General features: G+C 63.2%; 49 protein-coding genes and 1 tRNA gene. 20 read left to right on the plus strand and 30 right to left on the minus strand.

Going from position 1 to position 50,257, the window contains the following annotated elements:
* The first annotated feature begins 311 nt into the window (after nt 1-311).
* Nucleotides 312-2,267, plus strand: coding sequence for a M23 family metallopeptidase (locus tag RTP54_RS30115; protein WP_112811741.1), 1,956 nt, complete (start codon nt 312-314; stop codon nt 2,265-2,267).
* Between the two features lie 117 nt (nt 2,268-2,384).
* Here RTP54_RS30115 and clpB read toward each other — a convergent pair whose 3' ends face one another.
* Both clpB and RTP54_RS30125 read right to left on the minus strand, forming a co-directional pair.
* Nucleotides 2,385-4,991, minus strand: coding sequence for an ATP-dependent chaperone ClpB (gene clpB / locus RTP54_RS30120; protein WP_112811742.1), 2,607 nt, complete (start codon nt 4,989-4,991; stop codon nt 2,385-2,387).
* A 302-nt stretch (nt 4,992-5,293) separates the two neighbouring features.
* Nucleotides 5,294-6,301, minus strand: a complete 1,008-nt coding sequence (locus RTP54_RS30125; protein ID WP_312367690.1) for an NAD(P)-dependent oxidoreductase — start codon at nt 6,299-6,301, stop codon at nt 5,294-5,296.
* Between the two features lie 147 nt (nt 6,302-6,448).
* Here RTP54_RS30125 and RTP54_RS30130 point away from each other — a divergent pair, with 147 nt between their 5' ends.
* Nucleotides 6,449-7,030: a TetR/AcrR family transcriptional regulator gene (locus RTP54_RS30130; RefSeq protein WP_312367692.1), complete on the plus strand. Its 582-nt coding sequence runs from the start codon at nt 6,449-6,451 to the stop codon at nt 7,028-7,030.
* A 126-nt stretch (nt 7,031-7,156) separates the two neighbouring features.
* On the opposite strand, the gene RTP54_RS30135 is transcribed toward RTP54_RS30130, so the two are convergent.
* From RTP54_RS30135 to RTP54_RS30155, 5 genes are all read right to left on the minus strand, one after another.
* Entirely contained in the window at nt 7,157-7,822 is a 666-nt protein-coding gene (locus tag RTP54_RS30135) for a DUF4167 domain-containing protein (RefSeq protein ID WP_112811744.1), read from the minus strand.
* A gap of 332 nt (nt 7,823-8,154) precedes the next feature.
* The gene (gene prmC / locus RTP54_RS30140) at nt 8,155-9,024 is read right to left on the minus strand and encodes a peptide chain release factor N(5)-glutamine methyltransferase (protein ID WP_112811745.1); all 870 of its coding nucleotides are present in this window, start codon (nt 9,022-9,024) and stop codon (nt 8,155-8,157) included.
* A 5-nt stretch (nt 9,025-9,029) separates the two neighbouring features.
* Nucleotides 9,030-10,112 carry a peptide chain release factor 1 gene (gene prfA / locus RTP54_RS30145; RefSeq protein WP_312367695.1) on the minus strand — a complete coding sequence of 361 codons (1,083 nt, stop codon included), beginning with the start codon at nt 10,110-10,112 and terminating at the stop codon, nt 9,030-9,032.
* Nucleotides 10,113-10,183: 71 nt separating this feature from the next.
* The gene (gene ptsP, locus RTP54_RS30150) at nt 10,184-12,451 is read right to left on the minus strand and encodes a phosphoenolpyruvate--protein phosphotransferase (RefSeq protein WP_112811747.1); all 2,268 of its coding nucleotides are present in this window, start codon (nt 12,449-12,451) and stop codon (nt 10,184-10,186) included.
* Nucleotides 12,452-12,541: 90 nt separating this feature from the next.
* Nucleotides 12,542-13,816, minus strand: a complete 1,275-nt coding sequence (locus RTP54_RS30155) for an aspartate kinase (RefSeq protein ID WP_112811748.1) — start codon at nt 13,814-13,816, stop codon at nt 12,542-12,544.
* A 315-nt stretch (nt 13,817-14,131) separates the two neighbouring features.
* On the opposite strand from RTP54_RS30155, the gene RTP54_RS30160 reads away from it, so the two are divergent.
* The 4 genes from RTP54_RS30160 to RTP54_RS30175 all read left to right on the plus strand — a co-directional run bounded on the left by RTP54_RS30160 (nt 14,132) and on the right by RTP54_RS30175 (nt 18,296).
* Nucleotides 14,132-14,968: a hypothetical protein gene (locus RTP54_RS30160; protein WP_312367696.1), complete on the plus strand. Its 837-nt coding sequence runs from the start codon at nt 14,132-14,134 to the stop codon at nt 14,966-14,968.
* 26 nt (nt 14,969-14,994) lie between these two features.
* Nucleotides 14,995-16,068 carry a linear amide C-N hydrolase gene (locus tag RTP54_RS30165; RefSeq protein ID WP_312367697.1) on the plus strand — a complete coding sequence of 358 codons (1,074 nt, stop codon included), beginning with the start codon at nt 14,995-14,997 and terminating at the stop codon, nt 16,066-16,068.
* A 392-nt stretch (nt 16,069-16,460) separates the two neighbouring features.
* Nucleotides 16,461-17,993, plus strand: coding sequence for an ABC-F family ATP-binding cassette domain-containing protein (locus RTP54_RS30170; protein WP_312367698.1), 1,533 nt, complete (start codon nt 16,461-16,463; stop codon nt 17,991-17,993).
* Between the two features lie 93 nt (nt 17,994-18,086).
* Nucleotides 18,087-18,296, plus strand: a complete 210-nt coding sequence (locus tag RTP54_RS30175) for a molybdopterin-binding protein (RefSeq protein ID WP_112811750.1) — start codon at nt 18,087-18,089, stop codon at nt 18,294-18,296.
* Between the two features lie 4 nt (nt 18,297-18,300).
* Here the strand turns inward: RTP54_RS30175 and tsaA are convergent, their stop codons facing one another.
* Genes tsaA through RTP54_RS30195 form a run of 4 tightly spaced genes read right to left on the minus strand, consistent with a single transcriptional unit; the run spans nt 18,301 to nt 21,676 of the window.
* Complete coding sequence (gene tsaA / locus RTP54_RS30180) at nt 18,301-18,825, minus strand: tRNA (N6-threonylcarbamoyladenosine(37)-N6)-methyltransferase TrmO (RefSeq protein ID WP_112811751.1); 525 nt, start codon at nt 18,823-18,825, stop codon at nt 18,301-18,303.
* A 15-nt stretch (nt 18,826-18,840) separates the two neighbouring features.
* Nucleotides 18,841-19,617: an ABC transporter ATP-binding protein gene (locus RTP54_RS30185; protein WP_312367699.1), complete on the minus strand. Its 777-nt coding sequence runs from the start codon at nt 19,615-19,617 to the stop codon at nt 18,841-18,843.
* On the minus strand, nt 19,614-20,642 hold the full coding sequence (locus RTP54_RS30190) for an iron ABC transporter permease (RefSeq protein WP_312367700.1): 1,029 nt from the start codon (nt 20,640-20,642) through the stop codon (nt 19,614-19,616). Before RTP54_RS30190 ends, RTP54_RS30185 begins: the two co-directional genes overlap by 4 nt.
* Nucleotides 20,639-21,676 (minus strand): iron ABC transporter substrate-binding protein, encoded by a 1,038-nt coding sequence (locus RTP54_RS30195; RefSeq protein WP_312367701.1) that lies wholly within the window; start codon nt 21,674-21,676, stop codon nt 20,639-20,641. Before RTP54_RS30195 ends, RTP54_RS30190 begins: the two co-directional genes overlap by 4 nt.
* A 339-nt stretch (nt 21,677-22,015) precedes the next feature.
* Between RTP54_RS30195 and RTP54_RS30200 the strand changes: the two genes are divergently transcribed.
* The 3 genes from RTP54_RS30200 (at nt 22,016) to ubiG (ending at nt 24,496) form a co-directional block, all read left to right on the plus strand.
* A complete protein-coding gene (locus RTP54_RS30200) occupies nt 22,016-22,744 on the plus strand; it encodes a class I SAM-dependent methyltransferase (RefSeq protein WP_312367702.1) in 729 nt (242 codons plus the stop codon).
* Nucleotides 22,745-23,070: 326 nt separating this feature from the next.
* On the plus strand, nt 23,071-23,619 hold the full coding sequence (locus tag RTP54_RS30205) for a dihydrofolate reductase family protein (RefSeq protein WP_112811755.1): 549 nt from the start codon (nt 23,071-23,073) through the stop codon (nt 23,617-23,619).
* Between the two features lie 130 nt (nt 23,620-23,749).
* Nucleotides 23,750-24,496, plus strand: a complete 747-nt coding sequence (gene ubiG / locus RTP54_RS30210) for a bifunctional 2-polyprenyl-6-hydroxyphenol methylase/3-demethylubiquinol 3-O-methyltransferase UbiG (protein WP_112811756.1) — start codon at nt 23,750-23,752, stop codon at nt 24,494-24,496.
* Nucleotides 24,497-24,593: 97 nt separating this feature from the next.
* Here ubiG and RTP54_RS30215 read toward each other — a convergent pair whose 3' ends face one another.
* The 5 genes from RTP54_RS30215 to RTP54_RS30235 all read right to left on the minus strand — a co-directional run bounded on the left by RTP54_RS30215 (nt 24,594) and on the right by RTP54_RS30235 (nt 27,743).
* On the minus strand, nt 24,594-25,160 hold the full coding sequence (locus RTP54_RS30215; protein WP_312367706.1) for a GNAT family N-acetyltransferase: 567 nt from the start codon (nt 25,158-25,160) through the stop codon (nt 24,594-24,596).
* A 128-nt stretch (nt 25,161-25,288) separates the two neighbouring features.
* Nucleotides 25,289-25,717, minus strand: a complete 429-nt coding sequence (locus RTP54_RS30220) for a DUF1178 family protein (protein ID WP_112818524.1) — start codon at nt 25,715-25,717, stop codon at nt 25,289-25,291.
* Nucleotides 25,714-26,571 carry a carbon-nitrogen hydrolase family protein gene (locus RTP54_RS30225; RefSeq protein ID WP_312367708.1) on the minus strand — a complete coding sequence of 286 codons (858 nt, stop codon included), beginning with the start codon at nt 26,569-26,571 and terminating at the stop codon, nt 25,714-25,716. Before RTP54_RS30225 ends, RTP54_RS30220 begins: the two co-directional genes overlap by 4 nt.
* A gap of 116 nt (nt 26,572-26,687) precedes the next feature.
* The gene (gene grxC / locus RTP54_RS30230; RefSeq protein WP_112811760.1) at nt 26,688-26,945 is read right to left on the minus strand and encodes a glutaredoxin 3; all 258 of its coding nucleotides are present in this window, start codon (nt 26,943-26,945) and stop codon (nt 26,688-26,690) included.
* Nucleotides 26,946-26,993: 48 nt separating this feature from the next.
* Entirely contained in the window at nt 26,994-27,743 is a 750-nt protein-coding gene (locus RTP54_RS30235; RefSeq protein WP_312367732.1) for a ComF family protein, read from the minus strand.
* 198 nt (nt 27,744-27,941) lie between these two features.
* On the opposite strand from RTP54_RS30235, the gene RTP54_RS30240 reads away from it, so the two are divergent.
* Nucleotides 27,942-28,820, plus strand: a complete 879-nt coding sequence (locus RTP54_RS30240; RefSeq protein ID WP_312367710.1) for a methyltransferase domain-containing protein — start codon at nt 27,942-27,944, stop codon at nt 28,818-28,820.
* 17 nt (nt 28,821-28,837) lie between these two features.
* On the opposite strand, the gene RTP54_RS30245 is transcribed toward RTP54_RS30240, so the two are convergent.
* The 6 genes from RTP54_RS30245 to RTP54_RS30270 form a co-directional block, all read right to left on the minus strand.
* The gene (locus RTP54_RS30245) at nt 28,838-29,020 is read right to left on the minus strand and encodes a Flp family type IVb pilin (protein ID WP_112811762.1); all 183 of its coding nucleotides are present in this window, start codon (nt 29,018-29,020) and stop codon (nt 28,838-28,840) included.
* A gap of 74 nt (nt 29,021-29,094) precedes the next feature.
* Nucleotides 29,095-29,415, minus strand: coding sequence for a hypothetical protein (locus tag RTP54_RS30250; RefSeq protein ID WP_112811763.1), 321 nt, complete (start codon nt 29,413-29,415; stop codon nt 29,095-29,097).
* A gap of 181 nt (nt 29,416-29,596) precedes the next feature.
* Nucleotides 29,597-30,010, minus strand: coding sequence for an 8-oxo-dGTP diphosphatase MutT (gene mutT, locus RTP54_RS30255; RefSeq protein ID WP_112811764.1), 414 nt, complete (start codon nt 30,008-30,010; stop codon nt 29,597-29,599).
* Between the two features lie 3 nt (nt 30,011-30,013).
* A complete protein-coding gene (locus RTP54_RS30260) occupies nt 30,014-30,832 on the minus strand; it encodes a GNAT family N-acetyltransferase (protein ID WP_312367713.1) in 819 nt (272 codons plus the stop codon).
* Between the two features lie 90 nt (nt 30,833-30,922).
* A complete protein-coding gene (argJ, locus tag RTP54_RS30265; RefSeq protein WP_312367714.1) occupies nt 30,923-32,164 on the minus strand; it encodes a bifunctional glutamate N-acetyltransferase/amino-acid acetyltransferase ArgJ in 1,242 nt (413 codons plus the stop codon).
* Between the two features lie 134 nt (nt 32,165-32,298).
* Nucleotides 32,299-33,156, minus strand: a complete 858-nt coding sequence (locus RTP54_RS30270) for a peptidylprolyl isomerase (RefSeq protein ID WP_112811766.1) — start codon at nt 33,154-33,156, stop codon at nt 32,299-32,301.
* A gap of 245 nt (nt 33,157-33,401) precedes the next feature.
* On the opposite strand from RTP54_RS30270, the gene secA reads away from it, so the two are divergent.
* From secA to RTP54_RS30285, 3 genes are all read left to right on the plus strand, one after another.
* Complete coding sequence (gene secA, locus RTP54_RS30275; protein ID WP_312367715.1) at nt 33,402-36,116, plus strand: preprotein translocase subunit SecA; 2,715 nt, start codon at nt 33,402-33,404, stop codon at nt 36,114-36,116.
* A gap of 285 nt (nt 36,117-36,401) precedes the next feature.
* On the plus strand, nt 36,402-37,796 hold the full coding sequence (locus RTP54_RS30280) for a lipopolysaccharide biosynthesis protein (RefSeq protein ID WP_312367734.1): 1,395 nt from the start codon (nt 36,402-36,404) through the stop codon (nt 37,794-37,796).
* Nucleotides 37,793-39,067, plus strand: a complete 1,275-nt coding sequence (locus RTP54_RS30285) for a GNAT family N-acetyltransferase (RefSeq protein ID WP_112811769.1) — start codon at nt 37,793-37,795, stop codon at nt 39,065-39,067. The genes RTP54_RS30280 and RTP54_RS30285 overlap by 4 nt, the downstream gene beginning before the upstream one ends.
* A 9-nt stretch (nt 39,068-39,076) precedes the next feature.
* Here the strand turns inward: RTP54_RS30285 and RTP54_RS30290 are convergent, their stop codons facing one another.
* The 5 genes from RTP54_RS30290 to RTP54_RS30310 form a co-directional block, all read right to left on the minus strand.
* Entirely contained in the window at nt 39,077-40,723 is a 1,647-nt protein-coding gene (locus tag RTP54_RS30290; protein ID WP_312367716.1) for an AMP-binding protein, read from the minus strand.
* Between the two features lie 125 nt (nt 40,724-40,848).
* The gene (locus RTP54_RS30295) at nt 40,849-41,436 is read right to left on the minus strand and encodes a TetR/AcrR family transcriptional regulator (RefSeq protein ID WP_312367718.1); all 588 of its coding nucleotides are present in this window, start codon (nt 41,434-41,436) and stop codon (nt 40,849-40,851) included.
* Nucleotides 41,437-41,442: 6 nt separating this feature from the next.
* Nucleotides 41,443-41,751, minus strand: coding sequence for a DUF3817 domain-containing protein (locus RTP54_RS30300; RefSeq protein WP_312367720.1), 309 nt, complete (start codon nt 41,749-41,751; stop codon nt 41,443-41,445).
* Between the two features lie 8 nt (nt 41,752-41,759).
* Nucleotides 41,760-42,197 (minus strand): CopD family protein, encoded by a 438-nt coding sequence (locus RTP54_RS30305; RefSeq protein WP_312367722.1) that lies wholly within the window; start codon nt 42,195-42,197, stop codon nt 41,760-41,762.
* Between the two features lie 176 nt (nt 42,198-42,373).
* Nucleotides 42,374-42,458: transfer RNA gene (locus RTP54_RS30310), tRNA-Leu, on the minus strand.
* Between the two features lie 218 nt (nt 42,459-42,676).
* Between RTP54_RS30310 and RTP54_RS30315 the strand changes: the two genes are divergently transcribed.
* Nucleotides 42,677-43,186, plus strand: a complete 510-nt coding sequence (locus RTP54_RS30315) for a disulfide bond formation protein B (protein WP_112818535.1) — start codon at nt 42,677-42,679, stop codon at nt 43,184-43,186.
* A 118-nt stretch (nt 43,187-43,304) separates the two neighbouring features.
* On the opposite strand, the gene RTP54_RS30320 is transcribed toward RTP54_RS30315, so the two are convergent.
* Both RTP54_RS30320 and RTP54_RS30325 read right to left on the minus strand, forming a co-directional pair.
* A complete protein-coding gene (locus RTP54_RS30320) occupies nt 43,305-43,862 on the minus strand; it encodes an HNH endonuclease (protein WP_112811779.1) in 558 nt (185 codons plus the stop codon).
* 107 nt (nt 43,863-43,969) lie between these two features.
* A complete protein-coding gene (locus tag RTP54_RS30325; RefSeq protein ID WP_312367724.1) occupies nt 43,970-44,617 on the minus strand; it encodes a DNA-3-methyladenine glycosylase in 648 nt (215 codons plus the stop codon).
* 54 nt (nt 44,618-44,671) lie between these two features.
* Between RTP54_RS30325 and gluQRS the strand changes: the two genes are divergently transcribed.
* Nucleotides 44,672-45,562, plus strand: coding sequence for a tRNA glutamyl-Q(34) synthetase GluQRS (gene gluQRS / locus RTP54_RS30330; protein ID WP_312367726.1), 891 nt, complete (start codon nt 44,672-44,674; stop codon nt 45,560-45,562).
* A 5-nt stretch (nt 45,563-45,567) separates the two neighbouring features.
* Here the strand turns inward: gluQRS and RTP54_RS30335 are convergent, their stop codons facing one another.
* The gene (locus RTP54_RS30335; RefSeq protein WP_112818536.1) at nt 45,568-46,449 is read right to left on the minus strand and encodes a YihY/virulence factor BrkB family protein; all 882 of its coding nucleotides are present in this window, start codon (nt 46,447-46,449) and stop codon (nt 45,568-45,570) included.
* Nucleotides 46,450-46,630: 181 nt separating this feature from the next.
* On the opposite strand from RTP54_RS30335, the gene RTP54_RS30340 reads away from it, so the two are divergent.
* The 5 genes from RTP54_RS30340 (at nt 46,631) to RTP54_RS30360 (ending at nt 50,182) form a co-directional block, all read left to right on the plus strand.
* The gene (locus RTP54_RS30340; RefSeq protein WP_112834271.1) at nt 46,631-47,464 is read left to right on the plus strand and encodes an SDR family oxidoreductase; all 834 of its coding nucleotides are present in this window, start codon (nt 46,631-46,633) and stop codon (nt 47,462-47,464) included.
* A gap of 23 nt (nt 47,465-47,487) precedes the next feature.
* Nucleotides 47,488-47,691, plus strand: coding sequence for a twin transmembrane helix small protein (locus tag RTP54_RS30345; protein WP_112811783.1), 204 nt, complete (start codon nt 47,488-47,490; stop codon nt 47,689-47,691).
* Nucleotides 47,692-47,707: 16 nt separating this feature from the next.
* Nucleotides 47,708-48,286 (plus strand): cob(I)yrinic acid a,c-diamide adenosyltransferase, encoded by a 579-nt coding sequence (locus tag RTP54_RS30350; RefSeq protein ID WP_112818537.1) that lies wholly within the window; start codon nt 47,708-47,710, stop codon nt 48,284-48,286.
* A 63-nt stretch (nt 48,287-48,349) separates the two neighbouring features.
* Nucleotides 48,350-49,144 carry a rhomboid family intramembrane serine protease gene (locus RTP54_RS30355; RefSeq protein WP_312367730.1) on the plus strand — a complete coding sequence of 265 codons (795 nt, stop codon included), beginning with the start codon at nt 48,350-48,352 and terminating at the stop codon, nt 49,142-49,144.
* Between the two features lie 288 nt (nt 49,145-49,432).
* A complete protein-coding gene (locus tag RTP54_RS30360; RefSeq protein ID WP_176356442.1) occupies nt 49,433-50,182 on the plus strand; it encodes an electron transfer flavoprotein subunit beta/FixA family protein in 750 nt (249 codons plus the stop codon).
* Nucleotides 50,183-50,257 lie beyond the last annotated feature (75 nt).

The following is a 50,257-nucleotide window of genomic DNA, read 5'->3' on the forward strand; positions in this document are numbered from 1 at the left end:
TAAATGACACTTTTCTGACAAACCCCACAAATCCGGGCTTTCTTCCGCAAAAAAAAGTTTGGCTAGGCCTCCAGCAGCCTGTGGAGACACATTTTGGCCCTCACTTCTTCACAATCCGCCGTTCTAAGCGAATTCATCGGCGCGTCACGCGGGGGCGCACGAGGGTCCGCGAATGCACATATATAGGGCTGTGCACTCCCCTCCCCTTTCCCCCCGGCGGATTTGACTCCCGTGTGTGAAAGATGCACATCTTCGCGCAACGTATCGCCTGCAAGAATACGGCAAGAGAAATCAGGGGCCCCCAGCTCGGAATGATCACCGACAAGAAAATGGTCCGGTCGCTCGGCGACCAACCGCCGATCCTTGCGGACGGCCGGCGCGCGCCAGACAGGCGCGAGATCTCGTTGCGCTGGCTTTCCGGCACGTTCCTGACCGGCATCACTTCCAGTCTTCTTATGGGCGTCGCCCTCTTCGCAGCGCTCGACGGCCGCCAGCAGCTGGCAATCCCGGCCGAAGCCTATGCAGCACTCGACGCCTCGAATGGCGGAACCGCCCCTGTCAATGCCAAGCGCGGCGACCGCATCCTTTCGCCCAACATCGTTGCCAAGCCGGCCGACAAGACCGTCATGGAAGTCTCGACGATGATCCATGACGGCGAGAAGGAAGTGGTGCGCAAGCAGCCCTTCGTTCACGTCAAGATGGCGCTTGCCGCCAACCACCAGGTTTCCGACAGCTATCCGGACTTCGATCCGCTGGCGATCTTTTCCACCGACGACGCCGATGCCGAGCCGCAGGTCGCGCGCACCGGCACGCTCTATGGCTCCAATGTCGATTCCGAGGTGGCGCTGAAGACGGTCGATTTCCCGATCAATGGCTCCAACCTCACCTTCGACAGCTCGATGTCGCTCGACGAAGTCGAAGAGAACGTGCGCACCAACGGTTCGGTCCTGACCGAAGGCAGCACCCAGGTTGCTTCGTTGTTCTATGTCGACCCGCAACGCTTCGCCTCCGACAGCGACGGCCTCGACCTGCTTCAGGGACTGACGGCGCGCATCGTCGAGCAGAACAAGAGCGATGCGGCCTATGAGAGCATCAACGAGCAAAGCACCGAATATGCCGACGACATCATTCCGGTGCGTCGCAAGACCGACATCGCCGCCGTCATGGTCAATGCCGGCTATGCCAAGGCGCAGGCCGAAGACGCGGCCGGCTACATCGGCGACGCGCTCGGCGCCAAGGAGCTGAACGACGGCGACGTTCTGCGCATCGGCATCATCCAGAAGGGCGAGGAGGCGCGCATCGTTCGCGCCACCATCTATTCGCGCAATCGCCATGTGTTGACGATGGCAGTCGACGACGGCGGCCGCTTCGTGCCGGGCGCCGAACCGGCCAAGCTCGATGCCGTCGCAACGGCGTTCGACGACAACGGCACCCCGACGATCACGAGCACCCACGATCTGCCGCGCGTCTATGACGGCATCTACCGTGCAGCGCTCTCCTATGGCATGAGCGCCGACATGGTCGGTCTCGTCGTCAAGCTGCTCGCGAGCAATGTCGACTTCCAGGCGCAGCTGAAGCCGACGGACTCGCTCGAAGCCTTCTTCTCCGTCACCGACGATCGCGGCATGGCAACGGCGGAATCCGAGCTGCTCTATGTCCGGGCGAAATTCGGCGATGCCGAGACGACGTTCTATCGCTTCCAGGATCCCGACGACAATTCGATCGACTACTTCAACAGCGAAGGCAAGAGCATCCGCCAGTTCCTGCTGCGCAACCCCGTGCCGAACGGCCACTTCCGTTCCGGCTTCGGCATGCGTCGCCACCCGATCCTCGGCTTCTCGCGCATGCACACCGGCGTCGACTGGGCCGCCCCCCGCGGCACGCCGATCATCGCTGCCGGCAACGGCACGGTGGAAAAGGCAGGCTGGGATTCCGGCGGATACGGCAACCAGACGCTGATCCGTCATGCCAACGGCTATGTCTCGTCCTATAATCACCAGAGCGCGATCGCCAAGACCGTCAAGGCCGGCTCGAAAGTGGTCCAGGGCCAGGTGATCGGCTGGGTCGGCACGACAGGTCTTTCGACCGGTCCGCACCTGCACTACGAACTGATCGTCAACGGCAACAAGGTCGACCCGCTGCGCATCCGCCTGCCGGGTGGCAAATCGCTCGACGGCGACGCGCTCGCGAAGTTCGAGAAGGAACGCGACCGCATCGACGAACTCTTGAACAAGGACGGCAACGGCAGCGAAGTCGCCAGCAAGTAGCCTCTGGCAAGGAGCCCGCGCAGATGTGGGCGGCCCCTCCCCCGCAGACCGACGCTTCAATCTCAACTGCATAACGCAAAAGGCCGCCCCGAAGGGCGGCCTTTCGATTTTCGCGCCTTACGCGGCTTCCTTCTCCGCGCCGGCGCCACGCTTGAAGTTCAGCCGGTCGGACCCGGCCAGAACCTTGATGGTGGATCCATCCGGGAACTCGCCCTGCAGGATCTTTTCGGCGAGCGGGTCCTGAAGATACTTCTGGATCGCCCGCTTCAACGGGCGTGCCCCATAGGCGGGGTCGTAGCCCTTGTCGGCGAGGAACGCCCTTGCATCGTCCTCCAGCTCCAGCGAGATCTTGCGCTCGGACAGGAGTTTGAGCAGACGTGCCAGCTGGATATCGACGATCGCCCCCATTTCCGAGCGGCGCAGCCGGTGGAACAGGATGATCTCGTCGACGCGGTTCAAGAACTCCGGCCGGAAGGCCGACTTGACGACATCCATCACCTGGTCGCGGACCACATCGCTGTCTTCGTTTTCGCCGAGCCCGACCAGATATTCGGCGCCCAGGTTCGAGGTCATGATGATCATCGTGTTGCGGAAGTCGACGGTGCGGCCCTGACCATCGGTCAGGCGGCCGTCATCGAGCACCTGCAGGAGCACGTTGAAGACATCCGGATGCGCCTTCTCGATTTCGTCGAACAGCACGACCTGATAGGGCCGGCGGCGGACGGATTCGGTCAGAGCGCCACCTTCCTCGTAGCCGACATAGCCCGGAGGTGCGCCGATCAGCCGGGCAACCGAGTGCTTTTCCATGTATTCCGACATGTCGACGCGCAGGAGCGCCGTCTCGTCGTCGAACAGGAAACGCGCCAGCGCCTTGGTCAGCTCGGTCTTGCCGACGCCAGTCGGGCCGAGGAAGATGAACGAGCCGATCGGCCGGTTCGGATCCTGAAGGCCGGCACGGGCGCGACGAACGGCGCGCGACACCGCCTGCACGGCATCACCCTGGCCGACGACCCATTTCGCCAGCTCGTCTTCCATCCGAAGCAGCTTGTCGCGCTCGCCTTCCAGCATCTTGTCGACCGGAATGCCGGTCCAACGCGAAACGATATGGGCGATGTTGTCGGGGGTCACGACCTCCTGCACCATCGGATTGGCGTTGGCGTTCTCCTGGCTTTCCGCATCCGCAAGCTCCTTTTCGAGCTTGGGGATGAGGCCATAGGTCAACTCGCCGGCACGCTGGAACTCGCCCTTGCGCTGGACGATCGCCAGCTCGTTGCGGGCGTCTTCCAGCTGCTTCTTGAGGTCAGCGGCGCGGCCGAGCTTCTGCTTTTCCGACTGCCAGCGGGCCGTCAGCGCCGATGCCTGCTCTTCGAGCGAGACCACGTCGAGCTCGAGCTTTTCCAGCCGATCCTTCGACGACGTGTCGGTTTCCTTCTTCAGGGCTTCCCGCTCGATCTTCAGCTGCATGATGCGGCGATCGAGCTCGTCGAGCTCCTCGGGCTTGGAATCCACCTGCATGCGCAGCCGCGAAGCGGCCTCGTCCATCAGGTCGATCGCCTTGTCCGGCAAAAACCGGTCGGTGATATAGCGGTTGGAAAGGGTCGCAGCCGCGACGAGAGCGGAATCGGAGATCCGCACCTTGTGATGCTGTTCGTACTTTTCCTTCAGGCCGCGCAGGATCGAGATCGTATCCTCGACCGTCGGCTCCTCGACCATGACAGGCTGGAAGCGGCGGGCAAGGGCTGCGTCCTTTTCGACGTGCTTGCGGTATTCATCGAGCGTGGTCGCACCGACGCAATGCAATTCACCGCGCGCAAGGGCCGGCTTCAGGAGGTTGGAGGCATCCATCGCCCCATCGGCCTTGCCGGCACCGACCAACGTGTGCATTTCGTCGATGAACAGGATGATCTCGCCGTTTTCCGCCTGCACTTCGTTGAGCACGGCCTTCAGCCGCTCTTCGAATTCGCCTCGGTACTTTGCACCTGCGATCAACGCGCCCATGTCGAGCGCCATCAGTTGCTTGTCCTTGAGGCTTTCCGGCACGTCGCCATTGACGATGCGCAGGGCAAGCCCCTCGGCGATCGCCGTCTTGCCGACGCCCGGCTCACCGATCAGGACCGGATTGTTCTTCGTCCGGCGCGACAGCACCTGGATCGTGCGACGGATTTCATCGTCGCGGCCGATGACCGGGTCGAGCTTGCCTTCACGCGCATCGGCCGTCAGGTCGCGCGCATATTTCTTCAGGCTGTCGAAGCCCTGCTCGGCATTGGCGCTGTCGGCCGTTCGACCCTTGCGGATGTCGTTGATGACCTGATTGAGCTTGGTCGGCGTCACGCCGGCCTTCTTCAGGACGTCGGCCGTGGCAGCGGTGCTTTCGATCGCCAATGCAAGCAGCAGGCGCTCGACGGTCACGAAGCTGTCGCCCGCCTTTTTGGCCGCCTCTTCCGCGCTGGAAAACACGCGCGCGAGCGGCTGCGACAGATAGACGGAACCATTGCCGCCGGAAACCTTCGGCAGCTTTGCAAGGGCGGCATCATTGCCGGCACGCGCTTCGCGCACGTCGCCTCCGGCGCGCTCGATCAGCGAGGCGGCCATGCCCTGGTCGTCGTCGAGCAGCACTTTCAGCACATGCTCGGGCGTGAACTGCTGGTGGCCCTGTGCCAGCGCATAGGTCTGCGCCGATTGCAGGAAACCGCGTACCCGTTCGGAATATTTCTCGATATTCATGTCTTACCTCCGTAGCCCAACAGGCCCGCGTCGCGGCACCCGCTGGTGTTTCAGGATCAGGCTCCCGCATTCGGCGAGCCTGTCATCGGGCGTTGACCCGCACCTTGCGCGGGATCAACACGTCCGAAGCGAATATGGGGCAGCGGTTTTGGAAATTAAAGGGATGATTGCATGTCACAAATAGGAAATCTTCCCAACTGACGAGACGACCACGCATGAACATCATGCGCGGTCGCCTGCAGCCGGATCGGTGGCATCGCGGCCTCGGCCCGGGACGCGCTGCCCGGGCGGCGGACGAAAGCTCAGTGGCCGGCAAACGTCGTGCCGAACTCCTTCATCCGCGAGACATAATAGGCGGGCTCGATCAGCACTTCCGGCAGGTAAAGACCCGCCTTCGGCGCCTCGCCGCCGGCAAGGCCGAGCATGCGTTCGACCGCGAGCGCCACACCGAGCGCCGTCAGCGGCGCCTGGCCTTCAGGGTGCACGATCTCATGCCTGCGCACTACCTGCTCCCCGGTCTTCGACCGTCCCTCGATTTCGAGCGCGATTTCTGTCGAGAACGGCTCGCCGCGCCTTCGGCTGGCGGAAACGCTGTAGGCCATATCCAGGCGGATTTCCTTGGCACCGGTTCTGGCGGCGAGCGCCATGACGTCAAAGGGCGAATAGGCCACGGCATCGAGTTCGACGCCGTCGACGCTGGTGTAGCGCGCGTTCGCCTCCTGCCCGCTCACCCAGTGCAGCTTGCCGTCCTTGACCGTGAGCGAGGCCGGCGCGGTTCCGGTAATGCGGTTGTAATCGGCAAGTGCTGCCGGCCCGCCCATGTCCTCTTCGTCAAGGAGCACGCCGATGCGGATCGCGTCGACGGTCTCGTAGGATGAAAGCGCGTCGAGCACCGGGAAGATGGCGGCACCTGCCAGCCAATGGCTGGCGAGCAGGATCGGGGCCTTGTCCGGCGCATGGATATACTGTGCGACCTCGGGCCCGATCTCGAATGTTCCGCTGGAGACGCTGACATAGGGGATGCCCTTTTGCTGGGCGTAACGCATCGAGGTCAGCCTCTCGTCCTTGACGAAGATCACCACGGCGCTGAAGGCCGCATCGGCGGCAAGGCCGAGATCGGCGCGGTCGAGATCGATCCGCACACCGTTTGCCCCGCCAACTTCGCTGGCGATCGCCTGCGCCCGGCCAAGATCCCGGCCGCCGATTGCAAGCGGCAGATCGGGGTACAGCCGGCGGATCGCCTTGGCCGCCTGCGACCCGACGACGCCGGAACCGCCGATGATCAGGACGGGTGAGAACTTGCTCGACATGTTCATATCTCCTAGACGGGAAGGAGGTCGGCTTTCTTTACCAACCTACTAATGGTAAGTTACTAACAGTAGATAAGTGGTGAAAATGCCGCGTCAAGGGCCTTTGATATTTTATCAGAGGACGTGGACGACCGAGGAGTGCAGCCGATGGCCAAGACGGCGATCAGGAAACTACCCAAACCCGAACGACGAGCCCAGCTCATCGAAACGGCCAAGGAAATCCTGAGGGAATGTGGTGCGGATGCCCTGACCCTCGGGCACCTTGCCGAGCGCGCCGGCGTCAGCAAACCGATCGCCTATGAGCACTTTGGCACCCGCGAAGGACTGCTGATCGCGCTGTCGCACGAGATCGAGGAGCGTCATACGACGAAGCTGAAGAAGGCGCTGTCGCAAACGCCGGCAGACCTCCCGTCGATCGCCGGTACCATCGCTGCCACCTACATCGAATGTGCGGCAGAAAACGGATCGGAATGGCAGGCAATGTCGAGCGCGCTGCGCGGCAATGCCGAGATGGACCGCGTGCAGCAGGAACTTGCCGACGACTATGTCGCGCTCATTGCCGCAGCCGTCGCTCCCCACTCCCGCCTCGCCGACAGCGACCTGCGCCTGCGCTGTGCCGGCATTGCCGGTGCTGCGGAAACCATTGCGCGTGAATTCGTGCGTGGCAGGGCAACCGAAGGCGATGCGGCGGTCAACCTCGCCGCACTGATCGTCAACGGCGTCGCGTGAGGCAAAGCCCGGCGCCGGCAGTCCCCGGCACCCGGTCGAATGCAGGGCAACAAAAAACCCGGCCGCAAGGCGGACCGGGCTTTTATCGCTGCTTCCACAGGGCCGCAATCGCGGCCCTTCGAAACCTTACTCGGACTCGGCCAGTGCCGGAGCTTCCGGAGGCGTTTCGCCCTCGCCGGCTGCGTCATCGCCTGCAGTGCGGCGCGGACGGCGCGGGCGCGGGGCGCTGCGGCGACGCGAAGCCGCACGGCCGGACGCCGCAGGCGTTTCTTCTTCCATAGCCACTTCGGCCGGCGTGCCTTCGATGACGGGCTGCGGACCCGAACCGTCAATCACCGGCTGATGCTCGACAACCACGGGCGCGGGCTGAGCTGCGACCGGAGCCGGTGCTTCGTCGGCGTAGCCCTGATCCAGATCGTCCTGATCCTGGTCCTGGTCGTTGCCATCCTGGCCGCGGAAATCCTGGCGCTCTTCGCGCTGGAAGCGATCCTGCATCTGCGCCTGCGCGGCGGCAATGATGCGGTTGTAGTGTTCTGCATGCTGAAGATAGTTTTCAGCGATAACACGGTCACCGGAGCTCTGCGCGTCACGGGCAAGTGCCGAATACTTCTCGGCTATATGCTGCGCAGTACCGCGAATCTTCACGTCCGGACCTGAACTATCATAGGTCCGTGTCAGGGGGTTGGATCCCTTGCGGTTATGATTGTTGTTGTTTCCGTTGTTGTTACTGTTGTTGTTATTATTATTGTTATTCCGCCCGCGGCCGCGCTTGTTTTGCTGTCCTGGCCTCATAGTACATTCACCCGAATTCTCTTGATAATGATGATCATGTGGTTTCGTCTTCCGGCCGGATATGTCCGCGCCCGACACAGCGCACGCCGGTGAGCCCGCACATTTGGCGGCTTCGGCGCCGACTGGCGTCAAATTAACAGCTACCTGCACAAGGCACTGTTGAACCCTAGCAACTCTTTCTTGAGAGCAATCCCCGTGGCCAGGTCATACCGGAACGAATCTTAGGTCCATGACCATCTGCCCAGTGCGCGGGCAAACTAGCCCGCTTCCTCTGGGATTCCAAGCCCTTTCTTTGCGTCCGCAAGAAAGAAGATGCGCTATTGCAGCATTTTTCAACGCTCGGAGCGACGCTCGAAGATCAGCACCCGGTCGTTACCGCCCAGATCCTTGGCTTCTTCGCGCAAACGGAAGTTCTCGGCATGAAACAATGCCGTAACTGCCTCTCTCTGATCGAAACCGATTTCCAAACCTATCACGCCGTTTGTCTCAAGATGATGACCGGCATGAAGGGCGATGGCACGATAGGCATCAAGGCCGTCGTCTCCGCCATCGAGCGCTGCGGCTGGATCGTGCAATCGCACTTCCGGCTCAAGCTCTGCGACAACACTGGACCTTATATAAGGCGGATTTGAGACGATCGCGTCGAAGCGACCCTCCACCTTCTCGAACCAGTTGCTGCTAAGCGCTTGGAAGCGCTCCGAAAGACCGAGCGCCTCGGCATTCGCGCGCGCCGTCGCCAGCGCATCGTCGGATATATCGGTAGCCGTGCCGCGCGCGTCAAGGACGTTCGCAAGCAGCGCCAGCACGATTGCGCCGGTCCCCGTCCCGAGGTCCAGGATCCGGCAGCTGCCCTTGGCCGCAACGGTCCGGCGCAGGTACGGGATCATGCGATCGACGAGCGTCTCGGTATCCGGCCGCGGCTCGAGCGTTTCGCGCGACAGCTTCAGCGGCAGACCGAAGAATTCCCGCTCGCCGAGAATGCGATAGACCGGCTCTCGCGCGATCCGCCGCTCGACAGCGGCGCCGACCCTGGCGATATCCGCCTCCGACACCACGTCCCTGCCCCGGGTCACGACATCGGTCAGCGAAAGCCCGAGCAGGCCCGAAATCAGATGGCGCGCATCGAGCGCCGCATGCTCGATGCCGGCCGCCGTCAGGCGGTCCCGGCTCTCGGATACGAGGCGCGCGAGCGTTGATGCCATCGCGATCAGCCTCGCTGCTCGCCCAGGAGCGCCAGCTGGCTCGCCTGATAGTCGGCCAGGAGCGCATCCACGACTTCGTCGATTTCGCCCATCATCATCCGGTCGAGCTTGTAGAGCGTCAGGTTGATGCGGTGATCGGTGACGCGGCCCTGCGGGAAATTGTATGTGCGGATACGCTCGGAACGATCGCCGGAACCCACCTGGCTCTTTCGGTCGGCCGAACGCTCGCTATCGGCGCGCTGGCGCTCCATGTCGTAGAGCCGCGACCGCAGAACCTGCATCGCCTTGGCGCGGTTCTGGTGCTGCGACTTTTCCGAACTGGTGACGACCAGGCCGGTCGGAAGATGGGTGATGCGTACCGCGGAGTCAGTCGTGTTGACGTGCTGTCCGCCGGCACCCGACGAGCGCATGGTGTCGATGCGGATGTCCTCGGGGCGAACCTCGATGTCGATCTCCTCGGCTTCGGGCAGTACGGCGACGGTTGCCGCCGACGTGTGAATACGGCCGCTCGCCTCGGTTTCCGGCACCCGCTGGACGCGGTGCACGCCGGATTCGAATTTCAGCCGCGCGAACACGCCGCGACCGGAGACGGTGGCGATGATTTCCTTGAACCCGCCGGCTTCACCTTCGCTGGATGACAGCACTTCGACCTTCCAGCCCTTGCCAGCAGCGTAGCGCTCGTACATCCGGAAGAGATCGCCGGCAAAAAGCGCCGCCTCGGATCCGCCGGTTCCGGCGCGAATTTCAAGGATCGCGCTCTTCTCGTCGGCCGCATCCTTCGGCAGCAGCAGGATCTGGATTTCCTGTTCAAGCTGCTCGATTGTCTCGAGCACGTCAGGCTTTTCCATCTCCGCCAGGTCGCGCATGTCCTTGTCGGTCGTCCTGTCGGCCAACATGGCGTTGATATCGGCAAGCTCCGCCGTCGCCTTCTCGTAGGCGCGGATCTTCGTCACGACAGGCTGCAGCTCGGAATATTCCGACGCCAGTTTCACATAGACGTCGGCCGCCGGCCCCGCGGACATGCGGGCCTCGATCTCGCTGAACCGACGTTCCAGTTCGCGCATTTTTTCGATGGGAAGCTTTGCCAAGTGTCACTCCAAATGCGCTTCGCCTCGCCCGGATCATTGCCCGGACGAGCACAAAAACGCTTCAAATCTATCTAAACCGGGATGCCGTTCGCCGCAGCGAAATCGATCAGGATCTGGCGAACCGGCGTCTGGTCGCGCGTGTCGTCGAGGGCGGCGTTCAGGGCCTCGCTGAGCTTGCCGGCGTCGAGGGCGAGAAGCATCGCCTTGATCGGCCCGACCGCCGTCGGCGACATCGACACCGAGCGATAGCCGAGACCAAGCAGCGCCATGGCGGACAACGGCTTGCTCGCCATCTCGCCGCACAGGGTCACGGGCGTCTGGTGGCGCTCTCCACCGCGCACGATGTCGCGCAGGATCCGCAGAAACGGCCGCCCGAGCACATCGAAACGATCGGAGACGCGCGCATTGCCGCGGTCGACCGCCATGGCGAACTGGAACAGATCGTTCGAGCCGACGGAAACGAAATCGACTTCGCTCATCAGTTCGTCGAGCTGCCACAGCAGCGCCGGCACTTCGAGCATGGCGCCGAACTGCAGCTTGCGCGGCAGCTGTTCGCCGAGCTTCGACTGGCGCTCGATTTCCTTTTGCAGGAGCTCGCGCGCTTCCTTCAGCTCCGAGACTTCCGTCACCATCGGCAACATCAGCTTCAGCTCGAGGCCGGCCGCCGCACGCAGCATGGCGCGCAGCTGGGTGCGCAGCAGTCCGGGCCGGTCGAGAGAAAGGCGGATCGCCCGCCAGCCGAGCGCCGGATTTTCCTCTTCCGCCGCACGGAAGTAAGGAACCACCTTGTCGCCGCCGATATCGAGCGTGCGGAAGGTGACCGGCTTGTTGCCGGTCTGCTTCAGGACGCTGCGGTAGAAGGCTTCCTGCTCTTCCGCCTTCGGCATGGTCGAGGCGATCATGAACTGCAGCTCGGTGCGGAAAAGGCCGATGCCTTCGGCGCCCGCTTCGTTGAGATGCGGCAGGTCGACTAGAAGGCCGGCATTCATCTGCAATGTGATGCGCTTGCCGTCCTTGGTCAGCGGCTCGACGTCCTTCAGCGCCCGGAACTGGGCCTGGCGGCGGGCGCGGAAGCGCACCTTTTCCTCATAGGCGCGCTGCAGGTCGGCCAGAGGGCGCAGGTGCACCTTGGCGTCGTCGCCATCGATGATGACGGCGTCGCGATTTTCGGCAAGCGCGACGACACCCGCTGCCTGGCCGACGACCGGAATGCCCATGGCACGGGCGACGATGACCACGTGGCTGGTGACGGCGCCTTCTTCGAGGACCAGGCCGCGAACGTTTTCGCGCGGATAATCGAGAAGTTCGGCGGCACCCATGGCACGGGCGACGACGACCGCATCGGTCGGGAAATCGCTTGCAGAAAGCTTGGCGCCATAGCCCGACAACTGGCGCAGGAGCCGATTGGCGAGGTCGTCGAAATCATGCATGCGCTCGCGCAGATACGGATCCGTCAGCCGGATCATCCGCGCCTTGGTCTCGCTCTGCACCCGCTCGACCGCAGCCTCCGCGGTCAGGCCGTTGCGGATCGCCTCTTCGAGTTTCCGCACCCAGCCGCGGTCATGGGCAAACATCCGGTAGGTCTCGAGCACCGCGCGGTGCTCGCCCTCCATCGACACTTCGCGCCGCGACAGCATGTCGTCGATCGAGATCCGGAGCGATCCCAGCGCCTCGGCCAACCGCTGCAGCTCCTGGTCCGTATCCTCGTTCAGAAGATTGGTGACGACGATCCTCGGTTCGTGCAGCACGACATAACCAAGGCCGATGCCTTCGCCGTAGCTGTTGCCGTCGATCGAAACCGGGCGGGACAGGTCGAGCTCGAGGCCCGGCTTGGTGATCTTCTTCAGCTCGCCGGTCGCGACCATTTCGGCCAGAACCATGGCGGTGGTTTCCAGTGCCTCGACCTCGTCTTCCCTATAGTTGCGCTGCGCCTTGTTCTGTACGACGAGAACGCCGAGCGCGCGCCCGGTGCGCAGGATCGGCACGCCGAGGAACGAGTGATAGATCTCTTCGCCGGTCTCCGGCAGGTAGGTGAAGGCGGGATGCGCCTGGGCGTCGGACAGATTGAGCGGACGCGCGGAAGCGGCAATGGTGCCGACAAGGCCCTGGCCCATCTTCAACTGCGCCAGGTGGACGGCGGTCTTGTTCAGACCTTCGGTCGCGTAGAGTTCGAGCACCCCGTCGGAACGCAGCACATAGACCGAACACACTTCCGCGACCATGTTCTGTGCGATCTGACGCACGATCCGGTCAAGGCGCTCCTGTGGCTCGAGCGGTTCCGCCATCAGTTCGCGCAACCGCTTGAGGAGAACGCGCGGACCTGCGGAAAGGTCTCTCATCGCGTGGGGTCCCCCGAAAAAGAGTAGACGACGGCGGCGGAAGAATTCGCAGCCAAAACTGCTGCGAATCCCAAATCAGTCACCTCAGAATTAACTCTTATCGAGACCGTAGGCGGAATGCAAAGTGCGAACTGCCAATTCCGCATAGGGTCCGTCGATCAGGATGGAGATCTTGATTTCGGAGGTGGTGATCGCCTTGATGTTGATGCCCTTGTCGGCAAGCGCCCGGAAGGCCGAGGCGGCAACGCCGGCGTGGCTGCGCATGCCGATGCCGATCACCGAGACCTTGACGAGGCCTGCTTCCGACTGGATCACGTCGTAGCCGATCTTGTCCTTGTTGTCGCCGAGCACGCGCAGCGCCTTGTCGACGTCGCCGGAGGGAACGGTGAAGGTCATGTCGGTCTTCGAACCGTCTTCCGAGATGTTCTGGACGATCATGTCGACATTGATATGGGCTTCGGCCAGCGGCCCGAAGATCGCCGCGGAAACGCCCGGCCGGTCGGAAAGACGGCGCAGCGAAATCTGGGCTTCATCCTTGGCATAGGCAATGCCGGTTACGACTTCCTGTTCCACGATTTCTTCCTCATCACAAATCAGCGTGCCGGGCGGATTGAGAAGGTCACCCATGCCCGGCGCATCGGGATCCTCGAAAGACGAGCGCACGAAGGTGCGAACCTTGTGCACCATGGCAAGCTCGACCGAGCGCACCTGCAGCACCTTGGCGCCGAGCGATGCCATTTCCAGCATTTCCTCGAACGCGATCTTCTTCAGACGCCGCGCCTTCGGCTCGATGCGCGGGTCGGTCGTGTAGACGCCATCGACGTCGGTATAGATGTCGCAACGGTCGGCCTTGACGGCTGCCGCGATCGCGACCGCCGATGTGTCGGAGCCGCCGCGACCGAGCGTCGCCAGGCGGTTGTCCGGGCCAAGACCCTGGAAGCCGGCGACCACGGCCACCTGGCCCTCGCCCATGCGGCGGATGATCTCGGCGCCCTCGATGTCGAGGATGCGCGCTGCGCCATGGGCGTTGTCGGTGCGGATCGGGATCTGCCAGCCCTGCCAGGAGCGCGCATTGATGCCCATCGACTGCAGCGCGATCGCCAGAAGCCCCGACGTCACCTGCTCGCCCGAGGCGACGATGGCGTCATATTCGCGCGCGTCGTAGAACGGCGCGTTGCTGCCGGCGACCTTGGGCATGTTCTGCACCCAGCCGACCAGCTCGTTGGTCTTGCCGGACATGGCGGAAACGACGACCGCGACCTCGTGGCCGGCATCGACTTCACGTTTCACATGGCGGGCAACGTTGTGAATGCGGTCCAAATCAGCGACGGAAGTTCCGCCGAATTTCATCACGATGCGTGCCATTTCGCCTCTACCGGTACCGAATGTTTGCGCGTGAGCGCGTGACAGGAAAGCGCCCCCGTCGGCGCCCGACGGTCAAAAAGCTTGGGAGACTTCTCGGACATCGGCCAATCACCGCTTCGGGGAGCGGAAAGTCGCGGCGTCTCTTAGCGGATCGGGGGACGAGGCGCAATGGCAAGAAGGCAGGAATAAGGCTCGCCGAGCACGTAAGGCCAGCAGCGCCGGATGGTCGATGTTCAATCCGGACGGCCAACATTTGCGACTTGAAATTGCAGCGTCGCCAGCTAGGCTGCTCGCATCTTCGGAGAGGGTCCGCTGATGCAGCCATCGCTGAGCCATGCCGCCGCGCGACACGCGCGCCGGATCTTCCTTGCAACCGCCGTCCTCCTCGGCGCAACGGTCGCAGCCGGCGCCGCCGATTTCGACTTGCAGCGCATGGCGCCGGACCGCGACTGGACGGTGATTGTCAGCCCCTATGTCTGGGCAGCCAGCCTGAAGGGAAGCGCCTCGCTTGCCGGCTTCGATACCGATGTCGACGTCCCCTTCTCCGATACGTTGGAGCACCTCGATCTCGCAGCCATGGGCAATATCGAGCTGACCAACGGCCAATGGGGCGCCTATTTCGATGGCCAGTATGTGCGCACCAGCCAGGACGAGCAGGTGCAAGCCCATGAGATCGGCCTCGATATCCGCATGACCTGGCTGGCAGCCGGCGTCTTCTACAAAGCCTACGAGGCCGAGCTTGGCGGCGACACGGTGTTCGGCAAGCCCCGCACCTTTTCGATCGAGCCGACCGTCGGCCTGCGTTGGACCAAGCTCGAAGCCGACGTTTCGGCCTTCGGCCTCAAGGCGACCAAAAGCGCCAACTGGACGGACCCCTTCGTCGGCGTTCGCTTGAACGGCGATCTCGATGAGCGCTGGAACCTGGTCGGCGAGGTCGATGTCGGCGGCTTCGATGTCGGCTCCAAGCTAAGCGTCAACGCCCAGGCCTATCTCGGCTACCGGACCGACATGCTCGGGCATCCGACGATCCTGCGCGGCGGCTATCGCATGCTCTATCAGGATTACGAGAACGACGACTTCACCGGCGCCAACAAATTCCGCTGGGATGTCAATGAACACGGGCCGGTACTCGGCTTCTCGATGCTGTTCTAGAGCGCCATCCGCATCAGGAGTTAAGCATGACCATCAAGGCCATCCGCACCGCCAAAGCCCTTGCTACCACTGCCCTTGCATCCCTGCTCGCGTTTGCCCAGCCGGCGGAGGCCTGCACCCGCTTCGTCTATCTCGGCCCCAACGACAACATCATCACCGCGCGGTCGATGGACTGGAAAAGCGATGTCGCGACCAATCTCTGGGTGCTGCCGCGCGGCATCAAGCGCAACGGCCAGGCAGGCCCCAACTCCTTCGAATGGACGGCGAAATACGGCAGCGTCGTTGCAACGGGGTACGACGTTTCAACCACCGACGGCGTCAACGAGGCCGGCCTCAACGCCAATCTCCTGTGGCTGGTGGAATCCGAATATCCGAAATTCGATCAGTCGAAACCGGGCCTGACGATCGCCGCCTGGGCGCAATACGTGCTCGACAGTTTCGAAACCGTGGAAGAGGCGGTGGCCGCGCTGGAGAAGGAGCCTTTCACCATCGTCACCGACAACGTGCCTGGCGAAAACCGGCTGACGACGCTGCACCTCTCGATCTCCGATCGCACCGGTGATAGCGCGATCGTCGAATATATCGGCGGCAAGCAGGTGATCCATCACGACCGCAAGTATCAGGTCATGACCAATTCTCCGACCTTCGACCAGCAACTCGCTCTCAACAGCTACTGGAAGCAGATCGGCGGTACCGTCATGCTGCCGGGGACCAACCGCGCCTCCGACCGCTTTGCGCGTGCATCGTTCTACGTCAACGCCATTCCCAAGGAAGAGGATGCCAACCGAGCCCTTGCCAGCGTCTTCAGCGTGATCCGCAACGTCTCGGTGCCTTACGGCCTCAATACGCCAGAGGAGCCGAACATTTCTTCGACCCGCTGGCGCACCGTCGTCGATCACAAGCGAAAGCTCTATTTCTTCGAGTCGGCGCTGACCCCGAACACCTTCTGGGTCGACCTCAACAAGATCGACTTCTCCGAAACGACCGGCAAGGTGATGAAGCTCGACCTCGGAGACAACCAGGATCACACCTATTCCGGCGACGCCACCGGCGACTTCAAGCAGGCCGAACCGTTCAAGTTCCTTGGCCTGCAGATGTAGCGGCAGACCGTCGGGCTCGACGTGTCCTCTTGAAAGCGACACGCACCGATGGTAAGTACGCAGCGCAACTCGATTGTGAAAGGAGGGCTGCGTTGTGATGACATTTTTCCGGCACCACCGCCAGCGTGGCCCCGTCAACGCCCTGCAGATGCGTTTGCAGGGCTGACCGGTACAATCGCTTCGCGTCTTCGCGAACCTTATCCCTGGTCTGCCCCAGTGTGGTGCGGCTGAAAACCGTTTTGGTTTGAACGCCCGCGCCGTGTTTCCATACCGAGCTTACGTGGCCCGAAGACTGCGCGATATCGTGCATCGGGTCAGACATTCCGCCCAACCCGGCACATGCTTGCCGCCCGTGGATGTCAGCCGTCGCTCGCGCAGACCAGAGAACGACCATGGCCTTGATCAATATCCGCAACCTCGGCGTCACACTCAGCACGTCGCTCTTTTCCAATCTCAATCTTTCGATTGCCGCCGGCGATCGCCTCGGCATCGTTGCCGCCAATGGCCGCGGCAAGTCCACCCTGCTGCGCTCGGTCGGCGGCAGCTTCGAGCCAACGGTAGGCGAGATCACCCGCTCGCGCGGCCTGACCGTCGGCCATGTCGAGCAGAACGTGCCGACAGCGCTCTTGCCGTTGTCATTCCACGAGGCAGTCCTGTCGGCGCTGTCGAGCGAGCAGGCCGACAGCGAAAGCTGGCGCGTCGATATCGTGCTCGACGATCTCGCGGTGCCAGACGCGCTTCGCCAGCGCCCGGTCGCCGAGTTGAGCGGTGGCTGGCAGCGGCTGGCGCTCATTGCCCGCGTCTGGGTGACCGATCCCGATGCCCTGCTTCTGGACGAGCCGACCAACCATCTCGACCTTGCCAAGATCGGACGGCTCGAATCCTGGCTGAACGCTCTACCGCGCGATGTGCCAGTGCTGATCGCCAGCCACGACCGCGCCTTCCTCGACGCCACCACCAACCGCACTCTGTTCCTGCGCCCTGATCAGTCACCGGTGTTTGCACTGCCCTATTCGCGTGCACGAGATGCGGTCGATGAGCTCGACGCATCGGAGGAGCGGCGCTACCAGCGCGACATGAAGGTGGCGCAGCAACTGAGAAGGCAGGCAGCCAAGCTCAACAATATCGGCATCAACTCCGGCAGCGATCTCTTGACCGTGAAGACCAAGCAGCTGCGCCAGCGCGCCGACCGATTGGAGGATGCGGCCAAGCCCGCCCACCAGGAGCGTTCGGCCGGTGCCATCCGGCTCGCCAATCGCGGGACGCATGCCAAAATTCTCGTCACGCTCGACGATGTCCAGGTGGAAACACCCGATGGAATCCCGCTTTTCCGCACCGGAAAACGCTGGATCTGCCAGGGTGACCGCATCGTCCTGCTCGGCGAGAACGGCGCCGGCAAGACACGGCTGGTCAATCTCATTCGTACTGCCATTGAGGACCCGGCACGCGCGCCCGAAACGTTGAAGGCCACGCCTTCCCTGGTGCTCGGCTATAGCGACCAGGCGCTTTCGGGGCTTTCGGACAAGGAAAGCCCGCTTGCCGCCCTCTCCCGCCGGTTCTCGCTGAGCGACCCCAAAGTGCGTTCGCTGCTCGCCGGCGCCGGCGTCGGCATCGACATGCAGGACAAGCCGGTCGGCAGGCTGTCGGGCGGCCAGAAGGCGCGTCTGGCGATGCTGGTGCTGCGCCTGCGCGAGCCCAACTTCTACCTGCTCGACGAGCCGACCAACCATCTCGACATCGAGGGCCAGGAGGCGCTCGAGGACGAGCTGATGAAGAACGAGGTCAGCTGCCTCCTGGTGTCCCACGACCGCAGTTTCGTGCGCAACGTCGGCGATCGTTTCTGGCTGATCGAGAAGCGAAAGCTCGTCGAGGTCGAAGATCCCGAGGATTTCTTCGCGGCAGCCGCGCAGGCAGACCCCGCCTGATCGACCTGTGGCGCGCGGCAATCGTCGCGCGCCGCCATTTGACGGCGGCGCCTTCGCCGCCTAACCTTCCGCTTCCACATGGAGGAAGCCCGCATGAAAATCAGCGCCCGCAATCGCTTCAAGGGTAAGATCGTCGATGTCGTCAAAGGGGCGACGACCGCGCATGTGCGCATCGATCTCGGTGGCGGCGCCATCGTCACGGCCTCGATCACCAATGAGGCTGTCGACGAACTCGGCCTCAAGGTCGGCGGCGACGCCTATGCCGTCATCAAGGCATCCGACGTGATGGTCGCGATCGACTGAGCGCTCACGCCTTCTTGCAATAGTGGGCGGTGCCCGTGTCCCCGGTCTCGAAATCGCCCGGCTGCGGCGGCGCGATCGGCTTGAACAGCGTGCGGTCGGGCTTCAGGTCGAGGAGCGGCGTGCCGTCGAGGCAATCGAGCCCGCGCACCAGCAGCACATTGCCCTCGACGGCTTCCAGCTTGACGATCGACGTCCCGATCGGGTTCGGCCTAACCGGCGAGCGCAGGGCAAAGGTGCCGTGCGTTTCACCATTGTTGGCCGGGCTCTGCAGCACGAGGTCGCGGCGCGACCGGTCCAGCCAATAGAGAATTTCCAGCCGTTCGAAGCGCTCGACACCCTTCAGCGCCTCGACCCACGGCGCAAAGATCTCGATCCGGCAGATCGGACCGTCATGGCGTCCCTGGCGCGGGCAACCAAGCCGTGAGACCCATGGTGTCGAAATGTGACCGATGAAGGTCAGCCCCGCGTCGGTTGCCTCGGGTGGCGTGATCGAGACTTCGTTTTCCCGGATTTCATTTTCGCGAACCATGCCGCAGTCCTTTCGTCAGGTCTTGTTTCGTGGTGCGCAGAGGCGTGCGTCGCTGCCGGCAAGGGTGCCGATCACCACATCGATGTCATAAAGTTGCTTGAGCGCGTCGGCTGTCAGCACCGCTTCGGGTGGACCAAGTGCCGCGATCCTGGATTGGAACACCAACGCCACCCGGTCGGCCACCCGAAACGCGTGGTCGGGATTGTGGGTCGACAGGACGATCGAGACGCCCTCGCCGGCTAGCTCGCGCACCCGGTCGAGCACCCGCATCTGGTGGCCGTAGTCGAGGCTCGCCGTCGGCTCGTCCATGACCAGGGTGGACGGCTCCTGCGCGAGCGCCCGGGCGATCAGCGCAATCTGGCGTTCGCCGCCGCTGATCTCGGTATAGGCACGGCTTGCCAGGTGGCCGATGCCGAGCCGTTCCAGCGTGGCCGCAGCCACCTCGCGATCCCGGCGGCCGGGCGTTGCAAACAGGCCGACATGCGGCGCACGGCCCATCAGTACGAGATCTTCGACCGTGAAGGGAAAAAGGGCTGCATGGGCCTGCGGCACATAGGCGATGCGCGACGCCCGCTCACGGCCAGACCACGCGCCGATCGGCCGGCCGTCGAGACGGATTGTTCCAGCGCGCAAGGGAACGAGCCCGAGCAAGGTCTTGAACAACGTCGTCTTGCCGGCGCCGTTCGGCCCGAACAGCACCAGCACTTCGTTTTCCTCGAGTGTGAAGCTGATGTCCTGGCCGACCAGGCGGCCGCCATAGCCAAAGGCGATTTGGTCGACATCCAGTCTCATTGCCAGCCCTTTCGCCCTGACGCGAGCAGAAAGAGGAAGAACGGCGCACCGACGGTCGCCGTCAGTATACCGAGTGGCACCTCGATCAGCGCGATGCTGCGCGCCAGCATGTCGGCAACCAGCAGATAGGCGGCACCCAGCGCCATCGAGACCGGCAGGAGCCGGACAAAATCCGGGCCGACGATGAGGCGCGCCACATGCGGGATGACGAGGCCGATCCAACCGATGATCCCGGTGATCGAAACGGCGGCAGCCGTGATCAGCGTTGCCGCAAGCACCAGTACCACGCGCAGCCGTCCGGTATCGATGCCGAGAGCCTTTGCCTCTTCCTCGCCGAGGGTCATGACATTCATCCGCCAGCGCAGGAGAAACAGCGCGATGATGCCGACGACAAGCGCCGGAAGGATGGAGATGATGTCGTCCGACGTGACCGACGCCAGGCTGCCGAGCAGCCAGTAGGTAATGGCCGGCAGCTGATCGTAGGGATCGGCGAGGATCTTGATCAGCGATATGCCGGCGCCGACGAGCGCACCGACGGCGATGCCCGCAAGCACGAGGACGAGCACGGGATCGCGATTGCGGATCGCGGCTGCGACCGCATAGACCGACAGGACGGCAATCAGCCCGCCGGCGAAACTCAGCAACTGGATGACGCCGACCGGCAGCGACAGAAAGATGCCGACCACGGCGCCGAAGCTCGCGCCGGCGGAAACGCCGAGGATATCGGGCGAGACCAGCGGATTGCGAAACAGGCCCTGATAGGTGGCACCGGCCGCTGCAAGGGCCGCGCCGACAGCAAGACCGGCGAGCACCCGCGGCAGGCGGATGTGCCAGAAGACCGTCGCCACCGTCTCATCCGCCGGCGCACCGCCAAGCCATGCCCGGATCTCGGTAAAGAGATCCGAGAGGCCGGCGTCGAACTTGCCGATGGTCATCGACAGAACCGCGAGTGCCAACAGCCCGGCGATCGCAAGCAGAAACGCCGGGCCGACCGATCGGCGCCTCGATATCCTGCGTTGCGTCATTGCGTTGCCGGCAGGGCGCCCTTGAGCAGCGCCGCCAGTTGCGCGTGGTCAAGGTCCACCTGGTAGAAGAGCTTGTAGAACGCCCGCGTCTCGGCCTTCAGGTCCCCCTTGTAGTGATCACCGTAAAGCAACGCCTCGAGCCAGCGGATGCCGATCAGGCGGTTGATGCCCGGCGGTGAATCGAACCAGCCGAAGGGCAGCGACGGCGCGTTGAACACCTGCCCCTTCGCGACCGCCTCAACCTTGCTCCACACCGGATCGGCCGCAACAGACCCGGCGAACTTCGGGCTTGCGGCGATGATCACCTCCGGGTTCCAGGCGAGCACCTGTTCCGGCGACACCTGGGTCAGACTGCCTTTCCCGGCGGCGGCGGCGACATTGACGGCACCGGCGGCCTCGAGAATTTCGAGATTGATCGAGCCGGCAAGGCCCGTCTCCAGTCCGTCGGGACCGCGGCCGTAATAGACCCGCGGGCGCTTGTCCGCCGGCACCGTCGCCAGGGTGTCGCCCAGCTGCTTCAGCGTCTCGTCGGCATAGTCGGCAAGCTTGCCGGCCCGCTCCTCGGCACCGAGCATCACGCCGAGGCTGCGCAGGGTCTCGGCGCTCTTGCCGAAGGAACCGTCGATCAGCACATAGGGAATGCCGGTCTGGCTTTGCACCTTGTCGGCAAGCGAGGCATAGGTCGCGTCCACCGTGCCGACGTCGATGATGACGTCGGGCTTGGCAGCCAGTACCGCCTCGATGTTCGCCGTTCCACCCTTGCCCGTCAGCCGGCCATAGGTCGGCAGGCCGCGCACCGCCTCGATCAGATAGGGCTTTTCATCCGCCTTCGGCTCGCGCACCCAGCCCGCCAGTTTTTCCGGCGCAATCGCATAGATCAGCACCGATGCCGGCGGACCGGCCGCCAGCACCTTGCCGATATGATCGGGAAGCTCGACCGTGCGGCCGGCGGCATCTGTGAACGGTTTCGCCTCGACGCCAAATGGTATCAGGGCAAGAAGGGCGCCGATGGCGCCGGCAAGGTATCTGATCATGGTTGAAGCCTGTTCATGGGGTGCGGACGATGTTTCGGGCGCGACTATGGCACAGCGTTATATCCGTTGGAATATCTCGATTGATACCCTCGCTCAGGTGCCAAGCTCTTTGCAGCGAATGCGAACCTTGACTGGCGGGTGCTATCGGGCGATATCGGGGGCATGTGCGAACATGACGTCCATATCGTTGCGCGTTCGGCCGGCATCCCAACAGGCGGGATGCAGGGCGATAGAGCACGCTGACGAAAGAGCGTTCGCGCACCTGCAGCCTCGCCGGAAACGGACGGGGTTCTTCTTTTGACGGGTGCGCCGTCCATCGGCATTTTGATGGAGAATGAAATGGCACAGAACATCTACGACAAACCGGAATTTTTCGAAGGCTACAGCCAGCTCGGTCGATCCGTGCATGGCCTTAACGGTGCGGCCGAATGGCCTGCAATCCGCGCCGTCCTGCCGGATCTGGCAGGCAAGCGCGTGGTCGACCTCGGCTGCGGCTTCGGCTGGTTCTCGCGCTTCGCACGCGAACAGGGAGCCGCCCGCGTCCTCGGGCTCGACCTGTCGGAAAACATGATCGCCCGCGCCCGGCGCGACACCACTGATCCGGCAATCGAATACGGCATTGCCGATCTCGACCAACTGACGCTCGAACCGGGCGCCTTCGACGTCGCCTACAGCTCGCTCGCCTTTCACTATGTGGAAGATTTTGACCGACTGGTCCGGGCTATCCATTCAGCACTCGTGCCGGGTTCGCACCTGGTTTTCACCATCGAGCACCCGATCTACATGGCCTCGCTCACGCCGGGCTGGCAGATTGGCGAAGATGGTGGCAAGCGCTGGCCGGTGGATCACTATTCCGTCGAGGGACGGCGCACGACGGACTGGCTCGCCAAGGGCGTCGTCAAGTATCACCGCACCATCGGCACGACGCTCAACGCCCTGATCAATGGCGGCTTCGCCATCCGCCATGTCGAGGAATGGCGCCCGACATCGGCACAGATCGAAGCCAATCCGGACCTTGCCGAAGAGATGGAACGGCCGATGATCCTGATCGTCGACGCCCAGAGATAAAGGGCGGCAGCCCGGGCCGGCGACGTGCCCGGGCTTCTTTCTGTGCCACTGCGCGCCTTCATGCCGGGCGACCTGTCCGCAACCAGCCGATCGCCCGATTTCGCTGTCTATCGACGCGGGGCTTATCGATGGCCTCGACGCGGCACCGACTTGCCATCAGACGCACATCAATCCGGCCAGTGATGCTGACGCCTGTCGACGTTTGGAGCGCCTGCAGCTATTGGTATCATAACAAAACCACTTGCAAAATAAAACCAGTATTGCAATGATCCGTCCATCGACGAAACTCGCCACAACGGGCGGCACGCGAAATAAGGGAGACGGAAATGCGCAAGGTCATCATGTGGGATATGGTCAGTGTCGACGGTTTCTTCGAGGCACCGGGTCACGACATCAGCTGGTTCGTCTTCGAGGACGAGCTTGCAGCCTATATCGGCGAGACCCAGCGCGAAGGCGATACGCTGCTATTCGGTCGGGTGACTTACGAAATGATGGCATCCTATTGGCCATCGGCCGAAGGCGAAATCGCCACCTACATGAACGGCGCCGAGAAATACGTCTTCTCCCGTTCATTGAAGAGCGCCGACTGGCGCAATACCACCCTCGTATCCGGCGATGCCATAGCGCAGGTCGAACGGCTGAAGGCGCTCGACGGCGGAACGATCTTCGTCTTTGGCAGCGCAGATTTTGCCGCAGGACTGGTCGAAAAGGGCCTCGTCGACGAGTATCGCCTTGGCATCAATCCCGTGCTGCTTGGCAGCGGCGTCCCGCTTTTCCAATCCGTGCCGAAGCGCACCAGCCTCAAGCTCACCCATGCACGGCCGCTCAAATCCGGCGTCGTCATCCTGCATTACCAGCCGCAGGCGGACGCCTGAGCAAATGCACCCGGCCACGCGGTGAACGCGGGGGCATCCTTGCCCCATGCGCTGTTGTGGCCACGGTACGCCTCTTGACATCCCTGCCCGATCGTCCGACTTCATCAGGCAGAATGAAGGAGACGGCAGCATGAGCGAGACAGCGCGCACGACGATCGACCAGAGCGAGGTAGACCGCTTTTCGGCCATGGCCGCCGAGTGGTGGGACCCGACGGGCAAGTTCAGGCCGCTGCACAAGTTCAACCCGGTGCGCCTCGCCTATATCCGCGATCGGGTCGCCGAGCATTTCGGACGCGATCCCAGGGCGCCGCAGCCGCTGAAAGGCCTGCGCCTGCTCGATATCGGTTGCGGCGGTGGCCTGCTGTCGGAGCCGATGGCACGCATGGGCGCCGACGTCGTCGGCGCCGACGCCTCGGAAAAGAACATCGGCATTGCCAAAACCCATGCGGCCGGCAGCGGCGTTGCCGTCGATTATCGCGCTGTCACCGCCGAAGCCCTTGCCGACGCGGGCGAAAGTTTCGACATCGTCCTCAACATGGAAGTGGTCGAGCATGTCGCCGACGTCGACTTCTTCATGACCACCTGCGCCCATATGGTCCGCCCCGGCGGAATGATGTTCGTCGCCACCATCAACCGCACGATGAAGGCGGCCGCACTTGCGATCTTCGCCGCTGAAAACGTGCTGCGCTGGCTGCCGCGCGGCACCCATCAATATGAAAAGCTGGTGCGTCCCGAGGAACTGGAAAAACCCCTTGTGGCAAGCGGCCTCGAAGTCACCGAGCGCACCGGCGTGTTCTTCAACCCGCTGTCCAACCAGTGGAACCTGTCGAAGGACATGGACGTCAACTACATGATCGTCGCCAAGCGCCCGCTTTGACGGCCGGAAAGCCAGACGCGCAAAGAGCGGCTGACAGTCAGAAACCCTCCCGCGAAGGACATCGCCGGAGGGTTTTTCGTTTTGCCCAAAGGCAGCCTCAGGCAATCGCCGGGCGCACCTGCCATTCGTGCGTGAGCAGCGCGTAAATGTATTCGTCGCCCCACTGGCCGTTGAAAAGGTCGTTCTGGATGAGATGGGCTTCGCGGCGCATGCCCAGACGCTCGACGACGCCGACTGAGCCGGCATTGAGGGGGTCAAGACGCGCGAAGATCCGGTGGAAGTCGAGCCGGCGAAAGCCGAGATCGAGCGCTGCCCGCATCGCCTCGGTCGCATAGCCCTTGCCCGCGAATGCCGGACTGAAGATGTAGCCGGTTTCGGCCTGCCGCGCCGCCTTGCTGGCGAGTTTTAACAGCACCTCGCCGACGAGCGCGCCATCCTCGACGCGTTCGACGGCAAAGACCGCGACGTCGCCGTCCTCTTCGAGACGCGGGTTGCTCGCCTTTGCAAATTTTGCGCGGGCGCCCTCTTCGTCGAGTGGATCGGCATAGAGATAACGATAGACCTCCGGCAGGCGGTGATAGGCATAAAATCCGTCGAAATCTTCAGGCGTAAAATGCCGGATCACCAGGCGATCGGTGGAAAGTCGGATATCGGAAAGATCCATTGCTCATAAAATCCCGTATTGCAAAGACCGGAAAATGGGAAGCAAGGACCTGATATTAAAGGGTCTTTCCCGAATTTTGTCTGGGGAGACCAAATCAGATGGCACAGGCGGGCGTTTCGGCCCGCCGCTCAGTTGACCTCGTCGGGCAGGACCGGCAGGGGCGCGATCGCGATCCCCTCCTCGAGCAGCGCCACCGCCTCCTCCACCGTTGCCTGGCCGATGAGGCCGCGCTCGTCCGCCTCGCCGTAGTGGATCTTGCGCGCCTCTTCGGGAAAGCGGGTGCCGACATCCTCGGCATTGTCGCGTACCGTTTTGACGAGCTCGCGGATCTTGGCGATGGTTTCCTTCTGCGCCTGGTCCATGACCAGCGCCCGCGTCGCTTCCTTCTTGCGCGCCGTTGCCACAGATGGCGCCATCAGTTGCTTGGCGACGGCGGTGGAATTGCAGGTCGGGCAGGAGACGAGCTTGCGCTCGACCTGACGGTCGAAATCGTCACTCGACGAGAACCAGCCTTCGAAGGCATGGCCCTGATCGCAGGAAATCGTATAGCGGATCAAGCGGCAACGCCTCCCTTGCCGGCGGGCAGGACATGATCCAGCGCAAAGGTGCGGGCATTCCTGAGGTTCGGGATCTTGGCGCGGGCCGCATGCACGGCAGCGACATCGATATCCGCAAGCACGATGCCTTCGCCGGCAGCACCGGCGGCGGCAAGCACCTTGCCCCAGGGGTCGACGATCATCGAATGACCGAAGGTTTCGCGCCCATCCTCATGAACGCCGCCCTGTGCGGCGGCAATGACGAAGAAGCCGTTCTCGATGGCCCGTGCGCGCAGCAGGATTTCCCAATGCGCCTCGCCGGTCTGGCGGGTAAAGGCTGCCGGCACCGACATGACCTCGACCCCTGCGACCGCCTGCTGGCGAAACAGTTCGGGAAAGCGCACGTCGTAGCAGATGGCAAAGCCGAGCTTGCCGAAACCGAGCTCCGCCAAACGCGCCGTCGCACCCGGCGTGTAGGCGGCACTCTCGCGCCAGCTCTCGCCATTGTCGAGATCGACGTCGAACATGTGGATCTTGTCGTAGTCGCAGATCTTGGTTCCATCCGGACCAAACAGGAAGCCGCGATTGGCGATCTTGCCATCGGCAAGCGCAATGGCTGTCGAGCCGACATGCAGATGAATGCCGAGTTCGCGCGCAAGTCCTGCCGCTTCGCTGAAGATGAGGTCGTTCGCCTCGTCCTTGAGCACGGCCCGCAGGCCGGCGCGATCACGCTGCAGCGCTCCGGTCATCTCCGGCGTCTGGATATAGGTGGCGCCATGGCTTGCGGCCTCGCGCACCAGCCGCGCCATCGTCCCGGCGTTTCTCGCCGGATCGACACCGGAACACATCTGGATGGCGGCGGCCTTGAAGGTCATTGCAGTCGGGCTCCTTGGAGCGTCCCCTGGCAAGTCCGACGCGGCTTTCCGTCAGGGATTTCTGAGCGATACGCGGATGGAGCGCTTCTGTCGCTCCGTCCACGGCGAAAACGGGCCTAGGCGGCGAGCATCTCGTCGAGCTTTCCCGCCCGCTCGAGCGCATGCAGATCGTCGCAACCACCGACATGAATGTCGTCGATGAAGATCTGCGGGAACGTCGTGCCGCCATGCGATTTCTCGATCATCTTCTGGCGCACCTGCGGATCGTAGGTGGCATCGTGTTCGAGGAACGAGACGCCCTTGGTTTCAAGAAGCTTTTTGGCAGCCGAGCAATAGCCGCAGAACTGACGCGTATAAATAACGACCGAAGCCATGTTTCCTGACCGCTCCTTATACCGGCAACGATGCCGGTGTTTCATTTGTCATATAAGATCCGACATGGCTCTTGCAAAGGTTAAAACCGTAACGTGCCCTGCCCCTGCCCTCTTCAGGGCGCGGGTCGCCGCCGAAACGGTGGCCCCGGTGGTATATACGTCGTCGACGAGAACGATGCGCTTTCCCATGAGACTTTGCTTGCCGCTTTCGGCAACGGCAAACGCGCCGCGGACATTATCTTCGCGTGCCTTGGCGCCGAGCCCCACCTGCTTTGCCGTCCGCCGGATACGGTAAAGCGTTGCCGGAAGATAGGCGCGGCCGGACAGCGCCGCCACGGCACGGGCAAGCTCTGCCGCCTGGTTGTACTTGCGTCCCCACAGCCGAAAGGCATGCAGCGGCACCGGGATGATCGCATCGGCGGAAGCAACGGCGCCATCGCTCGCCCGGATCATCCATTGCGCCATCATCGACGCGAGGTCGGTGCGATCACGATACTTCAATCCGTGCACGAGATCGCGCGCGATGCCGTCGTGAACGGCAACCGAGCGCAGGCGGTCGAAAGCGGGCGGATTGGCGATCGCCGCGGGCGAAACCGCCCCCTCGCCATGGTCATGGGCAAAGGGCAGGCCGAGGATTTCGCAGTAAGGCCTTTCGATCAGATGAAGCGTCGACCAGCAGGGCGCGCACACCGCCCGGTGACGGCCCATCAGCCGTCCGCAGCCGCAGCAGACCGGAGGATAGACGACATCGACGACGTCGTTGCCGACCCGCCGCAAAAGCGCGAGACAATCCGCCAGTCCAAATTGCCGCTCTTGCCGGTTCACGAGGTTGACTTTGCCGTCATGGAGGTTTCTTTGCAGGCGCTGGAACCAGCCACTGCGCCGCGCGCCGTTTCAACTGCGCTGATGTCGCCGTAGCCCTTTGAATATCGGTATGATCCCCTCCTGGCCCGTTTCCGATCCATCGAGCCATCATGCCGCCGGAGCTAAAGTATCGTGGAAATCATCTTTGACCAGAGCCTTGTCGAGGCACACCGTCGCCGGGCGCTCGCCAACGCCGATCCCAAGGCAGCCTTCCTCCTCGATATCGTCGCACAGGAACTGGCCGACCGCGTCAGCGTGGTCGAGCGGCAGTTCGACAGGGCGATGGAATTGCACGGCTATACCGGTGCAACGGCCCTTCGCCTTCTGGAGACCGGCAAGGTCGGCGCGGTCGAGCGGGTCGAGACCGATCACGGTTTCGCCACCGCCTCCACGCCGGTCGTGATCGCGCCGCTCGAGCGCGTCCCGGCCGAGCCCGAGAGCCTCAACCTTCTCGTCTCTCCGCTGTCGCTGCATCTGACCAACGATACGCCCGGCGCCTTCATCCAGGCGCGCCGATCGCTGAAACCCGACGGGCTGTTCCTGGCGGCAATCCCCGGCAACGGAACGCTGAACGAACTGCGCGAGGCGCTGCTTGCGGCAGAAGCCGAGTTGACCGGTGGCGCAAGCCCACGCGTCATTCCCTTTGCCGACGTTCGCGACATGGGCGCGTTGCTGCAGCGGGCGGGCTTTGCCCTGCCGGTGGCGGACGCGGAAACCTATACGGTGCGCTACGATTCTCTCTTCGCCCTGATCAGAGACTTGCGCGCAATGGGGATGACCAACCCGCTCCAGGCCCGCAGCCGAACCCCCGTCTCCCGGCGCTTTTTCCTGAGGGCCGCGGAAATCTATGCCGAGCGCTTTTCCGACCCGGACGGCCGCATCCGCGCGACCTTCTCGATCGTCTATCTCTCGGGTTGGGCGCCGCATGAAAACCAGCAGAAGCCGCTGAAGCCGGGGTCGGCGAAGCAGCGGCTGTCGGAAGCTCTGGGGACGAAGGAAAGACCGGTCTGACGGGGCGCGAGCCTGGCTTAAGGCTTGGTGCCCCAGGCGGCGGCGATCGTATCCGTTATGTAGTTGAGCAAAACCAGCAGGGAGTCTGAAAACGCCTGCAGGCCGATGAGCAGTATCCCGGAGATAACGCCGGCGATCACGCCGTATTCGACCGCGGTCGCCGCACTTCTATCGCGAAAGAGTCGCTTCAACGTGTCCATAGGTTCCCCGGCCGGTTGGAATTCATGTCCCGACCAAGAAGCGTGCAAGGACCATGTCCGATGCGCAGCCCCGATCAGCATCCGCTCTTGCTGCCATCGGCATCGATGATGCAGACGGCGCCCGGCATTTCCTGCAGCACGCTGCGGCGCACGGTGTAGCGCTTGGTGGTGCCGTTCGAAGGGATAGAGCCGGTCGAAATATTGTCGTAGTCCACCGGCGTGTTCGCCAGCATGCGCTTGTCCGTCTTCGAGGACAGCATCGGTGTCAGGATGAGCGTCAGCGCGATCACGGCCGTTCCAAACAGCAGCGACAGATTGAGCACACCTGTCCGGCGGGACTGGCTTGTGACCATGTCCTTCTCCTGAACCGTCCTCCAGAAATCGTCTTCTACCATCCCAGCCTCACAAACGCATAAGGTGCGGCGAACGGGAGCATCCTTCCCAAGCCTCGTTCCGCCGCATTGCCCGAAACCGATACGCCGTTTTCTGAACGCTACGCATCGAAACTGAATTGAGGCTATCTTTGCGGGAGGGAGATAAACGATCGATTAATAATCGGCCAGTTTTCGGGTAGGTTCAGAGCAAATCCATGAGAAATGGGATGAGCGGCTCATCGGCGGGAGGCATCGGATAGTCCCGCAATGCCTTCGAGCGCACCCATTTGATGGCCTGGCCCTCACGCCCGGTCGGCACGCCTTCGTAGCGACGGCAGACATAGAGCGGCATCAGGAGGTGGAAATCGTCATAGGTGTGGCTGGCAAAGGTCAACGGCGCCAGGCAGGCGACCTTGGTCTGGATACCAAGCTCTTCCTCCAGTTCGCGGATCAGCGTTTCCTCCGGCGTCTCGCCAGGCTCCACCTTGCCGCCGGGAAATTCCCAGAGGCCGGCAAGCGACTTGCCCTCCGGGCGCTGCGCCAGCAGGATCCGGCCATCGGAATCCACCAACGCGCAGGCAGCGACGAGGACGATCTTCTTTCCCCCGGCGTCCATCGCTCAGACCTTCGGCGTGCGGTAGAGGTAGGTGTAGACGTCGCGGAAGCCCGCGCTGCGGTAAAGCGCCAGCGCCGCCTCGTTGTCGGCCTCCACCTGCAGCCAGACCTTCTTGGCGCCGCGCAGGCGCGCCCAGCGTAGCGAAACGTCGAGCATGGCCTTGCCCAGTCCCTGCCGGCGAAAACGCTCGTCGACCGCAAACAGCATGATGCCGGCGAGATCGTTGTCTTGAACCACCAGCGACACGGCCGTCGGCCCGCTTTCCACGTCCTCGAACAGGAACAGACCGGTTTCCGGCTTGATCGCGTTGATGATCTCGGCAAGCGCCGCCTTGGTTTTCGCGTCGTCCCCGCCGATGCGGATGCGCGCATCGACGAAGCGGCCGACATCCTTGATCGGCAGATGGTCGATGCCGTCGACGAAGTCGCGCTCGGCGATATCGGCCATCATGACGATGCTCTGGGAAAAGGCGGTCCAGCCTTCGCCGTCCATGTGGGCAATCAGTTGCGGCGGCGTCAGCGGCGTCTGCCTGACGGTCAGCGGACGGCCGTAATCGGCAAAGCGCCGGGCTGCCTTTTCCAGGCGAACGGGAATGTCACGGTAGTCGGACGGATCGAGCGGATTGACCGAGTTGAGACGCTTGGAATCGTGGCCGGCGTTCAGCCGGATGAGCCAGCTGCCATCATAATGGACCGACGCCGCCGGCCATGCGCGAAAGCCGACCGCTTCAAGCCGCCGCACGCTCGGAAGATCAACCATCCGCTTGTCCTTGTCTTCAGCCCCAGCGTCGCCTGCGCGCGCCGGTTTATCGTTCGATGTCATCCGTTCACCCCCAACAGGCCAAACTGGTACGCGGCGCCGTAAGCAGCCCCGGGCGCCGTAGGCGGCCCGGCGTGGCTGCTCGCAAGGGCGTCAGCTGCGGTAGTCGCCGTTGATCTCGACATATTCCTTGGTGAGGTCGCAGGTAAACACCGTCGCGCGCCCGGAACCAAGCCCGATTTCGACGCGGATCGGGATATCCTGCGCCTTCATGACAGCGGTGGCAGCCGCCTCCGAATAGGTGGCATCACGCTCGCCGTCGACGGCAACGCGTACATCGCCGAACCAGATCGCCAGACGATCGCGCTCGGCCATCTCGCCGGCCTTGCCGACGGCCATGACGACGCGTCCCCAGTTGGCGTCCTCGCCGGCGACCGCCGTCTTGACCAGGGGCGAATTGGCGATCGACAGCGCGATGCGCTTGGCGGCCGCATCGTTCTCGGCGCCTTCAACGGTGACCGCGACCATCTTGCGCGCGCCCTCGCCGTCGCGAACCACCTGGAGAGCCAGATCGCGCAGGAGGTCGTTGAGCACCGTGCGGAAGGCATCGAGCTTCGGATCGGAAGCGTCTGTCACCGTCTGCTGGCCATCGGCAGCCGCAGCACCGGTCGCAAACAGCATCAGCGTATCCGATGTCGAGGTGTCGCTGTCGACGGTGACGGAATTGAACGTCGGCCCGACGCCTGCCGAAAGCAGCGCCTGAAGAGCTGCCGGCGCGATGTCGGCGTCGGTGACCACGAAGGAGAGCATCGTCGCCATGTCGGGCGCGATCATACCCGCACCCTTGGCGATGCCGTTGATCGTCACCTTGACGCCCTCGATCGTCGCACTGCGGGTGGCGACCTTCGGATAAGTGTCGGTCGTCATGATCGCCTTGGCCGCCTCGAACCAGAAATCTTCCGTCCCGGCAGCGGCGAGGTCATCGAGAACGCCTGCAAATTTCGTCGCGTCCAGCGGTTCGCCGATGACACCGGTCGAGGCGAGAAAAACCTCGCTCTCGGCGCAACCGACGGCCTTCGCCGCCGACTTCCCGGTCAGTTCAGTCGCCTCGCGGCCCTTCTTGCCGGTAAAGGCATTGGCATTGCCGGAGTTGACGACAACGGCGCGCGCAACGCCGCCACCCAGGTTCTGGCGGCAGAAATCGACCGGCGCCGACGGGCACTTGGAGCGCGTGAACACGCCGGCGACGGCTGCCGGCTTGTCGAAGACCATCATCAAAACGTCGGTTCGGTTCTTGTACTTGATGCCGGCAGCGGCAGTCGCCATGCGCACGCCACGCAGGGCGGGCATTTCGGCAAAGGTTTTCGGAGCGAGCGGAGAAACGGAACCGGACATGGCAAACCTGCGTGAAGACGGTGGGGGACTAAGGTGGAGTTGCGACAATGCCCGAGCGGCGTTGCGGCCGTCGGGCATCGACAAGAACCAATGATCGGCGGGTCGGCCCGTAAGCCTGACCCGCCGGTCGAAAATTACTTGGCTTCCTGCGCCTTGTTGGCCTCGTCATAGGCCTTCTTCAGCGCCGGGTCGGAGATCTCGACGCCAGCGTCCTTCTTGGCAGCAGCAAGCAGCTCGACATACTTGTCGCGCATGACAAGCTGACGAACCTGCGGCTCGACCTGCTCCAGCGTCGGCGGGGCCTGCGGCCGCTTGTCCTCGACGAGGATCACATGGTAGCCGAACTGGGTCTTGACCGGCGTCTTGGTGTAGGTGCCCTTGTCGAGCGTGAACACCACCGCTTCGAATTCCGGAACCATGCGACCCTTGGTAAAGTAGCCGAGATCGCCGCCATCGCCCTTGTTCGGATCGGAGGACTTGGCCTTGGCCAGCTCGACGAAGCTCTTGCCGGCGTCGAGTTCCTTGATGATTTCCTTGGCTTCGTCCTCGGTCTTGACGAGGATATGGCGTGCCTTGACCTCTTCCTGAACCGGAACGGCAGCAATTTCCTTGTCGTAGCGCGCCTTCACCTCTTCCTTGGTGATGGCGTCGACCACGTGCTTCTTGAAGAAGGCGTTGTGCAGTTCGCGCTCGGTCAGGTAGGCGAGGCGCTGCTTGAATGTCGCATCGTCCTGAAGGCCTTCCTTCTCGGCGGTCTTCGACAGAAGCTTGACGTCGATGACGGCCGACAGCGCGGCAGCGCGCTTCTGCTCTTCCGGCATCTGCTGCAGTTGCGGATCGAGACCGCCAAGGGCGAGAGTGAGCTCGGACTGGCGCACGTCCTCGCCACCGACCGTGGCGACGACCGGGTCCGCATCTTCAGCGCGCGCCACACCATGAACGGCGATCGCCGCAACCAGGGCCGCAGCGGCCAGCGTCTTAAACTTCGACATGCTCGTAACCTTTCACCTTTGGCCGTCAACGCGATTGCGTCGGGCTCGTGGCGGCTGAACACCACCAGAATGTGGCGGTTCTGTAGCCGTCCGGCCACGCAAGTGCGTTGACATAATTCGACCCCCCTCTTATCTGTCACGCAACCTCGCGTCCAGAACAGTTTCCGGGCGTTTCACGGCATTGCGCGGTTTTGGACAGTGCGGCCAGTGGAACCCAAGGCAACAAAAAAGAAAGGACCATTCGTATGGTCAGTCTCGGCGGCCTAGCCCGCAAGTTGTTTGGCTCCTCCAACGATCGCCGTGTGCGTGGCTACAAGGCCAGAGTGGAAGCCATCAACGCTCTTGAAGCCGACATGAAGGCTTTGTCGGACGAGGCCCTCGCCGCCAAGACCGTGGAATTCCGCAAGGAATTCGCTGACGGCAAGACGCTGGACGATCTCCTGGTGCCGGCCTTTGCCGTTGTCCGCGAGGCGGCCCGCCGCGTGCTCGGCCTGCGTCCCTTCGACGTCCAGCTGATCGGCGGCATGATCCTGCACGAGCGTGCCATTGCCGAAATGAAGACCGGCGAAGGCAAGACGCTGGTCGCGACCCTGCCGGTCTACCTCAACGCGCTCGCCAGCAAGGGCGTGCACGTCGTCACCGTCAACGACTACCTGGCCCAGCGCGACGCCGCCACCATGAACCGCATCTACAGCTTCCTCGGGCTGACGACCGGCGTCATCGTTCATGGCTTGACGGATGAGCAGCGCAATGCGGCCTATGCCTGCGACATCACCTACGCCACCAACAACGAACTCGGCTTCGACTATCTGCGCGACAACATGAAGTACGAGCGTAGCCAGATGGTTCAGCGCGGCCACTTCTTCGCCATCGTCGACGAAGTGGATTCGATCCTCGTCGACGAAGCCCGCACGCCTCTGATCATCTCCGGTCCGCTCGACGACCGCTCCGATCTCTACAACACGATCAACGAGTTCATCCCGCTGCTTTCGGCCGAGGACTACGAGATCGACGAGAAGCAGCGCTCGGCCAACTTCTCTGAAGAGGGCACCGAGAAGCTGGAAAACCTGCTGCGCGAGGCGGGCCTCCTGAAGGGCGAATCGCTCTACGACATCGAAAACGTCGCGATCGTCCACCACGTCAACAACGCGCTCAAGGCCCACAAGCTGTTCCAGCGCGACAAGGACTACATCGTTCGCAACGGCGAGATCGTCATCATCGACGAATTCACCGGCCGCATGATGCCGGGCCGCCGCTATTCGGAAGGGCAGCACCAGGCGCTGGAAGCCAAGGAAAAGGTGCAGATCCAGCCCGAGAACCAGACGCTGGCATCGATCACCTTCCAGAACTATTTCCGCATGTATTCCAAGCTCGGCGGCATGACCGGCACGGCCTCCACCGAAGCGGAAGAATTCGGCAACATCTACGGCCTGGAAGTCATCGAAGTTCCGACCAACCTGCCGATCAAGCGTATCGACGAGGACGATGAAGTCTATCGCACCCAGGGCGAAAAGCTGAAGGCGATCATCGACGAGATCAAGTCGGCGCATGAGCGCGGCCAGCCGATGCTCGTCGGCACCACGTCGATCGAAAAGTCCGAACAGCTTGCCGATCAGCTCACGAAGTCCGGCTTCACCAGCTTCCAGGTGCTGAACGCCCGCTACCACGAGCAGGAAGCCTTCATCGTGGCGCAGGCTGGCGTGCCGGGTGCGATCACGATCGCCACCAACATGGCCGGTCGCGGTACCGACATCCAGCTCGGCGGCAACGTCGACATGCGCATTCAGCAGGAACTGTCCGAAGTCGAGCCCGGCCCGGAGCGCGAACAGCGCGAACAGGCGATCCGCGCCGAAGTACAGCAACTGAAGGAAAAGGCGCTGGCCGCCGGCGGGCTCTACGTTCTCGCCACCGAGCGCCACGAAAGCCGCCGCATCGACAACCAGCTGCGCGGCCGTTCCGGCCGTCAGGGTGACCCGGGCCGCTCCAAGTTCTACCTGTCGCTTCAGGACGACCTGATGCGCATCTTCGGCTCCGACCGCATGGACGGCATGCTGCAGAAGCTCGGCCTCAAGGAAGGCGAGTCGATCATCCATCCCTGGATCAACAAGGCGCTCGAGCGTGCCCAGAAGAAGGTCGAAGCCCGCAACTTCGACATCCGTAAAAACCTTCTGAAATACGACGACGTGCTCAACGATCAGCGCAAGGTCATCTTCGAGCAGCGTATCGAACTGATGGACGCGGTCAGCGTCACCGAAACCGTGAACGACATGCGCACCGAGGTCATCGAGGACATCGTTTCCAAGCGTATCCCCGAGCGCGCCTATGCCGAGCAGTGGGACGTCGAAGGACTGAAGGCCGACGTGCAGCAATACCTCAATCTCGACCTGCCGATCGTCGAGTGGGCAGCCGAGGAAGGCATCGATGAGGCCGACATTCTCGAGCGTGTCACGGCGGCAACCGAGAAGGAAGTGGCCGACCGCGCCGAGCGTTTCGGGCCGGAGATCATGCGCTACGTCGAGCGCTCGGTCATCCTGCAGACGCTCGACCATCTCTGGCGCGAACACATTGTCAACCTTGACCATCTTCGTTCGGTCATCGGCTTCCGCGGCTATGCGCAGCGCGACCCGCTGCAGGAATACAAGTCCGAAGCCTTCGAGCTGTTCCAAGCCCTGCTCGGCAACCTGCGCCAGGCCGTGACGGCGCAGCTCATGCGTGTCGAACTGGTGCGCGAGGCGGCCGAAGCGCCGCAGCCTGTACCGCCGCAGATGGTGGGCCACCATATCGACCCCTTGACCGGCGAAGACGATTTCGGCGGCGGCGCCGGTTCGCTGCTCGCGGTCGCCCCGGCAAACCGCAACCCGGCCGATCCGTCGACCTGGGGCAAGATCTCGCGCAACGAGGCCTGCCCGTGCGGCTCCGGCAAGAAGTACAAGCACTGCCACGGCATCTACGAAGCCTGATCAGAAAATGCCGCCTCAGGGCGGCATTTTTGTTTTCGGTGGCCGAAGGACATGCCGGCGCGCCGGCGTGTTTCGGATGGCGAACCTCACCACGACACGGCCCGTTTCAGAGGGCTGAAAGGGCTTGTTGCGGCCACTGTGCCGGACCGATCCGGGCGATCGGATCGCCGGTCCTGCGGCCCCGGTTGAACCGTTTGTTAACGCTGATCTGGCACAACCAAACCCTGTATTGCGTAATCTCAGGGTGTTCTCGTGTTCATGGCGGTATGTCAATCGGCCGGACGAATGCTGCCGTCGGCGCTGCGACACCGCCTGTCTCCGCTGATCGGCGCGCTGGTCGCCGCATTGAGGCAACAGGACCCGAAGAACACGGCGCGCCGCATGGCGCTGGTCGCCTTCGCCATCCGCATTCTGAGCGCCGCCATCGCCTTTCTTTCGCAGATCATTCTCGCGCGCCTGATGGGCGAGTTCGAGTATGGCATCTTCGTCTTCGTATGGGTGCTGGTGATCCTGTTCGGCAACCTGTCCTGCGTCGGCTTCCATTCCGCCGTGATCCGGTTCTTGCCCGAGTACCAGGCCGCATCGGCGCTCGCGGAAATTCGCGGACTGACAACCACCGCCCGGGTTTTTGCCCTGCTCTCGGCAAGCGCGGTCGCCGTTGCCGGATTTGTCGGCCTCTGGTTTTTTGGCGGGCTGATCGAGGGTTACTATCTCGTGCCCCTCTATCTCGGCCTGTTCATTCTGCCGATGATAGCGCTCGGCGACGTGATGGACGGCACCGCCCGCGCCCATGGATGGCCGCTTTCGGCCATGAGCCCGACCTTCATCATCCGGCCGCTTCTCGTGCTCGCCTTCATGCTGCTGGCGACGATGGCAGGCGAGCCGCACACCGCCCGCACCGCCATGGCCGCAGCGATGGCGGCCGTCTATGTCACCACCGTCAGCCAATTCCTCGTTCTGACCTGGCGGCTGCGATCGCGTTACGTCAGGGGCCCGTTGCGCATTGAGCTGGGCCGATGGCTCACGGTGGCCGTGCCGATCTTCCTGATCGACGGCTTCGGCTTCCTGCTGACCAATTCCGACGTCGTCATCGTCGGTTTCTATCTGAAGCCGGATGATGTCGCCGTCTACTTTGCCGCCGCCAAGACGATGGCGCTGGTGCACTTCGTCATGTTCTCGGTCAAGGCCGCCGCGGGCCCGCGGATTGCCGGCGCCATGGCCGCCCACGACCGCAGGCAGCTGGCCGATATCGCGATCGAAAGCGCCCGATGGGCGTTCTGGCCGTCGCTGGTGCTCGGGGGCCTGGTGCTGGCTGCCGGCCCGTTGCTGCTTTCGCTGTTCGGCGCCGCTTTCGTCGGCGGCTGGCCGTTGATGGCGATCCTCTTTGCCGGCATCATGGCCAAGGCATTCATCGGCCCGGCCGAAATCCTTTTGACGATGGCCGGCCAGCAGACGCTCTGCGTCAGCCTCTATGCGGCGGCGCTGGTGGCAAACATTGCCCTCAACCTGAGCCTCATTCCTGTTTTCGGATTGACCGGTGCTGCATTTGCAACCGCCGGTGCTATGTTCGTGGAGGCAATGCTGCTGCACTTCGCCGTCAGGCGCACTTTCGGTTTCGCGCTGTTTGCCTTTGCGGGCGCGGGGCCGGGCAACGACAACAACGGGACGACGCATCCATGATCGGCAACATCAATCTTCCCGGCGACGCAGAAGACAGAGCGACACGCATGCTCGGCGGACTGGTGCCGACCGACTACGCGCATCCCCAGGCCGAGCACATGCTTGCCGTGGGTCGCCCCGGGCGCCACCTTTTCATCTATCCGGCCAAGGCCGGCTACGAGCTGCAGCGGGAACTCGACTACCTGTCGAACCGGGCTGTCGAGCCGAACGTGTTCTTCACCGGCCGCTTCCTGGCACCGGCCATGCCGCGGCTCGAGGAACGGGTGATCCGCCTCGCGATCATCCGCGACGACAACGAGCGTCGCAGCCGCATGCGCTTCCTGATGCCGTTCTCGATCGAAAAGCCGGGATTCTCGATCGGCGCGCCGATCATCCGCGCCTGGTCCAATCCGTTCGGCCCCCTCGGCGTTCCGCTCCTCGATGCCGAGGACGCCGCCGAAACGATCGACAACCTGTTCGAGGCGCTGACCAATCCGATGGCCAGTCTGCCGCCGGTGCTGGTGCTTCCCGATGTCCGCCTCAAGGGCAAGTTCGCCCAGCTGGCACGCGCCGTCGCGATCGGGCGCAACCTGCCGCTCACCGTGACGGATACGTTCAGCCGGCCAATGCTCGAAAGCCTGGCCGACGGTCCGACCTACCTGAAGAAAGCCATCAGCCCGGGGCATTTCCGTGAGCTGCGGCGCCAGTGGAACCTGCTGGAAAAACAAGGAAAACTGGCCTATTCGGTCGCGCGCCAGCCGGGCGAGATCCGGATCCGCATGGAAGAGTTCCTTGCGCTGGAAGCGTCCGGTTGGAAGGGCCGCGAACGCAGCGCCATGGTGCTCGACCGTTTCCGCGCCGCCTTCGCCCGCGAGGCGATCACCAACCTCGCCGAAGCCGACAGCGTGCGCATCCACACGCTTGACCTCAACGACAAGGCGATTGCCTCCATGGTCGTGTTCATGATGTCTGGCGAAGCCTATACGTGGAAGACGGCCTATGACGAGAGCTATGCGCGGTTCTCGCCGGGCAAGCTGCTGCTGGCACAGCTGACCGAATGGCATCTCGACGACGCCAACATCGCCCGCTCGGATTCCTGCGCCGTGCCCGACCATCCGATCATGAGCCGCTTCTGGCAGGAGCGCGAAGAGATGGGAACGCTGGTGATCGGCCTGCAGCAGACGCGCGACCGCGACGTCCGCCAGGTCGCGGCGCAGTTGCACCTCTACCGCAACACCCGCAACATGGCCCGGCTGCTGCGCGAAAAGATCAAGGCGCTGGCCGGGCGCTGACCCCCAGCCTCAGGCGGGTGCGTGCGGCGGCTCCAAGGCCGCCCGCTCGCGCAGGAACCGCCTGATGACCTTGCCCGACGTCGTCAGCGGCAGGCTGTCGACAAAGGCAATCTCGCGGGGATATTCGTGCATCGACAGGCGCGTCTTGACCCATTCGCGGATCGACGCGGCGGCCCGTTCGTCTCCGGCAACACCCGGCCTCAGGACGACATAGGCCTTTACGATTTCCGTCCTCAGCGCATCGGGCTTGCCGACCACGGCGGCAAGCTGCACATCGGGGTGGCCGGCCAGACAGTCCTCGATCTCTCCAGGGCCGATGCGATAGCCTGAGGATGTGATGACATCGTCGTCGCGTCCGAAGAAGGTGAAATAGCCTTCGCCATCGATCACGCCCTGGTCGCCCGTGGTCATCCAGTCGCCTATGAACTTGGCCCTGGTCGCCCCGTCATTGTTCCAGTAGCCGAGAAACATCACCGGATCCGGCCGCCGGATCGCCACCTGGCCAACGGTTCCAGCCGGCAGTCCCCTGCCCTCGCCGTCGATGATCGCGACACGATGCCCGGGTGCAGCCTTGCCCATCGAACCCGGTTTCACCACGCCGAGATCGGCGGCCGACGAGATGACGATGTTGCACTCCGTCTGGCCGTAGAATTCGCTGACGTCGAGGCCGAGGGCGCCCCTCGCCCATTCGAAGGTTTCGCGCCCGAGCGCCTCCCCCGCCGAGCCGACGGTCCTGAGGTTGAGACGGTAACGCTCGCGTGGCCGCTCGACAGCCTTCATCAGCCTGAGTGCCGTCGGCGGAATGAAGGCATTGCGCACATCCATCTCTTCCAGAATGCGGAAGGCCGTATGCGGATCGAACTTCTGCGCCGGCGACGACACCACGGGCACGCCGAGCAGCAGCGAGGGCAAAAGCGCGTTCAGCAGGCCGCCGGCCCAGGCCCAGTCGGCGGGCGTCCACATCCGGTCGCCCGGTTGCGGCAGGAAATGATGGTGAAACTGAAAGCCCGGCAGATGGCCGAGCAGCACCCGGTGGCCATGCAATGCCCCCTTGGGCGGTCCGGTCGTCCCCGAAGTGTAAATCATCAAGGCGGGATCATCGGGCGTCGTGTCGGCGGCAACAAAACCTTCCGCATCGCCCAGGGCAAGTGCCGCGAAATCGACCGCTCCGGGCGTTGCCTCGGCACCGGAGAGCACGACGAGCCGCAGATCCGCAAGCCGGTCGCGGATGGCGGCAAGCCGTTCCTGGCCGAAGGCGTTGGTGACGATGGCGGCGGCGCCGGCGTCGAGCAGGCGATACTCCAGGGCCTCCACCCCGAACAGGAGGGCAAGCGGCAGGGCGATTGCACCGAGCTTGTAGATGCCGGCATGCGCAATCGCCGCCTCGAACCCCTGCGGCAACAGGATCGCAACCCGGTCGCCAGGCCTGATGCCCTCACGCTCGAGCCCGCGCGCAAAGGCGGATGACTGCCGGGAGAATTCGCCATAGCTCAGCGCGCGGTGTGCGCCATCCGGGCTGAAGTGCTGAAGACAGATACACTCGGGCTCTCTTTCCGCCCAGGCATCACTGACGGCCACGCCGATATTGAATTTTTCAGGGATCCGCCACTCGAACGCGCGGTAGAGTTCGTCGTAGTTCTCGATTGTCGGTAACATGGCCCCGCCGCAACAGTCTTCTGCTGCACTGCACCTAACACCTTCGCCGACTACAGTTCAATCACCGGTGCGACACACGCTGTCCATCGGCAGCTTCGCCCTTGCCGCGACCGCAGCCGCGCAGCTCAGCGCGAAGGCTGTTCGGCAAGCAGCGTCCGGATATGGCCGAAGATGCGCCGGAAGCCACCGATCCCGCCGCCACCGCGGGCGATCAGCACGCCGCCCTGCCATGCGGCGGTGACGATCGCGGCACGCGAGGCCGCCTGCGCGGGCGCCCAGCCCATTTCCTCGAGATTGCGCGCCAGCATGCTCTCGATGTCCGCAAGCAGTGCCGTCGCCAGTTCGCGCATCGTTTCGGTTGATGTCACCGGGTCGACCATCGTATGCCCGACCGGGCAGCCGATGATCTCCCCTTGCGTGGCGTAGAAGGTCTCGATGCGGAAAAACACCCGCTCGATCCGTTGTAGCGGCGAAAGGTCGGGCGCCTCGAAGATTGGCAGCGTCTCCTTGCGAAAATGCGCCACCGCCTGTTCGAACAGCGCTTCAAACAGCGCCCCCTTGCTCGGAAAGTGATGGGTGATCTTGCCGGTCGAGATCCCGAGTGCTGAGGTGATGTCGGCGAAGGATGACGCCGCATAACCGCGAACGAAGATCAACGGCCCGGCCGCCTCGAGGATCTCTTCACGCGTGCGCAGCCCTTTTTCGTAGCCCATGACGTCTTACCCAGCCGAAGCGATCGAGCGGCGGAAGAACCAGAAGGTGCCGCCCGGCACGAAGCTGAACAGCATCGCCTTGAAGGCCCAGCCGCGCGGTTTCTCGCCCAGGGACAACTCGTTGATGACGGCCCAGATGTAGGTAAGGAAGGCAAGACCGTGCACCGGGCCGAGGATGCGGGTGACGTCTGCATAGCCGAGCCCATGTTTCAAGGGCACGCCGACAGCCACGAGAAGCAGCAGCGTGGTGCCTTCGGCAATCGCGGCGTAGCGCAGCAGGCGGGAGACCGTGGGAGCGGTGCGGTGTTCGGACATGGGCAAACCTATTTGATGACGGCGATGAAGACGATGGCGGCAGTGAGCGCCAGGCCCGTGAGTTGCAGCCAGCGGATGCGGGCGGCCGAGACGGTGCCCCGACGCAGGGTGCCGACCGTCGAGGCGATGGCGCCGTGCAGCGCGGTCATCGCGACGATGCAGCCAAGCTTGGCCTGAAACCAGCCCTCGCCCAGCGTCTCCGGTCCGCGCAGGAAAAACAGTGTCGCGCCCAAGAGAAGCGTCGCCAGCATCGCCGGATTGACGACCTGCCTCAGGCAACGCTGCTCCACCTCGCTCAGGAGGTCGGCACCGCCCTGTCGCGCCAGCGCCTGACGGTGGCTGGCGAGCTGAACGACCAGGAGGCACTGCCCGCCGAGCCAGACAACCACCGAGACGACATGGGCGGCCTTGACCCATAGGTAATAGGGAAAAATCAGATCGAGCATCGTCGGATCCAAAAACAGAAAGATCATTCTGTTTTATCGGAATCGATCGAGAAGTCACTGCGACAAATCGGCTGCGGCCGATTTCGCGGGAAACAACGAGAAAGGAACGAGCGGCTGTTACCGGCGCCCGGCCAACGCCGAGGGCTTTCGTCAGAATGCGGGAAAAGCTTGAGTGGTGGTGCCCCATGCCGGGGTCGAACCAGCACTCCTTTCGGAACTCGATTTTGAGTCGAGCGCGTCTACCAATTCCGCCAATGGGGCTCAGGGATATAAGATATCAGCGGCTCGGATTTACACGAAGGTTTTTGCCGCGGTCAACCATCATTTTCAACTTGCTCCGCAACAATCACGAAAGCGTGCAAAGGTGACGCAGGCGAGGCGATTTACAGCGCGCGCCGGCGCACCTAAGAAGGCCATCATTCAGTTGCAATGCGGCATATACGGACCCTGATCCCTATGCTTTCCAGCGTGAGGTACGCATGATCGACGCTTCCACCGCTTCCCGCCATCACCTCGTCATCGCCGTTCTCCTGACGCTCGGCATGGCGGCGACCGTCGGCGGTGCGCTCGGTTTCGAGCATATCGGCGGGTATATTCCCTGCGCCCTCTGCCTGTTGCAGCGCGATCCCTATTATTACGGCATTCCGCTCGGCGTCCTCGCCGTCGCCACCAGCGCCCTGAAGCTGCCGGCCTGGACCACCCGCACCCTGCTTCTGGCGATCGGCATCCTGATGCTCGTCGGCGCCGGCATGGGCGTCTATCACTCGGGCGCCGAATGGGGCTTCTGGGAAGGACCGTCGACCTGCGCCACCACGGCGCAAGGCGTGTCGTCCAATGTCGGCGATCTCCTCAGCGACCTCGATTCCAAGCACGGCCCGTCCTGCACCGAGGCATCCCTTCGGGTGCTCGGCCTTTCCTTTGCCGGTTGGAACGTGATTGCCAGCCTTATCTTTGCAGCCATCGCGCTGCGCGGCGCCGCCAAGGCCTGATCTCACCGGTAAAATACCCCGTCGAAAAGACAAGGCCGCGTGATGGCTTATCCCGCGGCCCGGCTTTCAGTGTTCTGGCCTCGGGCCATCTCCTGCTCGAGGCAATCGCCAGAGCGCCTCAGGGCTGCAACTCGACATCCCAGTAGAGATAGTCCATCCAGCTTTCATGCAGATGGTTCGGCGGGAAGAGCCGGCCATTGTTGTGCAGGTCCTGCACCGTCGGCTGGTAGGGCTTCTGATGCGGGACCATGCCCGCTTGCTTCGGCAGCTTGCTGCCCTTGCGCAGATTGCACGGCGAGCAGGCGGCAACGACGTTTTCCCAGGTGGTCTGGCCGCCATGGGCGCGGGGCACCACATGGTCGAAGGTCAGATCATCGGGCGTGCCGCAATACTGGCATTCGAACTTGTCTCGCAGGAAGACGTTGAACCGGGTGAACGCCGGGTGGCGGGACGGCTGCACGTAGCTTTTGAGGCAAACCACGCTCGGCAGCCGCATCGAGAAGCTGGGCGAGGAAACCGAGTGCTCGTATTCCGCCAGGATAATCACACGGTCAAGGAAGACCGCCTTGATCGCGTCCTGCCAGGACCAGAGCGACAAGGGGTAATAACTCAGCGGCCGATAATCAGCGTTCAAGACGAGCGCGGGTAAGGCCTGCGGTGAGACTGCAATCGTCAAGCGTATTCTCCTGATCGATTCGGCATCTGCACCTTCTATATTAGGCCCGTTGCAACAGGATTGTGAAGCAGGAAAGAAAAAAGCGAACAATGGATTCGCTTTTTCCTTCAAGGCGTCACGGGAACGGCATCCTTTCGCATTTCCTGGGCGTAATAGGCCCAGAACAGACGGGCCGCGACACTGCGCCAGGGCGCCCAGGATGCGGCGAGCGAATCGATCTCCCGCGCGCTCGGGCGCAGCTCCAGGCCGAGCCCGTGGCCGATGGCGTTTTGAAGTGCCACGTCGCCGGACGGAAAGACATCCGGATGCCCGGCGCAGAACAGGAGATAGACCTCCGCGGTCCACCGTCCGACGCCCTTGATCGTCGTCATCTCGCGGATCGCGTCGAGCGCCTCGACATTGCAGATCGCGTCGAGATCGATGTCGCCGGCAACGACCGCCTTTGCCACGCGCCTGAGCGCGTCGGCCTTGGCGCGGGAAAGCCCGATCGCCCGGCAATCTTCGTCACTGAGGCCAAGGGCTGCCGGCGCGGTGATCTCGCCGAGCGATGCCTCCATGCGTTTCCAGATCGCGGCAGCGCTCGCCTTCGACACCATCTGCGACACGATGATGCTGGCAAGGCCGCGATAGCCGGGGTCGGTCCGCCGGAGCGGCACCGGCCCGGCCCTCGCCACGACATGTTCGAGACGGGCGTCGAGCATCACCAGGCCGGCAAGTCCCGCCTCGATGTCCTCATGTGTGCGAATGATCCGCATGGCGCCTCCAAAAAGCGGATGATTTTTATACCGCTTCCGTGCCAAAGGGAAACGATGGCAATGACGTCATCCGCTCAACCCGTTTTCCGCTTCGCGCCGAGCCCGAACGGTCTTTTGCATCTGGGCCACGCGCTCTCGGCGATCCTCAATCACGACATGGCGCAGGCCTCCGCCGGGCGGTTCCTTCTGCGCATCGAGGATATCGACCAGACGCGCTGCCGCCCTGAATTCGAGGCCGCCATCTTCGATGATCTCGCCTGGCTCGGCCTTGAATGGGAGCGGCCAGTGCGCCGTCAATCGGACCATCTCGCGCTCTATGCATCGGCCCTGACGCGGCTCGACGACATGGGCCTCGTCTACCCGTCCATCCTGTCGCGCGGCGAGATCAAGGCGGCTGTGGCCGACGCAGAGGCCGGTGGCGATGACTGGCCGCGCGATCCCGATGGCGCGCCGCTCTACCCCGGACGCGAGCGCGATCTGGGCTTTGAAGCGCGCAACGCCATGATCGCCGGCGGCAAGCCCCATGCCCTCAGGCTGGACATGAAGAAGGCGCTGCTTTCTGTCGGGGGCCCTCACCTCACCTGGCAGGAAACCGGCAGCGGCCCGGCTGGAGAGACGGGCATCATAACCGCCGATCCGGCCGCCTGGGGCGACGTCATCCTGTCACGCTCCGATGCGCCGTCGAGCTACCATCTGTCCGTTGTCGTCGACGATGCGTTGCAGGGGGTGACCCATGTGGTGCGCGGTCGCGATCTCTATCACGCAACGTCAGTGCATCGCCTGCTGCAGCAGTTGCTCGGCCTGACGCAGCCAATCTATCACCATCACCGGCTGCTTTTGGGCGCCGACGGGCGAAAGCTGTCCAAGAGCAATCGCGACACCGGCATCCGGGCCTTCCGCGAGGCCGGCCGCACGCCGGCCGACATTCGCGCCCTGATCCTCTGAAGTCGTCAGTCCTCGGTTGCGCGTAACCCCTGGAAACTGCGCCGCACCATGCGCTTGACGCGATATTTGAGGATAGCAGCGTTGATTTCCGCCCCGATGATGAAGATCGCCGCGACCATGTAGAGAAACACCAGCACGATCATGATCGAGGCGAGACCGGCATAGGTCGAGACATAGGTGGCAAAGGTCGACAGATAGTAGGCGAAGGTGTAGCCGCCGATCGTCCAGCACAGGAGCGTCAGGAAGATGCCGGGCAAAACGTCGATCACCTTGCGGTGGCCGTCCGGCAGCCACAGATGCGACATGAAGAGCCCGCCCGTGACCACCACCAGCGCCAATGGCAGGCTCCAGTTGTCGACCGTCGCCAGCACCCCGTCGAGCCAGGGCAGCCATTCGCCGGCATAGCGCAGCGCCAGCGGCACCGCGACGAGGATGATGCTGAGGGCCGCAAGGATCAGCACGCCGGCGATCACGAAACCCAGGCTCGCCAGCCGCGTCACGTACCAGTAGCGGCTTTCGGTCACCCGGTAGGCGCGGTTGAGCGACACCCGCAGTGCCTCGACACCGTTCGAGGCGAAATAGGCGGCCGCCAGCACAGAGACGGTCAACAGCCCGCCACGGGGAATGGTCAGCACCTGGACGATCTCGTTGGCGATCGGGGTGGCGATCGATTCCGGCCAGGCATCGAAAATGAGGTGGACGGCAGTCTCGGCAAACTGGTCGGCACCCAGAAAACTGCCGAGCGCCGTACCGAAAATCAGGAAGGGAAACACGGCAAGCAGCGACGAAAGGGCCACATGGCTCGCCATCGCCCAGCCGTCATCCAGGCTGAAATGCCATAGCGCATCGAAGACGACTTTCCAGGTGATGCGAATAAACGACGGCATTTCCACTCCGACCCGGTGGCGCCGCGGTCGCCTGCTTTCGCATGCCCCGCCCCGCGCCATGTCTTGGCATTGACGCTGACCCGACCGCGACACGCTGGGCGGGTTCGGGCTCGCGCAATTCAATTGTATCCCGCCGATGAATATGGGAAACGGGGGCAGGATTTCTATAGGAATCGACAGGATGGCCGATCGCCCCACAATCATTGTCACCGGTTGTTCATCCGGGATCGGCGCCCATTGCGCCCGCGCGCTGAAAGCTGACGGCTGGCGCGTCTTTGCGACCGTGCGCCGCGAAGAAGACCGAAGCGCCCTTGAAAACGAGGGCATCGAAACCTTGCTGATGGACTATACCAGGCCGGAAACGATCGCCGCCCTGGTCGAGGCGGTGATGGCGCGCACGGGCGGGCGCATCGATGCGCTGTTCAACAACGGCGCCTACGGTCAGGCCGGCGCCGTCGAAGACCTGCCGACCGAAGCACTCCGGCTGCAGCTGGAAACCAACGTCATCGGCTGGCACGACCTGACGCGGCGGGTGATCCCGGCGATGCGCGCGCGCGGGCATGGCCGCATCGTGCAATGCTCATCGATCCTCGGCATCGTGCCCTATCGCTGGCGAGGCGCCTACAATGCCTCGAAATTCGCGATCGAGGGCCTTTCGCTGACCTTGAGGATGGAACTCGCCGGCAGCGGCATCGAGGTCAGCCTGATCGAGCCTGGACCGATCACCTCGCGGTTCACCGCCAATGCGGTGACCTATATCGAGCGCTTCATCGACCTGAAGAATTCGGTGCACCGGGTCGAATACGAACGGCAACTTCGTCGGCTGAAAGGCGAAAGCAAGCCGGCCGCCGGCAAGCTCGGCCCGGAGGCCGTCTATGCCGTGCTCAAGCATGCGCTGACGGCAAAAAGACCCAAGCCGCACTATATTGTAACCATGCCCGCAAGACAGGGAGCACTCCTGAAGAAGCTCCTGCCGGCGGCCCTGTTCTACCGCATTATCGGCCGGCTCGGCTGATCGTAAACGCAAGGAATTCTTCGATGTCCAGTTTCTTCACCGGCCTGACCCTGCTTGTCATGGGCCTGGTCGTCATCGTCCTGATCCGCGGCCTGGTGAACATGGCCAGGGGCGGCAGCGGCAACACCTCCAACAAGCTGATGCAGGCCCGCGTCCTGTTGCAGGCGATCGCGATCGCCCTGATCATGCTGACGCTGTGGCTCACCGGCGGCGGCCGCCCGTCCTAAGGAACGTGACGACACCATGGTCAAGCTCAACAAGATCTACACCCGGACGGGCGACAACGGCACCACCGGGCTCGTCTCCGGTCCGCGCCGTCTGAAGAGCGATCTCCGGGTCGACGCCTATGGCGCCGTCGACGAGACCAACGCCTTCATCGGGCTCGCCCGGCAGCACACTGTCGGTATCGCTGATCTCGATGCCATCCTGATGCGGATCCAGAACGATCTCTTCGACCTCGGCGCCGATCTCGCCACGCCTGACACCGGGGAGAAACCGGAATACGAGCCGCTGCGTATCGTCGCAACCCAGGTTACCTGGCTCGAAACCGAAATCGACCGACTGAACGCCGACCTCGAGCCCCTGCGTTCCTTCGTGTTGCCCGCCGGCAGCGCCGCATCTGCCAGCCTGCACGTCGCGCGCACTGTCGCTCGCCGCGCCGAGCGACAGATGGTGGCCCTTGCCCAGGTGGAAACGGAAATCGTCAGCCCCGAGGCGATCGCCTATATCAACCGTCTCTCGGATTTCCTGTTCGTCGCCGCGCGCTTCGCCAACGACAAGGGCCATGCCGACGTCCTTTGGATTCCCGGCAAAAACAGATAACGTGCCCTACGCTGAGCGCGCGCCCAGGGCGCCGCTCTGCAGAACAGCGCTTCGGGAGACTGCATGTTCATACCGCTTCACGATAAGAACACCCTGAAGCACATCAAGGTTCAGTACGTGACGATCAGCCTGATCGTCATCAACATTCTTGTCTGGCTGATCACCGGCCCCATCGCCACCGAGGAATTCGCCAACGCGACGCTGCTCGGCTTCGGCTACATCCCTGCACTCATCTTCGACTACGCCCAGCTCGATCCGTCGCTGATCATCGTGCCCGATGGCTTCACTTTCATCACCTACTCCTTCCTGCATGGCGATTTCATGCATCTGGCGATGAACATGCTGTTTCTCTGGGTGTTCGGAGACAATGTCGAGGATGCGCTCGGGCACTTTCGCTTCCTCATATTCTATCTCGCCTGCGCCGCTGCCGGCGCTCTGGCGCACGGCCTGCTCGACCCCGCATCTGAAGCGCCGCTGATCGGCGCATCGGGCGCGATCTCAGGCGTGGTCGCCGCCTACTTCCTGCTGCACCCGAAGGTGCGGGTCTGGGTTCTGGTGTTTTTCCGCATCCCCTTGCCGCTTCCGGCGGCCATTCCGCTCGCCTTCTGGATCGGCCAGCAATTCTTCATGCTGGTGGTCGATCCGGGCAGCGGTGTGTCGTGGAGCGCCCATGTCGGCGGCATCGTCGCAGGCCTCGTGCTGGTGGTCGTTTTGCGACGTCGCGGCGTCCCGCTCTTTGACCGCACGATCGTCACCCCGCGCGCCGTCGCGCACAAGATCGAGTCCGTCGCCGTCACGCCGCAACAGGCGCCGGAAACCCGCAAGCCGCCGACACCCTGGGGACGCCCGACCGCGTGAGGCACCGCGTCTTGCCGTTCCTCAGCCCGTGTTTACACGCGATTTCAAAGGCTTGCCGCTGACGTGACGGAGGCGGGAATGCCTTCATGCCGCATCTGCGAAGAAGCCTTGCCAGGGCGCTTTCTTACGTGTACGTAAACGTTATTCCAATTCTCGGGGTTATATCGATTTAGCGCCATGCACAGTGATTGTAATTGGAGAAAAAACGCGTATCGATGTCGCCAACCGACAATCAGGCGGCTCCGTTAAGGCGCATTTTCCTGCGAAAGCTCTTGGAGGGAAGAATCCATGAAAATACTTGTGACGGTTAAGCGGGTGGTTGACTACAACGTCAAGATCCGGGTGAAGGCGGACGGCTCTGGTGTGGAGCTGGCGAACGTGAAGATGTCGATGAACCCGTTCGACGAGATCTCGGTGGAAGAGGCGCTGCGGCTGAAGGAAGCCGGCAAGGCTGACGAGGTCGTGGTGGTATCGGTCGGCCCGGCCAAGGCCGAAGAGACGCTCAGGACCGCGCTCGCCATGGGTGCCGACCGGGCGATCCTGGTCGAGACCGAAGACCAGGTCGAGCCGCTCGCCGTCGCCAAGATCGTCAAGGGTGTCGCCGAGGCCGAACAGCCGGGCCTGATCATCGTCGGCAAGCAGGCGATCGACGACGACAGCAACCAGACCGGCCAGATGCTGTCGGCGCTGCTTGGCTGGGCGCAGGGCACCTTTGCCTCCAAGGTCGAGATCGGCGACGGCAAGGCGACCGTGACACGCGAGGTCGATGGCGGCCTGCAGACGATCGACATCAAGCTTCCGGCGGTCGTTACCACCGACCTGCGCCTCAACGAGCCGCGGTATGCCTCGCTTCCCAACATCATGAAGGCGAAGAAGAAGCCGCTCGACAAGAAGACGCCGGCCGATTTCGGCGTCGACACCACGGCACGGCTGAAGGTGCTGAAGACCGAGGAGCCGGAAGGCCGCAAGGCCGGCATCAAGGTCAAGTCGGTGGCCGAGCTCGTTGAAAAGCTCAAGACCGAAGCCGGCGTATTGTAAGTTCAGGAAAGGGAGATTTCATCATGGCTATTCTGCTTCTGGCTGACCACGACGGCAGCCACCTTTCCGACCAGA

Source organism: Ensifer sp., assembly GCF_031989085.1.
Lineage (GTDB): Bacteria > Pseudomonadota > Alphaproteobacteria > Rhizobiales > Rhizobiaceae > Ensifer.

What these genes read in the sequence shown, in the direction of transcription:
- RTP54_RS30195 (WP_312367701.1), bottom strand. Translation starts at nt 21,676, where the DNA reads ATGATCAGATACCTTGCCGGCGCCATCGGCGCCCTTCTTGCCCTGATA.
- RTP54_RS30135 (WP_112811744.1), bottom strand. Translation starts at nt 7,822, where the DNA reads ATGAGGCCAGGACAGCAAAACAAGCGCGGCCGCGGGCGGAATAACAAT.
- mutT (WP_112811764.1), bottom strand. Translation starts at nt 30,010, where the DNA reads ATGGACGCCGGGGGAAAGAAGATCGTCCTCGTCGCTGCCTGCGCGTTG.
- RTP54_RS30115 (WP_112811741.1), top strand. Translation starts at nt 312, where the DNA reads ATGATCACCGACAAGAAAATGGTCCGGTCGCTCGGCGACCAACCGCCG.
- RTP54_RS30160 (WP_312367696.1), top strand. Translation starts at nt 14,132, where the DNA reads ATGCAGCCATCGCTGAGCCATGCCGCCGCGCGACACGCGCGCCGGATC.
- RTP54_RS30175 (WP_112811750.1), top strand. Translation starts at nt 18,087, where the DNA reads ATGAAAATCAGCGCCCGCAATCGCTTCAAGGGTAAGATCGTCGATGTC.
- RTP54_RS30185 (WP_312367699.1), bottom strand. Translation starts at nt 19,617, where the DNA reads ATGAGACTGGATGTCGACCAAATCGCCTTTGGCTATGGCGGCCGCCTG.
- RTP54_RS30260 (WP_312367713.1), bottom strand. Translation starts at nt 30,832, where the DNA reads ATGACATCGAACGATAAACCGGCGCGCGCAGGCGACGCTGGGGCTGAA.
- ptsP (WP_112811747.1), bottom strand. Translation starts at nt 12,451, where the DNA reads ATGAGAGACCTTTCCGCAGGTCCGCGCGTTCTCCTCAAGCGGTTGCGC.
- RTP54_RS30315 (WP_112818535.1), top strand. Translation starts at nt 42,677, where the DNA reads ATGATCGACGCTTCCACCGCTTCCCGCCATCACCTCGTCATCGCCGTT.
- RTP54_RS30325 (WP_312367724.1), bottom strand. Translation starts at nt 44,617, where the DNA reads ATGCGGATCATTCGCACACATGAGGACATCGAGGCGGGACTTGCCGGC.
- ubiG (WP_112811756.1), top strand. Translation starts at nt 23,750, where the DNA reads ATGAGCGAGACAGCGCGCACGACGATCGACCAGAGCGAGGTAGACCGC.
- argJ (WP_312367714.1), bottom strand. Translation starts at nt 32,164, where the DNA reads ATGTCCGGTTCCGTTTCTCCGCTCGCTCCGAAAACCTTTGCCGAAATG.
- RTP54_RS30280 (WP_312367734.1), top strand. Translation starts at nt 36,402, where the DNA reads ATGCTGCCGTCGGCGCTGCGACACCGCCTGTCTCCGCTGATCGGCGCG.
- RTP54_RS30285 (WP_112811769.1), top strand. Translation starts at nt 37,793, where the DNA reads ATGATCGGCAACATCAATCTTCCCGGCGACGCAGAAGACAGAGCGACA.
- RTP54_RS30360 (WP_176356442.1), top strand. Translation starts at nt 49,433, where the DNA reads ATGAAAATACTTGTGACGGTTAAGCGGGTGGTTGACTACAACGTCAAG.
- RTP54_RS30190 (WP_312367700.1), bottom strand. Translation starts at nt 20,642, where the DNA reads ATGACGCAACGCAGGATATCGAGGCGCCGATCGGTCGGCCCGGCGTTT.
- RTP54_RS30355 (WP_312367730.1), top strand. Translation starts at nt 48,350, where the DNA reads ATGTTCATACCGCTTCACGATAAGAACACCCTGAAGCACATCAAGGTT.
- RTP54_RS30130 (WP_312367692.1), top strand. Translation starts at nt 6,449, where the DNA reads ATGGCCAAGACGGCGATCAGGAAACTACCCAAACCCGAACGACGAGCC.
- gluQRS (WP_312367726.1), top strand. Translation starts at nt 44,672, where the DNA reads ATGGCAATGACGTCATCCGCTCAACCCGTTTTCCGCTTCGCGCCGAGC.
- grxC (WP_112811760.1), bottom strand. Translation starts at nt 26,945, where the DNA reads ATGGCTTCGGTCGTTATTTATACGCGTCAGTTCTGCGGCTATTGCTCG.
- prmC (WP_112811745.1), bottom strand. Translation starts at nt 9,024, where the DNA reads ATGGCATCAACGCTCGCGCGCCTCGTATCCGAGAGCCGGGACCGCCTG.
- RTP54_RS30155 (WP_112811748.1), bottom strand. Translation starts at nt 13,816, where the DNA reads ATGGCACGCATCGTGATGAAATTCGGCGGAACTTCCGTCGCTGATTTG.
- RTP54_RS30350 (WP_112818537.1), top strand. Translation starts at nt 47,708, where the DNA reads ATGGTCAAGCTCAACAAGATCTACACCCGGACGGGCGACAACGGCACC.
- RTP54_RS30125 (WP_312367690.1), bottom strand. Translation starts at nt 6,301, where the DNA reads ATGTCGAGCAAGTTCTCACCCGTCCTGATCATCGGCGGTTCCGGCGTC.
- RTP54_RS30345 (WP_112811783.1), top strand. Translation starts at nt 47,488, where the DNA reads ATGTCCAGTTTCTTCACCGGCCTGACCCTGCTTGTCATGGGCCTGGTC.
- clpB (WP_112811742.1), bottom strand. Translation starts at nt 4,991, where the DNA reads ATGAATATCGAGAAATATTCCGAACGGGTACGCGGTTTCCTGCAATCG.
- RTP54_RS30170 (WP_312367698.1), top strand. Translation starts at nt 16,461, where the DNA reads ATGGCCTTGATCAATATCCGCAACCTCGGCGTCACACTCAGCACGTCG.
- RTP54_RS30300 (WP_312367720.1), bottom strand. Translation starts at nt 41,751, where the DNA reads ATGTCCGAACACCGCACCGCTCCCACGGTCTCCCGCCTGCTGCGCTAC.
- RTP54_RS30165 (WP_312367697.1), top strand. Translation starts at nt 14,995, where the DNA reads ATGACCATCAAGGCCATCCGCACCGCCAAAGCCCTTGCTACCACTGCC.
- RTP54_RS30335 (WP_112818536.1), bottom strand. Translation starts at nt 46,449, where the DNA reads ATGCCGTCGTTTATTCGCATCACCTGGAAAGTCGTCTTCGATGCGCTA.
- tsaA (WP_112811751.1), bottom strand. Translation starts at nt 18,825, where the DNA reads ATGGTTCGCGAAAATGAAATCCGGGAAAACGAAGTCTCGATCACGCCA.
- RTP54_RS30270 (WP_112811766.1), bottom strand. Translation starts at nt 33,156, where the DNA reads ATGTCGAAGTTTAAGACGCTGGCCGCTGCGGCCCTGGTTGCGGCGATC.
- secA (WP_312367715.1), top strand. Translation starts at nt 33,402, where the DNA reads ATGGTCAGTCTCGGCGGCCTAGCCCGCAAGTTGTTTGGCTCCTCCAAC.
- RTP54_RS30295 (WP_312367718.1), bottom strand. Translation starts at nt 41,436, where the DNA reads ATGGGCTACGAAAAAGGGCTGCGCACGCGTGAAGAGATCCTCGAGGCG.
- RTP54_RS30305 (WP_312367722.1), bottom strand. Translation starts at nt 42,197, where the DNA reads ATGCTCGATCTGATTTTTCCCTATTACCTATGGGTCAAGGCCGCCCAT.
- RTP54_RS30340 (WP_112834271.1), top strand. Translation starts at nt 46,631, where the DNA reads ATGGCCGATCGCCCCACAATCATTGTCACCGGTTGTTCATCCGGGATC.
- RTP54_RS30250 (WP_112811763.1), bottom strand. Translation starts at nt 29,415, where the DNA reads ATGGTAGAAGACGATTTCTGGAGGACGGTTCAGGAGAAGGACATGGTC.
- RTP54_RS30215 (WP_312367706.1), bottom strand. Translation starts at nt 25,160, where the DNA reads ATGGATCTTTCCGATATCCGACTTTCCACCGATCGCCTGGTGATCCGG.
- RTP54_RS30205 (WP_112811755.1), top strand. Translation starts at nt 23,071, where the DNA reads ATGCGCAAGGTCATCATGTGGGATATGGTCAGTGTCGACGGTTTCTTC.
- RTP54_RS30200 (WP_312367702.1), top strand. Translation starts at nt 22,016, where the DNA reads ATGGCACAGAACATCTACGACAAACCGGAATTTTTCGAAGGCTACAGC.
- RTP54_RS30290 (WP_312367716.1), bottom strand. Translation starts at nt 40,723, where the DNA reads ATGTTACCGACAATCGAGAACTACGACGAACTCTACCGCGCGTTCGAG.
- RTP54_RS30245 (WP_112811762.1), bottom strand. Translation starts at nt 29,020, where the DNA reads ATGGACACGTTGAAGCGACTCTTTCGCGATAGAAGTGCGGCGACCGCG.
- RTP54_RS30225 (WP_312367708.1), bottom strand. Translation starts at nt 26,571, where the DNA reads ATGACCTTCAAGGCCGCCGCCATCCAGATGTGTTCCGGTGTCGATCCG.